The organism is Micrococcus sp. R8502A1 (genome assembly GCF_006704135.1).
GTDB lineage: Bacteria > Actinomycetota > Actinomycetes > Actinomycetales > Micrococcaceae > Micrococcus > Micrococcus luteus.
On sequence record NZ_VIGS01000004.1, the window covers coordinates 1 to 55068 of the forward strand.

The following is a 55068-nucleotide window of genomic DNA, read 5'->3' on the forward strand; positions in this document are numbered from 1 at the left end:
CCGAGCCGGCGGATCAGCAGGGCCACCGCAGGCGCCGCGGCTCGGCCGGTGGCCGTCCCGTGGGCCTGGACTCGCAGGCTTACAAGGGCCGGAACGTGATCGAGCGCCAGTACGCGCACCTGAAGCAGTGGCGGGGCCTGGCGACCCGGTATGACAAGTACGCGATCGTCTACCGGGCCGCCGTGGTGTTGAATGCTGTGCTCGCGTGGTCCAAACGATTGTCAGACATGCCCTAGGGCTTCGATGACCGCGGCCTGGCTGGGCGTTGCCGGGTTCGTGGCGGCCTCTCGACGCACCGCGTCGCGGATCGCTTCGGGCACTCGCACGTTCAGGGCCACGGTCGGCGCCCCACGCCGCGCCAGGGGCGCATACCCACCGGCCGGGTCCGAGGTCGTTGCCGGTTCTGCGGGGATCACCGCTCCGGGAGCCGGGGTCTGGGGGGCCGGGGTGGGCTTGCGTCGCTGTGCTCGCAGACTCAGGTCGGGCTCAAGCTGCTTCTCGTTCATGCGGTGATCCTTTCGAAGATGAGGCCGGCCAGGTCGGCGTAGGCGGAGGCGACGGGTTCGCGCATCTCATAGTGGCCCAGCCAGTCGCAGGCCAGACGTGCACCGGGGACGATGGAGCGGGCCGGCACCAGGGGGGTGAGCAGCAGCCCGGTCTCGCGCAGCTCCCAGCAGGGCCATGGACTGTTTGAACGCGGCCACGCTGCGGCAGGCTCCGTGCACCCCGACGCAGTCGTCCGAGGCGGGGCGGGCCGCATAGATCACCCGTCTGCGGCGGTGAACGCGTTGGGGGTCAACGGCCCGCCCTGACGGTCGGGGCAGTGGACGACGAGCTGTGGATGCCGCGAGCGAGACGAAGGGCGGGGGCTTCTCGTCTCCGCCTCTATCGTCGGGTCCCCGCGCCCTCCGGCCGACCCCATCCATGACGGCGCGGGGCTGCCGGCGTTCCGGACGGGCCCGGTTGACCGGCCTGCGATCACCCCACCGGCCCCGGGGACAGGGTCCACGTCGAGAGCAGCCGACCCAGCAGGCAGCCCCGCCCGGCCACCCTCAGTCCCGTGGCGTGACCGAGCGCAGCGCGAGCTCGGTGAGGACGGCCGCCTCGAGGGCCTCGCGTCCCTTGTCCTCTCGGGATCCGGGCAGGCCCGCCCGGTCGCGGGCCTGCTGGTCGGTGTCCACGGTGAGCACGCCGAAGCCCACGGGAACGCCGGTGCGCACCGAGACCTCCGTCACGCCCTGGGTCACGGACTGGCACACGTAGTCGAAGTGCGGGGTGTCCCCGCGCACCACGACGCCGAGGACCACGACGACGTCGAAGCGCTCCGCCAGCCGCGCCGCAGCGACGGTGAGCTCGACGGTGCCGGGCACGCGCACGAGCACGGGCTCCAGGCCCAGGTCGGCCGCGGCGGCCTGCGCCCCGGCGATCAGCCCGTCCATGATCTCCGTGTGCCACTGGGCGGCGACGATCGCCACGTTCAGGCCGCTCGCAGCGGCGGGGTCGGGGGTGAAGGTCGGGGCTCCGGCGCCGCTCATGGGGTGTCCTCCTGGTGGGTGGGGTGGGTCGGGTCGGTGGTCGGGTCATCGGCCGGCGTGGCGGGGCCGCCGGTGGCCGTCGGCGGTTCGAGCACGCGGTCCGCCAGGGCGTGGGCCATGCGGTCCCGCTTGGTGCGCAGGTAGACGACGTTGTGCTCGGTGACGGGCGTGGGGGCCGGGACACGCTCGACGACGTCGATGCCGGCCGCCCGCAGCCCCGCGACCTTCGCGGGGTTGTTGGTGACGAGGCGGACGCGCCGATGGCCGGCGGCCGTGAGGACGGCGGCGGCCCCGGCCCAGTCGCGCGCCTCGGCGGGCAGACCGAGGGCGAGGTTGGCCTCGACGGTGTCCATCCCCTCCTCCTGGAGCCGGTAGGCGCGGATCTTGTTGGCCAGGCCGATGCCGCGTCCTTCGTGGCCCCGGAGGTAGAGGACGGCGCCGCCCTCGGCCGCCGCGCGGGCCAGGGCGTCCTCGAGCTGGGGGCCGCATTCGCAGCGCAGGGAGCCGAGCACGTCGCCGGTGAGGCACTCCGAGTGCACGCGGACGGTGAGGGGCCGCTCCGGGTCGGTCTCCCCCGCCACGAGCAGCAGGTGCTCAGCCCCGGTCTCGGCGTCCACGTGCACGCTCACGCGGAACAGGCCGTGCCGGGTCGGCAGGGTGGCCTCGGCGGGGACGGCGGTCAGGGTCGGCGTCGTCTCCTCCAGGTGGGCCACGAGGTCCTCGATGGAGATCAGCACGAGGCCGTGCTCGTCGGAGAACTCCCGCAGGGCGGGCAGGCGCATCATGGTGCCGTCGTCGTGGACGAGCTCGGCGATGGCGGCCACGGGCGCGACGCCGGCCAGGCGGCACAGCTCGACGCCGGCCTCGGTGTGGCCGCGGCGGGCCCGGACGCCGCCGGGGACGGCGCGCAGAGGGAACACGTGACCGGGCCGGGTCAGGTCACCGGGGGCGGCACCGGGGTCGGCGAGCACGCGGAGGGTGCGGGTGCGGTCGGCGGCGGAGATGCCGGTGGTGACGCCGGCGGCGGCGTCCACGCTCACGGTGTAGGCGGTGCCCTTGGGGTCCTCGTTGACGGTGGTCATGGGCGGCAGGGCCAGGCGGTCGGCCAGGCCGGCCGGCAGGGGCGCGCAGATGACGCCCGAGGTGTGGCGGACGGTGAAGGCGGTGACCTCGTCGGTGGCCAGGGCGGCCGCGTAGATCAGGTCGCCCTCGTTCTCGCGGTCGGCGTCGTCCACGACGACGACGGGCCGGCCGGCGGCGATCGCGGCGATCGCCGCGGGGACGGGGTCCAGACGGATGTGCTCGCTCACGGGCGGGCCTCCTCGGTGGGTGCGGCGGGGGCGGACGGGATGAGCGCGAGACGCTCGGCGTACCGGGCGAGCACGTCGGTCTCGAGGTTGACGCGGTCGCCCGGCCGCAGGGCGCCCAGGGTGGTGGCCTCGAGCGTGGCCGGGATGATGCCGACCTCGAACCAGTGCGCGGCCGCGCCCGGGTCGGAGACGGCGGTGACGGTGAGGGAGACGCCCTGCAGGGCGATGGCCCCCTGCGCGGGGACGTAGCGGGCCAGGCGGGCGGGCAGGCCGATGCGCAGAGTGGTCCAGGCCCCGTGCGGGGTGACCGCGAGGACCTCGCCGGTCCCGTCCACGTGGCCCTGGACCACGTGCCCGTCCAGGTGGTCGGTGGGGCGCAGGCAGCGCTCGAGGTTGACCCGGTCCCCCGGGGCGCGGTCGCCGAGGCTGGTCATGCGCAGCGTCTGGCCCATGAGGTCGGCACGGAACACGCCGGGGCGCTCCGTGGGCTCGTCGAGGGCCGTGAGGCACACGCCGTCGACGGCGAGCGAGCCGCCGGCGGGCAGCCCGTCGAGGGCGCCGCCGGCGTCGAGGGTCAGCAGGGCGGTGTCGGCGGCCGCGTCGTGCTCGAGGGCGACGACGGTGCCGAGATGGGTGACGATGCCGGTGAACACTCAGTCCTCCTGGAAACGGGTCGGGGCGGGGGCGGTGGGCAGGCGCGGGGCCGGCACCGGGCTCAGGTGGGTCCAGACGTCGACGCCGAGGGCACGGACGGGGCCGCCCTCCGCGGGGTCGGGGTGCCAGCGCAGTCCCTCGGACAGCGTGGCGACGTCCAGGCCGGCGACGGCGGCGCGGCCCGGGCCGAGCAGCAGGGGCGCGGTGTAGACCATGAGCTCGTCCACGAGGCCGGCGCGCAGCCACGCGCCGAGCACGCGGGGCCCGCCCTCGATGAGCACGTGCTCGGCACGGCGGCCGTGGGGCCAGGGCCCGGGGTGGGCCGCGAGCGCGGCCAGGACGGCGTGCGGGTCGTGGTCGAGGACCTCCAGCACCACCGGGTGGGTGCGCAGGGCGGCGCCGTCGGGCACGGGCCGGTGACCCTGGACGACGGGCACGGGCTGGTGCGCGAGTTCGGCGCCGACGGCGTCACGGGCGGTGAGGCGGGGGTCGTCGGCCAGGACGGTCCCCGTGCCGACGACGATGGCGTCGACGCGGGAGCGCACCTCGTGGGCGTGGACGCGGGAGTCCGGGCCGGTGATCCACTGGCTCGTGCCGTCGGCGGCCGCGGCGTGGCCGTCGAGGGACTGAGCGAGGTGCCCGGTCACCCACGGACGGCCTGCGTCGCGGACCTCGCGCCAGCGGGCGGTGAGCGTGAGGGCGGCCGCCTCGCCGGTGGGGCCGGTGACGTGCACCCCGTGCGCGGCGAGGCGGGCCGCGCCGCCGCCGTCGTGACCGGTGGGGTCCGCGACGGCGTAGCGCAGTGCGCCGATCCCCGCGTCCAGGACGGCCTGCGAGCAGGGGCCGGTGCTGCCGGTGTGGTCACAGGGCTCGAGGGTGACGTGCAGCGTCAGGCCGGCGTGGTCGAGGGCAGCCAGGGCCGGATCCGCGGCGCGGGCGGCCCGCCAGCGGGTCAGGGCGTCGACCTCGGCGTGGGCGGTCCCCCGTCCGCGGTGGTGCCCGACGGCCAGGATGCGGCCGGCCGCGTCGGTCAGGACGGCCCCGACGAGGGGGTTGGCGCCGCGCACGCCGCGCAGCGCGGCGCCGACGGCGAGGTCCATGGGGTCGGCGGACGGGGTCTCGGCGGCGTTCATCGGGCGACGTCCCCCTCGGGGCCGTCCGGCAGCAGCGTCTCCACGGCGGGCTTGTCCCGGTCTGTGGCGCGCAGCCACACGAAGAAGCCGATCAGGGTGAAGGCGCCGTAGAAGGCGTACATGACGGCCGAGGCGTAGTAGCCGGTGCTCCACAGCAGGGGCACGCCGACGACGTCCACGGCCACCCAGATCAGCCAGAACTCCACCCAGCCGCGCGCCATGCCGTAGGTCGCCAGCAGCGATCCCACGAACGTCCAGGCGTCCGCCCACACCGGCTCCCACGAACCCAGCGCGCGGAACACGGGGGTGAGGGCGACGGTGCCGACCGCCATGGCCGTCACGAGGAACACGCGCCCGCGCCAGCCGGCCCACTCCGGGGTGATGGCGGGAGCGTCCTCGGCGTGGCCCCGACGGGCCTGACGCCAGCGCACCCAGCCGTAGACGGAGACGGCGATGAACATGACCTGTCGGCCGGCCTGACCGAGCAGGGTGGCGTGATCGGCCCCCGTGAACAGGGAGGCGAGGAAGACCGTCAGCAGGATGAGGTTGCCGAGGATGCCCACGGGCCAGGCCCAGACCCTGCGCGCCATGCCGCCCAGGGCGGAGGCGAGGCCGAAGACGTTGCCCAGCACCTCGCGCATGAGCAGGCCGCCGCCGGCGACCGGGATGGTCCAGTTGAACGCGTCCACCAGCCAGTCCATGACCGTGACGCCACCTCCTCGGATCGGGACTCCGAGGGGTGCGCTCCGCAGCCCTCCCGCGCAGGGCGCGGAACGGCTCCGCCGCGTGCCTCTCCCATCCCGACTGTACGGTCGGCACCGGAATTCCACCGGTCAGGCCGCTCGGCACCGCCTCGGATGAGGACGGGCCGCGCGGTTAGCGGGCTGTCACCGCCGGTGCGGACTTCCACCGCATCTCGGAGCACGTTGCTGTCCAGCAGTATCGCACGCCCGGCCGGCCGCGCATGCCGGACGTCGCCGGACGACGCCGGGCGACGTCCGGCGCGGCGGGCGGGCGACGGCGTCGCCGGGCTCAGTGGCAGGCGCGGGCGGCGGCGGTGCGCAGGCCGGCGAGCGCGGCGTCGGGGTCCTCGGCGCCGAACACCGCGGAGCCGGCCACGAACACGTCGGCCCCGGCCTCGGCCGCGCGTTCGATGGTCTCGCGGTTCACGCCGCCGTCAACCTGGAGGGCCAGCGGGGCGGGCCCGCCGTCGAGGGCGCGGCGGGCCCGGCGGATTTTCGGCAGCACGACGTCGAGGAACGCCTGCCCCCCGAAGCCGGGCTCCACGGTCATCAGCAGGAGCATGTCCAGCTCCGGGAGCATGTCCAGGTAGGGCTCGACCGCGGTCGCCGGCCGCAGCGCCATGCCGGCCTTCGCTCCGGCCGCGCGCAGCTCGCGGGCCAGTCGGACGGGCGCGGCCGAGGCCTCGGCGTGGAAGGTGACGGACTCGGCCCCCGCCTCCGCGTAGCCGGGCGCCCAGCGGTCGGCGTCCTCGATCATCAGGTGGAGGTCCAGCGGCAGGTCCGTGGCGCGTCGGATCGCCTCGACCACGGGCAGGCCGAGGGTGAGGTTCGGGACGAAGTGGTTGTCCATGACGTCCACGTGCACCGCGTCCGCGCTGGGGATGCGGGCCAGCTCGTCGGCGAGGCGGGCGAAGTCCGCGGACAGGATCGAGGGGTGCAGGCGCGGGGCGCGGGCGGTCATGGTCGGGTCCTCTCGGTCAGGCGCCGGGGGCGCGCAGCAGGGCCAGGAACATGGCGTCGGTGCCGTGCCGGTGCGGCCAGAGCTGGGCCGTTCGGGCGACCACATCGGCTGGCTCCGGCGCGCCGGCGGGTTCGGCCTCGTCCAGGCGCAGGTCGTCGAGCGCGACGGTGTCGAGGGCAGTGCGGGCGTCGAGCAGCTCCAGCTCGGGGTGGCGGCGCACGAGGTCCTGGACCTGGACGACGGTCTCCGCGACGTGCGGGGAGCAGGTGACATAGGCGAGCACGCCGCCGGGGGCGAGGACGGCGACCGCCGCGTCGAGCAGGTCGGCCTGCAGGCCGGTGAGCTCGGCGAGGTCGGCCGGGGTGCGGCGCCAGCGCGACTCGGGTCGGCGGCGCAGCGCACCGAGGCCGGTGCAGGGGGCGTCCACGAGGACGCGGTCGAACGCCGGGGCCGCCTCGGGGGCGTCGGCGATCGTGCGACCGTCCCCGGTCCGGACGGTCCAGGCGTCGGCGGGCACGGCGGCGAGTGCCTGCCGGACGAGGTCGGCGCGGTGCGGGGCGACCTCGTTGGCCACGAGCGTCGCCCCCCGCTCGGCGGCGAGGGCGGCCAGCAGGGCCGCCTTGCCGCCAGGGCCGGCGCACAGGTCGAGCCAGCGCTCGGCCCGCCCCTCGGCCGCGGGGACGGGTGCCTGGGCCAGGGCACGGGCGGTGAGCTGGGAGCCGGCGTCCTGGACGCGGAGCACGCCCTCGCGCACCCCGGGCAGACGGCCGGCGTCGCCGCCGGAGTGCAGGGCGGAGTCCGGGGCCAGCGGCCCGGGTTCGGCGCCGTCGTCCAGGGCCGCGGCGAGCGCCTCGGCCCCACCGGCCACGGGCAGGGCGACGAGGTTGACCACGGGCGGGGCGTTGTCCGCCTCGAGCAGGGCGGCCAGCTCGGCGTCGCGGTCGGCGGTGTGGCGGGTGCCGCGGTGGGCGGCCAGGGCCTGGCGCAGCGCGCGGACGATCCACACCGGGTGCGAGGCGCGGACGGCCAGGGCGGCGTCGCCGCCGTCGGCGGGGGCGACGTCGGCCAGCCACTCCTCGAGGGGGCGTTCGGCGACCCGACGCAGCACCGCGTTCACGAACCCGGAGGCGCCGGCCCCGATCTCGGCGCGCACGAGGGAGACGGTGGCGTCGAGGGCGGCGTGGGCGGGCACGCGCATGCCCAGCAGCTGGTGGGCGCCGAGCCGCAGGGCGTCGAGCACGGGTGGGTCGATCTTCTCGAGCGGGCGGTCCACGCAGCGGGTCAGGATCGCGTCGTACAGGCCGAGCCCACGCAGGGTGCCGTAGGCGAGTTCGGTGGCGAAGCCGGCGTCGCGCCGGTCGAGGCGGGCCTGGCGGATGCGCGCCGGGAGGACCAGGTTCGCGTACGCGTCCTCGGCATGGACGGAGCGGACCACCCCGAACGCGACGCGGCGCGCCGGGTCGGCGGTGCGGGAGCGCTGTGACGGCGCCTGCGCCGAGTACTTCCGTCCGGCGCCGGAGCGACCCCGGTTGCGGGTGCGCCCCTGCGCGTCGCGGCGGTCCTGGGCGTCCGGCCGGGGTGCGCGGCCGCGTTCCCCGCGGGCCCCTCGCTCGCCCCGGCCCTGTCCTGGCTGTCCTTCGCGGCTCATGCGCGTGCCTCCTCGTCCTGTGCCGTGGCGTTCCGCGCGGCCTGGCGTGCCGCCGCCCGGGCGGCGGCCTCCTGGCGGGCCTGGTCTTCGTGGTGGGCGAGCGCCTCCCCGGCCAGCAGCGCGGCCCCGGGGGCGGCGCCGCGCGCCCAGTCGGCGGCCGGCATCAGCTTCCTGCCCGCCGGCTGGACGCGGGAGAGCCGGACGGCCCCGTCGGTGGTGCGCAGCCAGGCGGCCTTCGCGGCCACCAGGATCTGTCCGGGAACCGCGGCGTCGAGGGCGGTGGGCCAGCCGTCGTCGCCGGGGCGGACCGGGGCGACGCCGTCGATCTTGAAGCGGGCCGGGGCGGCGCCGTCGTCCGCGGTCAGCCAGCCCCAGGCGCCGGGCTCGGGGGTGACGCCGTTGATCCGGGCGGCCACCTCGGCCGCCGGGCGGGCGGGGTCCACCAGGCCGTCTGCGGCCGTGAGCTTCGGCGCGTGGGTGGGTTCGCCGCGCTGGGGCGTGGCCGTCGCGGTGCCGGCCGCCAGGCGGTCGAGCACGTCGATCACGAGCGGGCCGCCGCGCTCGGCGAGGTCGGTGAGCACGGCCCCGGCGGTCTCGTCGGACGTGACGGGGCGGGTGAGCCGGGCGAAGACGGGCCCGGTGTCCAGGCCCTCTTCGAGCTGGAACACGTCGGCGGCGATCTCGGTCTCCCCGGCCATCACGGCGCGCTGAACGGGGGCGGCGCCGCGGTAGGCCGGCAGCGCGGAGAAGTGCAGGTTGAGCCAGCCGTGGCGCGGGATCTGCAGGGCCTCGGCGGGCACGAGCGCCCCGTAGGCGACGACGGCGGCCACGTCTGCCTCGAGCGCGCGGATCGCCTGGAGGGCATCGGCACCCTCGGGTCCGCGGAGTCGGTCGGCCTTGAGCACGGGCAGGCCGGCCTCCTCGGCCACGACCGCGACCGGCGACGGGGTCAGCACCCGCCGGCGCCCGACCGGGGCGTCCGGCCGGGTGAGCACGCCGACGACCTCGTGGGGCGAGTCGAGCAGGGCGCGCAGCACGGGCACGGCGGTCTCGGGCGTGCCGGCGTAGAGCACGCGCAGGGGCGTCGGGGCGGTCATCGGGCGGCTCCTGTTCCGGCGGCGGGGGCGGCGGGGGCGCCGAAGACCGAGCTGACGGCGGCCGCGCGCTCGGCCCCGATGCGGCGAGCGGCGCGGTCCACCTCGCCGGCGCGCATGCGGCGGCGGGCCTCACGGCGTTCCTCGCCGTCGAGGCGGTCGACGTAGAGGATCCCGTCGAGGTGGTCGGTCTCGTGCTGGAGACAGCGGGCGAGCAGGCCGGTCCCCCGATGCTCCACCGGGTTCCCGTCGACGTCGGTGCCGCGGACGACGGCTTCGGCGGCGCGCGCCGGGTGGTAGCGCAGCCCCGGCACGGACAGACACCCCTCGCCCGGCTCCCGCAGCGCCTGCCCGGCGGTCTCGAGCACGGGATTGACCACATGCCCGGCGACGCCGGCGACGTCGAACACGAAGACGCGCAGGCCCACGCCCACCTGGGGCGCGGCCAGGCCCACACCCCCGACGGCGTGCATCGTCTCGATCATGTCCGCCACGAGGGCACGCACGTCCGCCCCCGCAGGCACGGGCGACGCGGCGGTGCGCAGGACGGGGTCGGGGACGGTGCGGACGGGCAGGACGGTCACGCCGTCACCCTATCGCCGCCCTCGGCGGCGGACGCCGGGCGCGACGACGACCCGTCGGGCACCACGTCCGGGGCGGCGTGGGAGCCGCCGCCGAAGGCCGCGGCGCGCACGGCCTGCAGGCCGGTGGCCGCCGACGCCGGGGCCGACGGCGGAGGCGGGCCGATGACGCGGAGCGCGGGGCCGGCGTCGTCCACGGCCTGCGCGTGCTTCCAGACCTGGCGCAGGGCCCAGAACTTGTGCCAGTGGCGGGGCAGCACGCCCGGGTTGGCCTGGTGCACGGCGACCTCGGTCTCCCCCAGGGCGACGCCGAGCAGCATCTCGGCCTGACCGTGCCGCCACTCCTCCCAGGTGCCGGCCTCGGGGTCCACGAGGGACTCCTCCGCCTTCAGGCCGGCGGTCAGCTGCATGACCACCTTGGGGTCGAGCGCCTTGACCCGTCCGTCCCGCCCCGTGCCCTTCGTCTTGTAGTCGATCAGGCACAGCCGGCCGCCGATCCGGGCGACGAGGTCCAGCGTGCCCGCGTAGCCCACCGTGTGGTTCCAGACGGTGATCTCGGCCGCGATCGGCCGGACGTCGTAGAGGTCCCACCACTCGTCGAAGCGGTCCGCGTAGGCGCCCTCGCCGTGCTCGATCAGCCGGGCCCGGGCCTCCGCCATGGTGTGGGGGCGGCCGAGGGCGCGCTGGGCGACCTGCTCGGCGTAGTCGTGCACGCGGTCCCCGCGCTCGGCCGCGGCGTCCCGGTAGCGAGCGGCGGCGTCGGCGGACTGCCGGGCCACCTGCTTCAGGCGCGCCGCGGAGCCCACGGATTCCGCCAGGCGCGGATCCTGGGTTACGGACTGGGCCGCCATCCACCCGACCCAGCCGTCCAGGTCCGTCTTCTCCATGCCGATCACGGTGGTGATGGACGGGACCTCGGGCAGGCCCGAGAGGGAGCGCGCGTACATGCGTCCGTGGGGGGTCTGATGCGCGAGGCGTGGCTGGGTCATGGTCAGCCATTCTGGCAGGGTCCGCGGACCCCCGACGGGGTGGCCCGACACGCCAGCAGACGCCGATTTTGCATCCGGGCTCAGATGGCCTAGAGTTCTTTCTCGTTGGAAAACGCAGGTGAGCGGCTCGGAGGAGCGGATCCCGGCGGCACCGACACGCGGATGTAGCTCAGTTGGCTAGAGCGCCACCTTGCCAAGGTGGAGGTCGCGAGTTCGAATCTCGTCATCCGCTCGCTCAACCTTCACCCCTGGTCGGGTGGCCGAGAGGCGAGGCAGCGGCCTGCAAAGCCGTATACGCGGGTTCGAATCCCGTCCCGACCTCGCAGGCTTCTCCGACCGGGAGTGGCGGCATGTTCACCACCTCCTCGGAGTTGGACGAGCGCGATTGGCGCAGCGGTAGCGCGCTTCCCTGACACGGAAGAGGTCACTGGTTCGAACCCAGTATCGCGCACGGAGACGATCCGTGAGGATCGACTCAGGCGGATGTAGCTCAGTTGGCTAGAGCGCCACCTTGCCAAGGTGGAGGTCGCGAGTTCGAATCTCGTCATCCGCTCCGATCTGAAGGCCCCTCCCCTCGGGAGGGGCCTTCGTCGTGTCCGGCGGCCCGCATCCGCCCGGGCGAGGCCCGCCTCGGCGACGAGGGGCCGGGCAGGACGTCACGTTACGTCCCGCCCGGCCCCGGGTGGCGACCAGGCCGGCTCACTTGTGCTCGGCGACGCCCGTCTGGCCCTCGCGCACGAGCGCCGTCATACGGGAGACCGTGCGGAAGTACTTCTTCATGTACCCGCCGTGCATCATCTCCTGCGTGAACAGGGCGTCGAAGGGCACGCCGGAGGCGAGGACGGGCACGTCCTTGTCGTACAGGCGGTCCGCGAACACCACGAAGCGCAGGGCCGTGGCCTGCTCCGTGATGGTGTGCACGTCGTGGAGGGCGAGCACGTCCACGTCCTTGACGAGCTCGCGGTAGCGGGAGGGATGCACGCGGGAGAGCATCGCGGTGAGGTCCGCGAAGTCGTCCACGGCGAGCACGCCCGCGTCGGGGAAGTTCTCCCGGGCGGTGGCCTCGACGGCGGCGTCGTCCAGCGGCGACGGGGCGGCGGAGAGGCCGCGGTGGCGGTAGTCCTCGCCGTCCACGCGGATGACCTCGAACTGGTCGGCCAGGACCTGGATCTCGCGCTTGAAGTCCTGCGCCGCGAAGCGCCCCTCGCCGAGCGAGCCCGGCAGGGTGTTGGAGGTCGCCACCAGGCGCACGCCGGCGTCGGCCAGCTCGCGCATGAGCCGGGACATCAGCACGGTGTCCCCCGGGTCGTCGAGCTCGAACTCGTCGATGCACACGAGGGTGTACTCCTTGAGCTCGTCCACCGCCTTGCGGAAGGACAGGGCGCCCACGAGGTTGGTGTACTCCACGAACGTGCCGAACGCCTTGGGCCCGGGGGCCGCGTGCCACGTCGAGGCCAGCAGGTGGGTCTTGCCGACGCCGAAGCCGCCGTCGAGGTAGATGCCGGCCGGCCCCGCCGCCCGCTTCTTCCCGCCGAACAGGCCGCCGAGGAACCCGCCGCCCGAGCCGCCCCGGCCGAGGTCTGCCGCGAACCGGCGCAGCCGCTCCACGGCCTGTGCCTGCGAGGGGTGCGCGGGGTCCGGGATGTAGGTGTCGAAGGACACCGTGCCGAAGCGGTACGAGGGGTGGAAGCCGGCCAGCAGCTGGTCCGGGGTGACCTGCGGCGAACGGTCGGCGAGGTGGACGATCTGAGCCACGGGACACTCCCAGGGTCGACGACGGGGATTCCGGGCCATGCTATCGGGCCGCGCACCCGACCCATGTGACCTCGCGTGTCCTGGACTGAGGCGCCCCTACCCTCTTAGGTGACACCGATGTGCCGTAATCTGTCGCGCAGGGCACGGACACGGAACCCGCCGTCGTCGTGCCGCCCGCCCCGGGCCCGTGCGGGCCCGCCCGACGCGAAGGAAGGCAGTGCCATGACCGATACCGCCGCGAAGTTCTCCGAGTACGCCCACCCCGAGAAGCTGGTGTCCACGCAGTGGGTCGCCGACCATGTCGACGACGAGGACGTCGTGGTCCTCGAGTCCAACGAGGACGCACTCCTCTACTCCACCGGCCACATCCCCGGCGCCCAGCGCGTCGACTGGCACACCGAGCTCAACGATCCCGTCAGCCGCGACTTCGTCGGCCCCGAGGCCTTCGCCGAGGTCGCCGCCTCCAAGGGGATCTCCCGGGACACCACCGTGGTGTTCTACGGCGACAAGTCCAACTGGTGGGCCGCCTACGCGCTGTGGGTGTTCACCCTCTACGGCCATGAGGACCTGCGCCTGATGGACGGCGGCCGTGACAAGTGGATCGCGGAGGGACGCGAGACCACCCGCGAGGTCCCGACCGTGGCCCGCGCGGAGTACCCGGTGATCGAGCGCGACGACCACACCGATCGCGCCGCCCGCGAGGACGTCCTGCAGGCCATCGGGACCACCCCGCTGATCGACGTCCGCTCCCGTCCCGAGTACACGGGCGAGACCACGCACATGGCCGGCTACCCGCAGGAGGGCACCCTGCGCGGCGGCCACATCCCCACGGCGGCGTCCGTGCCGTGGGCGTCCGCGGCCAACGAGGACGGCACCTTCAAGTCCCGCGCCGAGCTGGAGCAGGTCTACCGCACCGACGCCGGGCTGCGGGAGGGTGACGACGTGATCGCCTACTGCCGCATCGGCGAGCGCTCCTCCCACACCTGGTTCGTGCTCAAGTACCTGCTCGGCCACGAGGACGTCCGCAACTACGACGGCTCCTGGACCGAGTGGGGCAACGCCGTGCGCCTGCCGATCGCCGTCGGCGAAGAGCCGGGCGAGGCCCCCGCGCGCTGAGCCCCGGCACGGCGTGGATCACTAGACTGGGACACCATGACCGAGAACCACGCCGTGCCCGCCGCCCTGGCCGAGATCATCGACGACTTCGCCGGGGTGCCCGATCCCGAGAAGCTCGAGCTGCTGCTGGAGTTCTCGGACGAGCTGCCGGCGCTGCCGGAGCGCTACGACGGCCACGAGGCCGAGATGGAGCAGGTCGTGGAGTGTCAGACCCCGCTGTTCCTGGCCGTCGAACTCGAGGGTGAGCCCGGCCCGCAGGCCCCGGTCCGCCTCTTCATCACCGCTCCCCCGGAGGCGCCCACCACGCGCGGCTTCGCCTCCGTGCTCACCCAGGGCCTGGACGGGCTGAGCGCCCTCGAGGTCGTGGACGTGCCCGAAGACATCCCCACCCGCCTCGGCCTGGCCAAGGCCCTCACCCCCCTGCGCCTGCGCGGCATGTCCGCCATGCTCGGCCGCATCAAGCGCAACGTGCGCGAGCAGGCCGGGATCGCCTGAGTCCGCCGTGGGCCAGCGCAAGAAGGATCGCGGCGCCCGGCACGGGGCGGCCACGCCGGCCGTCGCCGCACTCGAGGCCGCCGGGGTCCCGTACCGGCTGCACACCTTCGACGTGGCCCTCGACGCCGGCGGCGAGCGGTTCGGCGTCCAGGTCGCCCGGGCGCTCAGCGTGCCCGCCGACCGACTGTTCAAGACGCTGATGGTGGCGGACCCCGACGGCGCGCTCGCCGCATGCGTGGTGCCCGTGTCCGGTCAGCTGGACCTGCGGGCCGCCGCCGCGGTGCTGGGCGTCAAGCGACTCGCCCTGGCGGATCTGGCCGTCGTCGAACGCCGGACCGGCTACGTGCGGGGCGGCGTCTCGCCCCTGGGCCAGCGCCGGCCCCACCCCGTCGTCCTGGACTCCTCCGCTCTCGACGCGGAACTCATGTACGTCTCCGGCGGGCAACGCGGCCTGGATGTCGAGATCGCCCCCGCCGACCTCGTGCAGGTGACGGGCGCCGTCGTCGCGGAGATCGCGGCGGACTGACGGGCGAGTCCTGCGGCGGACCGGTCAGGCGTCGTCGCGCGCCTGGCGGCGCACCGCGACCATGCGCTGGCCGACGGTGACCAAGGACGCGGCGGCGAGCAGCCCCAAGGTGACGGCCAGGACGACCGGGGGCAGACCGAGGCCGGTGAGGCCGGCGACCACGAGGGTGGCCACGAGCCGTTCCGCTCGCTCGGCGATGCCCACGTGCGCGTCCCAGCCGAGGGCCTCCGCCTTGGCACGCACATAGGAGACGAGCATGCCCAGGGCGAGGCAGGCCCCGGAGAGCGCGCCGACCGCGGGTGCGGCGCCGACGCCGAAGCCCCACAGGCACAGCCCGAGGAACACGGCCGCGTCCTGCACACGGTCCAGGGTGGAGTCGAGGAACGCGCCCCAGCGGCCGGTGGACCCGGCCTCGCGCGCCATGATCCCGTCCACCAGGTCCGAGAACACGAACGCGGTGATGAAGAGCGTGCCCCAGAACAGGTGCCCCAGGGGGAACAGCACGAGCGCGCCCAGGCTCACGCCGAGCGTGCCCACGACCGTCACGGTGTCCGGACTGACCCCGGCCCGCAGGAGCGTACGGGCCACCGGGGTGAACAGGCGGGTGGTGACGCCGCGCGCGTGACGGTCCAGCATCAGGCGGGGCCTCCGGCCCCCGGGCGAGGATGCTCGCCCGCGGCACGGGCGTTGGCCGCCTGGCGCGCGGCGTGGTCCCGGGCGGCCCGGTCCCAGACGTCCGCGAGGATCTGCCGGGTCTCCCCCAGGGTCTGCGACATGTTCTTGGTCCGGGCGATGATCGGCAGGAAGTTGCCGTCGCCGGTCCACCGCGGCACCACGTGCTGGTGCAGATGGGCCGCGATCCCGGCGCCGGCCACCGCCCCCTGGTTCATGCCGAGGTTGTAGCCGGACGCGCCGGCGGCCTGGCCGAGGGCGAGCATCGCCGTCTGGGTCAGCTCCGCCATCTCGGCGGCCTCCTCCGTGGTGGTGTCCGTGTACAGGGGCACGTGGCGGTAGGGGCAGACGAGCAGGTGACCGGGGTTGTACGGGTACAGGTTCAGCACCACGTAGGCGGTGCGGCCGCGGTGGACGATGAGGGAGTCCTCATCGTCGCGCTGCGGGGCCGCGCAGAACGGGCAGGTGTGCTCGTCCTTGACCTGGCCCGTCCCCTTGGACACGTACGCCATGCGGTGGGCGTTCCAGAACCGCTCGAAGGCGTCCGGGGCGCCGGGCAGCTCGAAGCCGTCCGTGGCGGCGGCGTCCGCCGACGCGCGGGCCTGCGCCCGCGCGTCGGATCCGCCGGTGCCGGGGCTGGTCATGGGGTGACCTCGCGCTCGCGCACCGCCTTCACGATGCGTTCGATCGCCTCCTCCACCGGCACGCCGTTGTCCTGGGTGCCGTCGCGGAAGCGGAAGGACACGGCGCCCGCCTCCCTGTCCTCGCCGCCGGCGATCAGCACGAACGGCGCCTTCTCCTTGGCCGCGGTGCGGATCTTCTTCGGGAAGCGGTCCGAGGAGTCGTCCAGGCGCGCCCGGATCCCCTCGGCACGCAGCTTCGCGACGACGTCGTCCAGGTAGTCGTTGAATGCCTCGGCCACCGGGATGGCCACGACCTGCTCCGGGGCAAGCCAGGCCGGGAACGCGCCGGCGTAGTGCTCGGTGAGGACGCCCAGGAAGCGCTCGATGGAGCCGAAGAGGGCGCGGTGGATCATCACGGGGCGCTGACGGGTGCCGTCGGCGGCCTGGTACTCGAGGTCGAAGCGCTCGGGCAGGTTGAAGTCCAGCTGGATGGTGGACATCTGCCACGTACGGCCGATGGCGTCCCGGGCCTGGACCGAGATCTTCGGGCCGTAGAACGCGGCGCCGCCCGGATCCGGGACGAGCTGCAGACCGGAGGCCTCCGCGACCTCGGCGAGGGTGCGGGTGGCCTCCTCCCAGATCTCGTCGGAGCCGACGAACTTCTCCGGGTCCTTCGTGGAGAGCTCGAGGTAGAAGTCGTTGAGGCCGTAGTCCTTGAGCAGGTCGAGGACGAAGTTGAGCGTGGTGGTCAGCTCCTCCTTCATCTGCTCGCGGGTGCAGTAGATGTGGGCGTCGTCCTGGGTCATGCCGCGCACGCGCGTGAGCCCGTGGACCACGCCGGACTTCTCGTACCGGTACACGGAGCCGAACTCGAACAGCCGCAGCGGCAGCTCACGGTAGGACCGGCCGCGGGAGCGGTAGATCAGATTGTGCATGGGGCAGTTCATCGGCTTGAGGTAGTAGTTCTGCCCCTGGCGCGTGATCTCGCCGGTCTCGGGATCACGGACCTCGTCGATGCGCATGGGCGGGAACATGCCGTCCGCGTACCAGTCGAGGTGGCCGGACACCTCGTAGAGGTGCTGCTTGGTGATGTGCGGGGTGTAGACGAACTCGTAGCCGGCCTCGGTGTGGCGCCGACGGGAGTAGTCCTCCATCTCCTTGCGGATGATGCCGCCGCGCGGGTGGAACACGGGCAGGCCGGAGCCGAGCTCGTCCGGGAAGGAGAAGAGATCCAGCTCGGCGCCGAGCTTGCGGTGGTCGCGGCGCTCGGCCTCGGCGAGGCGCTCCTGGTAGGCCTTGAGGTCGTCCTTGCTGGCCCAGGCGGTGCCGTAGATGCGCTGCAGCTGCTTGTTCTTCTCGTTGCCGAGCCAGTAGGCGGCGGCGGAGCGGGTGAGCGCGAAGCCGTTGCCGATGAGCTTGGTGGAGGGCAGGTGCGGGCCGCGGCAGAGGTCGCACCACACGGCGTCGCCGGTCTTGCGGTCCACGTTGTCGTAGATGGTGATCTCCCCGGCCCCGACCTCCACGGAGGCGCCCTCGCCGGCGGTGTCCGCGGCGTCCTTCTTGCCGAGCAGCTCGAGCTTGTAGGGCTCGTCCGCCATCTCGGCGCGGGCGGTCTCCTCGTCCACGACGCGGCGGCGGAAGGTCTGGCCGGACTTCACCATCTTCTGCATGAGCGAGGAGATCTGCTTGAGGTCCTCGGGGGTGAAGGGCTCGTCGACGTCGAAGTCGAAGTAGAAGCCGTCCGTGATGTACGGGCCGATGCCGAGCTTGGCGCCCGGACGCAGCTGCTGCACGGCCTGGGCCATCACGTGGGCGGTGGAGTGCCGCAGCACCTCGAGGCCCTCGGGCTCCGTGATGTCCACCGACTCGACGGACGCGCCGGCGGGGATCTCGCGGGCCAGGTCCCAGAGCAGGCCGTCCACCCGCATGACGGCGGTGGTCGGCTTCTCGCGGAAGAGGTCGAGGCCGGTGGTGCCGTGCGTCACCTCCCGCAGCTCTCCGTCCACGGTCAGCAGGATGTTCTTCGGCTCCGACACGGTGCTCCTTCGAGGTCTGGCTTCGGGATCGGTGGCGTACGGGGGCCACCGTCGGCCGCGTCCCATTCTAGGGGCGCGGCCGGACGGCGGGGCACGGAGGCGGACGGTCTCATCTGTCCGGGGTGGGCAGCAGCTCCCACGTCTCCGGGTGGGGCACCGGGATCGGGGGGTGCTCCGGAGCGGGCCGATCGGGTGCCGTGCGGCCGGGGCGGGCCCCGCCGGCCGGCCCGACGTCGGTGCGCACCTTCACGGGCCAGCCGCCCGTGCCGTGGTGCGGGATGTCCGGCAGGGGCTGCGTCCCGGTGCCCGCCCGGCCGCTGCGGCGCGCGGCGGCGGCTCGGCGGTCCGCCGCGAGCCAGTCCCGCCACTGCTGCCGGGTGGCGTCCAGGTAGTCGGGGTCCGGGAGCGTCTCGGGCCGGTGCAGGTCCCAGGCGCGCACGGCCTGGACGGACACGGCCCGGTCGCCGGTGCGCCGGACGGTGCCCTCGATCAGCAGGAGGCGGGCGGAGAAGAGCATCTCCCCGGAGGCGTGCTGGGCCTCGGTGAAGAAGGAGGCGTCCACGCAGCCGGTGCCGTCGTCCACGGAGAGGAACACCACCCGCTTGCCGCTGCGCATGGGCGGGGTCTGGGTGGCCACGCGCACCCCGGCCACGAGCACCCGGGACTGCGTGCGCAGCCCGAGCAGGTCCTTCGCCCGGGTGACGCCGAGCGCGTCCAGGTACGGGGCGTGGGAGTCCATGAGGTGGGCGGTGACGTCCAGGGCGGTGAGCTCCAGCTCGGTGCGGACCCGGGCGGCCGGGCCCGGGTCCGGGAAGAGCGGGGCGAGGGCGGTGAGCTCGGTGTCCGGCAGGTCCAGGGACAGCTGGCCCTCCACCTGCCGTGGACGGGCGGACCGCGAGCGCGGGGCGGTGCGGCCGGGGGCGGTGCCGCGGGTGGTGGAGTGCTGGAGTTCGAGGTGGTGGACGAGGTCGGTGCGGGAGGCGCCGCCGGGTGGGAGGAGGCAGTCGAGGGCGCCGAGCTGGGCGAGACGTTCGAGGTTGCGGGCGGTGGGGCGGGCGCGGTCGCGGACGTCGGCGAGGGAGCGGTAGGGGCGGCCGGCGTCGAGGCGGTCGGTCTCGGCTTCGCTGAGTCCGGAGAGGCTGGTGAGGGGCAGGCGGATGCCCCAGCGGCCGGGGGCGCCGTCGTCGACCTCGGGGTGGGCGGGGACCCATTCGACGTGGACGTGGCGGGAGGAGGCGTTGACGTCCACGGGGAGGACGGGGATGCCCATGCGGCGGGCCTCGGCGACCATGAGGCGGGCGGGGTACATGCCGGGGTCGTGTTCGAGGATGGCGGCCATGAAGGCGGCGGGGTGGTGGGTCTTGAGCCAGGCGGAGTGGTAGGTGGGGACGGCGAAGGCGGCGCCGTGGGCCTTGCAGAAGCCGAAGGAGCCGAAGGCGGAGAGGGTGGCCCAGACCTCGTCGATGACGTCGAGGGAGTAGCCGCGGGCGAGGGCGCCGGTGCGGAAGGCCTCTTCGACGAGGTGTTCCTGCGGGCCGCCGAGGAGGCGGCGGTGCTCGTCGGCGCGGGCCAGTCCGCAGCCGGTCATGACGTCCATGGTGCGCAGGTCCTGTTCGTGGAAGACGGTGACCCCGTGGGTCTCGGCGAGGACGGGCCGCAGGTCGGGGTGCGGGTAGTGGGCGGGTGCCCAGCCGTGCCGCTGTTCGAGGAAGGGTCGGACCATGTCGGACTGCATGGGGCCGGGGCGGAAGAGGGAGATGTCCACGGTGAGGTCGTTGAACTCGCGGGGGGCGAGTTTGCCGACGAGTTCGCGCTGGCCCGGGGACTCGATCTGGAAGCAGCCGAGGGTGTGGGTGGTGCGGATCATCGCGTAGGTGGCGTCGTCGTCGAGGGGCACCTGTTCGAGGTCGATGCGCTCGCCCGTGGTGCGTTCGACCTCGGCGATCGTGTAGGCGATGGCGGACTGCATGCGCACGCCGAGGATGTCGAGCTTGAGGAAGCCCATGGGGTCCATGTCGTGCTTGTCGAACTGGCTCATGGGCAGGCCCATGCCGGAGGGCTGGACGGGGGTGCGGTGCAGCAGGGTGGCGTCGCCGAGGATGACGCCGCAGGGGTGCATGGAGATGTGGCGGGGCAGGCGGTCGAGGCGTTCGGTGAGGTCGACGAGCAAGTCCAGCTGGCGGTCGCCCTCGGCGCGGCCGGACTCGATGCGGCGGGAGAGGCCGCCGAGTTCGGGCATGCGCTGGAGGGCTTCGCGGAAGTTCGAGGCGGAGAAGCGCCAGAGCTGCTTGGCGATGGCGTCCACCTCGGGTTCGGGCATGCCGAGGGCGAGGCCGGCGTCGCGGACGGCGCCGCGGGCCCGGTAGGCGTTCTGCATGCTCATGAGGGTGGTGCGCTCGGCGCCGAAGCGTTCGACGACGGCGTGGTAGATCTCGTGGCGGCGGGCGGACTCCACGTCGATGTCGATGTCCGGGAGGGTGGAGCGGTCGGTGGAGAGGAAGCGCTCCATGATCAGGCCGTTGGCCATGGGGTCGACATGGGAGATGCGCAGGGCGTGGTTGACGAGGGAGGAGGCGCCGGAGCCGCGGGCGGCCACGCGGATGCCCATGCCCTCGATGAGGTCGACGACGGCGGCCACGGTGAGGAAGTAGGAGGAGAAGCCGAGTCGGGTGATGATGCCGAGCTCGTGTTCGGCGCGGTCCTGCAGGTCTCGGGCCGCCTGGCTGGTGCCGGGGAGGCCTCCTCCGGTGTGGAGGTGGGGGTAGCGGGCGAGGAGGCCGGTGCGGGTGCGCTCGCGCAGCACGTGCTCCGGGGGGCCGTCGATGCCGATGACGGCGGCCTCGGGGACGCGAGGCACGCCCCAGCCGAGGTCGGTCTCGGGGTCGAGTGCGCAGGCCTCGGCGAGGCGGCGGGTGGCCTCGAGCAGGGGGGCGGGGCGGTCGTCGGCGGCGGAGGCGACCTCGTGGGCGATGCGGTGCATGGCGGCGGTGGACTTGAGCCAGCCCTGCCCGTTGGGCTGCAGGTCGTGGAGGGCGTCGAGGGAGCTGAGGGCGCGGACGGCGTCGAGGACGTCCGCGGTGGCGGCACCGTCCGGGGCCGCGTAGCGCACGGCGTTGGTCAGGACGGCGGGGATGCGGGCCTGGCGGGCGGCGCGGAGGGTCTTCACGGCGTGCCCGGTGTCGAGGCGGTGGCCGGGGGCGGAGAGGTGGGTGACGACGTCGGCGTGGGGGCTGCCTGCGGGCAGGGCCGCCTTCCAGCGGCGCAGGGCGGCGAGGCCGGCCGCGTACCGGCGGCGGGCCAGGTGGCGGCCGACGTCCGAGTCCGGGCCGAGGAGGACGAACAGCTCGGGGGTGGGCGGGTTGTCCCGGTTGGCGGCGGTGGGGACCCGGCCGGCCGCCGCGGCGGCGAGCTCGGCGACGCTGGCCCACGGGCTGCCGCCCGCCGCTCCCCCGGTGGTGCGGGCGTGGGCGGCGGAGACGAGCTCACACAGGGAGCGGTAGCCGGAGCCATGACAGCCTCCTCGGGCGAGCACGACCACGCGGCCGGCGTCCTCGTCCTCGCTCCACCGGACGGCCAGGTCCACGCCCACGATCGGGGTGATGCCGTGGCGCAGGCAGGCGCCCACGTGTTTGGCCATGCCGTAGAGCCCGTCCCGGTCGGTGCAGGCCAGCAGGTCCATGTCCGCGGCCGCGGCGGCGGCCACGAGGTCCTCGGGCCAGCTGACCCCGTAATGGGCACTGAACGCGGAGGCGACGTGCAGGTGGGCGAAGGGGGCGGCGGTGCGTCCGGCCGCGGCGGCCTGGCTCATGCCGACCGCCTCAGGTCCTGGGCGTGCTCGTGGACGCGCACGAGCCGCCACCGGCCGGAGTCCAGGTGGTGGGCGACGTCGAGGGTCTGCAGGGGCGCGGCGCCGGCCCGGGCCAGGCGGACCTGCAGCCGCCACATCTCGTGGTCGACGAGACCGGCGCCGCGGCCCTTCTCCGCGCGGACCTCCTCCGCCCACCAGCGGCGCCGCTCGAACCAGCGCACGGGGCGCTCTGCGAGGACGTAGTCCCGCCCGTTCCAGCGCAGCCCCTGCGGGGTACCGTCTGCCCCGCACTCCACCGCCACCGACTGTGTGAGGACTCCCATTCTGCTTCTCTCCCTGTGCACTGCTGACCGGACCGACGACGGGATGCCGTCGGGCGATGGGAGCGCGGCCCGTCCGGCGGACCGGACGCGGGGAAGAAGTGGGAAGGTGGGGCCGCACCCCCGATCGTACTCGAATATGTGTTCGAATGCGATGGAGGCGAACGTAGGGTGGCCGCCGGACACGTTAAGGACGCATCGCCCCGAGACGAGCGAGGCCGGGAACGCCCTTTTCGTGAGACCGGCTGGCCGAGTCCTGGCGGGGGACCTCGAATCCGACCCTGGGGCGCACATGCACGAGAAAATCGTCTCTTGGGCCGGAAGAAGTGCGTCGGCACGGCCCTGTGGACAATGCGAGCAGGACCACAATCCGTCTGCGTATACTCCGAACCAACCGGGCCTCGCATGCCACGGGCACCGCGCTGCGGGATCAGCGCGGGAGGCGCGGACACACGACGGACGTCCAGTTGGAGGGGAAATGTCTCTCACCGCACCCGGGCGCGCCCTGCGCCGCCACCGATTCGCCCAGGCCGGCACGCTCAGCGTGGCCTTGGCGCTCGCGCTGACCGCCTGCGGCGGACAGTCCGAGCCCGCCGAGTCGTCGACGACGTCGCCCTCGTCCGCCAAGCCCGCCGTCGAGACGTCCGCGCCCGCGAGCACGAGCGAGACCGCAGGCGTCAGCTCATCCCCCGCGGCCACGACGAGCGGGTCCGGCGAATACATGCCCGCGTCTGCCGACGGCCCCGCTCAGAACGTGCCCAAGCCGGAGATGCCCGCCGCCATGAAGGAAGAGACCAAGGAGGGCGCCGAGGCGGCGATTCGCTATTTCTGGGAGGCCATTTACTACACTGACCAGACCGGAGAAACTGCTGATTTTGATTCGACATACAGCGAATACTGCGAGCTTTGCCAAGCCGTATCCGACTCAACTGCCCAACACTACAAAGAAGGTGGCTGGTCGACGGGAGAGCGCACCTCGATCAAATCGTTGACTCTCACCCCGTCAGAGTTTGGCTACACCGCTACTCTTGTTCGTGACGCATCCGCTGTAGAGGTCTTCGACTCGCAGGGCGTTAGAGACGACTCTGCCAGTGGGGTGGAAACTCACGACGAGACCTGGCTGGCCGACGTAGTCTACGAACCCTCCAAGGGCCACTGGGTGATCGATGAGATGCAAAATCACCAGGATGCTCAATAATGCCTTCCATCCCGCGTATTTTGATTGCGATAGTAACTGCTTGCATTGCCCTAACGCTGATTCAAGCGCCATCGGCACACGCACAGCGCGCGAAGCCCTGCACCGATGTTCCCATTAGTGGCAAGCGAGAAGACGTCGAATTTAGGATTCGAACGCAGTGCAAGAAACAGTCGCGAACACAGCCCCCTCAGCCGGCCTCCGAACCGGTATCAGAAGTTGCCGCTCCAAGAGCCAGAGAAAAGCCGGCAATCGAGCAGCGCACTGTAGACGCCTGTTTTCCGAATCAAGAGAATAATTCCGATTTTGGGACGTGTCGCGAACAGACCGAGGCCTTTTGCCCAGAAGGGGCATGGGTACGTGAGCAGTTCGTCGACACAACTCGCCCAGATAGGGATCCCTATTACAGCCGGCCGGAATGCGTTACTGCGGGTTCGCCAGCCCCAGCAGCAGACGGCGCCCCGCCCGTCTCCATCGACGAGGTCCGCACGCTCCTCGTGCTGGAGCCTGAGATCCGGTCGGACAACGGCGGACGCGGGATCCGCAATGCGGAGACCAACTTCTACGCAGACGCCGAGACGCGCACGCTCGTCACCACCCTCAACGGGGTCGAGGTCGAACTCCGCGCCACGCCGGTGAGCTTCCACTGGGATTACGGGGACGGGTCCCCCACCAAGACCACCTCGGTCGCAGGCCAGAGCCAGCCGGAGTTCAACGTCCCCACCCCCACGAGCCACGTGTACGAGGACACCGGGCAGTACACGGTCCGCCTCACCACCGTGTACATCGGCGAATACCGGGAGGCCGGGGGCGAGTGGGTGCTCATCCCGGGCACCATCAGCCTCGACTCGGCCCCTGTCACCGCGAACATCTGGCGCACCATCACCCGCAATGTCGCCGATGACTGCAGCGTCGACTCCTCAGCCTGGGGCTGCACCGGCCCCATCGAATCCGCTCCGGCCGGCTGAGCACAGACCGCGGGGCGGCCGACGGTCTCCCGTCCACCGCCCCGCGGCCCACTCGTCGGCCGGGTGTGTCAGACCTGGCGCACCCGCCCCCGGGCCATGAGCACGAGTCCCGCGCCGAGGGCCGCGAGCGCTCCGAGCGCGCCCGCCGGAACTTCACGCCCGGTCTCGACCGTGTCCGGGGTCGTGTGGGCCTCCTCCCCGCCCGTTCCCTCCCCCGGTTCCTCCCCGGCCACGGGGGCCGGAGTGTCGACGGGCTCCTGCTCGGCGGGCGGCACCGGGTCCGCCTCACCGGGAGACGGGGCGTCCTCCTCCGCCGGCACGTTCAGGGCCCGGGGCTTCTGCCCGTCCGCGAGCAACTCGACGAGCGCGAAGACGTCGGACCGCTCCGCGTCCTGGGTGATGATGACGTCCTCACTCTTAGTCACCCCGTCCAGCGACCAGTCGAGGACGAGGCGATCGTCGGTCGGGTATGTCGCGTCGGCGAGGTAGTGAAACCCGGTGAAGAAGTCCAACGTGGTGTCGCGCCAGAGGGCACCCCAGCGCGGACCCCACGAGAGTTCCGCGACCGCCGCGTCGTCGCCCAGGCCTTCGGACCGGAACGGCAGCAGCACGCCCGGCTCGGCGTGCTGCAGCGTGAGGAACCGCTCGGGGTAGTCCCCGAACACGGGGTCGGCCAGGCTGTGCTCGCCCCACGCGAAGACGAGCCCGGCAGAAGGGCCTATGTCGCCCTCCGGAGTGCCGGCGGCCTCGTCATAGAGGGCGGCGGCCACCGGGGTACCGTCCACGGACAGGGTGAACAGGAGATGACCGTCTCCGGCCTCGCCGAGCAGCGCCCGCGCATCCGCCACGCGCACCGCACCGAGGTCTGAGTAGACGTCGTCGTACACCAACGGGACGGCCACCTGGTCACCGTGGCCGGTCTCCATGCTGTACGGGGCGACGGTGAGCGCGATCTGGTCCTGACGCAGGTCGAAGAAGCCCTCCATGACGACGAGGCCCGGCACCATCTGGCGGAACGTGCCGGAACGGATGCCCTGCTCGGGAGTCCAGCGGGAGGCCAGGTCAGGCAGCTCGAAGCCCGGGCCGGGCGCCGGCTCCGGGCCCCACGCGCAGTCACACACCCCCTCGGAGACGGTGGGTCCCGCCTCTTCCACGGCGACGGCGGGCGCGGCCCCGGCGAAGAGACTCACGGTCAGGATCGCGGCGGCGGCGAGACGGGCGGGGCGGGTGGTCGGGACGAACGGGCGGGTGGACACCTTGAACGAGGACGGGGACGACATCATGGCAGGACGCTCCTGGTGAATGGCCACGCGGGCTCGGGTGACGGACTGCGGTTCACCGGCCTCACCGTGGCACCCCTCCAAAAGATGCGGCGCTCATACCGGCCCGGTGACACCCACGCTACGCAGAGCCCATTCTCAGGGGGAGTTCAGAACGGTCTCGGATCCGTCTCGATCCGGTCACGATGCCGCGGCACCGCGCTCCCGCGTCTCACGGGCCGATCACCGTCGTCGCCCCGTCTCTCAGAGCAGCGTGCCCTGCTGCTCTCTCATCTCCTGGATCAGCTCCGGCCCGTTGTTCCGGACGTTCCCCACGGCGCCCCCCACGGGCCGCAGCGACCAGCCCGCCGCGACGTCGTACGCGCCGGCGCACACCTGGCCCACGAGGGCGTCGGCTTCTTCGGCGGACCCGAGCGTGTCCGGAGCGAGCCACCGGTCCATCGTCTCGGCGCCCATGGGCACGGGTAGCCGGTCGTGCAGCTGGCCGAGCGCGGCGAGCACCGGCTCGTCGTCGTCCGCGTCGGGCGCGGCCATGGTGAGGACCGTCGTCGAGAGGACCCAGGCGTCCTCCCCCGCGGCCTTGGCCTCGGGGTCCTGCCACCACTCGTACAGGCCGGCGAACCAGATGACCGGCCCCTCGCCGTCCCCGGCCCCGGCCGGGTGCACGTAGTAGGGCTGCTTCTTCGCGGCCCGCCCGTCGGGACCCTTGGCGCCAGGCTCCGGCGTCTTCCACTCGTAGTAGCCCTCCGCCGGCACGGCGCAGCGGCGGGCGCGGACGGCGGCCCGGAACGTCGTCTTGGAGGCCACGGTCTCCGAGCGCGCGTTGAACGCACGGGACCCCACGGACAGCTCCTTCGCCCACGGCGGCACCAGGCCCCAGCGTGCCACGTGGATCCGCCGGGTCACTCCGACGCCAACGCCATCCGCGTGCGCCACGAGGATCGGCACCTCGGCTGTCGGCGCCACGTTCCAGCTCTGGCGGAGCACCAGCTCCTCATTCGTCTCGGCATCGCCCAGGGCCACCAGGTCGCTCGTGGCGCGGGCCATCACGTAGCGGCCGCACACGTCAGCGGTCCCTCCCGTCCCGGCCACGCTCGACATACATCCACGCGATGCCGAGGGCGAAGCCCATCATCGCGCAGCCGAGCACATTGCCCCAGGGACTCTCGGTGCCCAGTCCGAACACCACTCCCAGGCCGACGCCGATCAGCAGCCCCACCAGCGGGATGCGCCACTGAGCGAGCGTGCCGGCACCGGCCGGAGCCCCGGCTGGAGCCTCCGGAGCCTCGGACGCCTCGTCCTCGTCTCTGCCATGTCGTGCCACGGTTCGCCCCTCCGTTCGCATCGATGTTGCGGGTCCGGTTGCAGTCTCCCCCGGCCGTCGTGGTGACGCCACACACCAGGCCCCCCGGCCGCTCACCGATGCGTCGCACAGGGTCCTGTGATGGGATGGGCAGAACGAGCCCGCACGCCGCGCCGCCCCACGCATGCGCGGCATCGGGCAGAACCCCACCACCAGGAGGAACAACGTGTCCCAGAAGGTCCGCGGCGTCGTCGCCATGGCGAAGGACGCCCCCGTCACCGTCGAGACCATCGTCATCCCCGATCCGGGACCCGGCGAGGCCGTCGTCGACATCAAGACCTGCGGCGTCTGCCACACGGATCTGCACTACCAGCAGGGCGGGATCGGGGACGAGTACCCGTACCTGCTCGGCCACGAGGCCACGGGTGTGGTCTCCGCGATCGGCGAGGGCGTCGACCACCTCAAGGTCGGCGACACCGTGATCCTCAACTGGCGCGCCGTGTGCGGCGAGTGCCGCGCGTGCCGGAAGGGCGAGCCGAAGTACTGCTTCAACACCCACAACGCGACCCAGAAGATGACCCTCGAGGACGGCACGGAGCTGTCCCCGGCCCTGGGCATCGGGGCGTTCGCGGACAAGACGCTCGTCCACGCCAAGCAGTGCACCCAGGTCGACGGCGTCGACACTCCCAAGGAACAGGCCGCGGTCGGCCTGCTCGGCTGCGGGATCATGGCCGGCATCGGCGCGGCCATCAACACCGGCGAGGTCAAGCTCGGCGAGTCCGTGGCCGTGATCGGCTGCGGCGGCGTCGGCGTGGCCGCGATCGCCGGGGCGAAGCTCGCCGGCGCCACCACGATCATCGCGGTGGACATCGACGCCAAGAAGCTCGCGAAGGCCGAGGAGCTCGGCGCCACCCACACCGTGAACTCGAAGGACGAGGACCCCGTGGAGGCCATCCGCGCGGCGACCGGCGGCTTCGGCGCCGACGTGGTCATCGAGGCGGTCGGCCGCCCGGAGACCTACGAGCAGGCGTTCTACGCCCGGGACCTGGCCGGCCGCGTCGTCCTGGTGGGCGTGCCCACCCCCGGCATGGAGCTGAAGCTGCCCCTGCTGGAGGTCTTCGGCCGCGGCGGCGCGCTGAAGTCCTCGTGGTACGGCGACTGCCTGCCGGAGCGCGACTTCCCGATGCTCGTGGACCAGTACCGCCTGGGCCGCCTGCCGCTGGACGAGTTCGTCACGGAGACCATCGCCCTGGACGAGGTGAACGAGGCCTTCGAGACGATGAAGTCCGGCGAGGTCCTGCGCTCGGTGGTGGTGCTCTGATGGCGCGCATCGATCACCTGGTCACCTCCGGCACGTTCTCCCTGGACGGGGAGACGTTCGACGTGGACAACAACGTGTGGATCGTCGGCGGCGCGGAGCAGTGCGTCGTCATCGACCCGGCCCATGATGCCTCGGCCGTCTGGAAGAAGGTGAACGGCCGCCAGGTGCTGGCCATCGTCCTCACCCACGGCCACGACGACCACATCCGCCAGGTCCAGGAGTTCCGCCAGATGGTGGACGCCCCCGCGCTGCTCCACCCCGCCGACCGCATGCTCTGGGACGACGTCTTCCCCGACGAGGAGCCCGATGGCGCGCTCGCCGAGGGCGACGTCCTGCGCGTGGCCGGCGTCGAGCTGCGGGTGCTGCACACCCCCGGCCACTCCCCCGGCTCGGTCTGCCTGTACGCCCCCGCCCTGGGCGAGGCCGGCGACGACGGCGCCCCGACCGGCGTCGTGTTCTCCGGCGACACCCTGTTCCAGGGCGGGCCCGGCGCCACCGGCCGCTCGTACTCGGACTTCGACACGATCATCGAGTCCATCCGCGAGCGCCTGCTCTCGCTGCCGGAGGCCACCGTGGTCCACACCGGCCACGGCGACTCCACCACGATCGGCACGGAGAAGCCGCACCTGCAGGAGTGGATCGACCGCGGCCACTGAGGACGCGCCGAGGTGGGGAAGAATGGTCCCCCGTGACCATCCTCCCCGCCTCGCCCCCTCCCTCCGTGATCCTGCTCGGCGGCGCGTCGGGCTCCGGCAAGTCCTACCTGGCCCGGCGGCACGGCCGGCCCCACCTCTCGCTCGATGCGTTCTACCGTCCGCAGTCCGACGACGGCGCCGCGGGCGGGCCCGGCCCCGTGTTCCCGCGCACCCCCTACGGCGAGATCGACTGGGACCACCCCGGAACATGGGATGAGCAGGCGGCCGTGGACGCGGTCGTCGAACTGCTCGAGGAGGGCGCCACGCGCGTGCCCGACTACGACATCTCCACGTCCTCCGTCCGCGGGCACAGCACCGTCGCGCTCGAGCCGGGCGGGGTGATCGTGGCGGAGGGCATCTTCGCCGAGCGCATGCCCGCCGCCCTGGACCGGGCCGGGGTCGGCTACGCGGCCTGGTACATCGACCAGGCGCGGACCACGACGGCGGCCCGCCGGTTCGTGCGCGATGTCGCCGAACGCCGCAAGCCGCTGCCGTTCCTCGTGCAGCGGGGCTGGTCCCTGTACCGGACGGACGCGGCGCGCCGGGCGGCGGCCGTGGCGGCCGGCTTCACCCCGCGACGCAAGCGGGAGATCATCGCGGATCTCACGGCCTGACGGCCCGCCCGCAGTCTGGCCGCCCGTGCCCTCAGCCGGAGGTGCCCGCAGCGAGGACGGCGAGCTGCTCGTCTACCACCTCGAGCCCGGCGGCGGCCGCCCACGCCGTGTACTCCTCCCGCAGGGCCGCGGCGAACGCGGGGACGCTCACCCCGGGGCGCACGTCCTCGGCCGCGCCCGCCGTGCGGGGGTCCATGTCCAGACCGAGCTCCCGGTAGACGTCGACGAGCACGGCCCGCAGCGGAGCGGGGTCGGACACCACCACGTGGGTGGAGAACAGGAACGCCCCCTTCACCACGCGCTGCGCGGAGCCGGCCAGCTTCACCGGGTATGTCGGCGCAGGGCCCTGCACGGAGAACTCGCCCGGGCAGTACTCCCCCGGGATCTCGCCCACGGAGGCGGGCACGTCCACGCGCGCGAACGCCCGCACGAACAGGTCGGCGAACTCGGCGAACCGGGCCTGCTGCGTGAGTGCCGCGTCCTCCTGCTGGCTCAGGTGGTCCACCACCAGGCAGCCGTGGTGGTAGGCCGCCGCCCGTCCGCCGGCCCGGCGCACTGCCGGCTCGAAGCCGTGGGCGCGGGCCGCCGCGGCCGCGGCCGCGAAGCCGGGCAGCCGGGCGTCGCGCTGGCCGAACGCGACCGTCGGTTCGGGCACGTAGACGCGGATCAGGTCCTCGAGGGCCCTTCCCTCGGCCGCGGCGGCGCGGAAGACGGCCAGCTCGTCCATGGCCCAGTCGAGGTCTTCAGCGGCCCCGAGGGTCCGCTCCTGCACGGCCCAGCGCAGCCGGGGAGCTGCGCTCACAGGCCGCCCTCGGCCGGCCAGGAGCGCAGGGTGAGGGTCTGCTCGGCGTGGGCGAAGGGGCCGTCGTCGTCGTGGAGGACGGTGCTGGTCAGGCCCACGCCGTCCGGGCCCACCGTGACCTGCCCCGCGAGGCCGAGCCAGTGGCCGGTGGGCTCGCGGTACAGGTGGATCTGCAGGTCCACGTTGGGGAAGAACCACCCGCCCGGTTTCGCCGGCAGGGCCGGGGCGATCCCGTTGGCCGCGTCGGTGAGGCTGATCAGGCGCACCAGGTCGCTCGTGCTCTCCCCCGCCACCATCTCGCGGTCCGTGGTGAGCCACACCCGGCCGTGGCCCGGCCCGTGGCCGGGCAGGACGACGCCGTCGAGGGAGGCGATGTACCCGCCTCCCCATCCGTGGAGCGCGTTGTGCGACTGCGCCTGCGAGCGCGGCGGGAGGGGCTCGTCCGGCAGCTGGGCGACGGCGGAGGTGTCCGAGGTGGACAGCAGCCAGGCGCGCAGGGTCAGCACGGTGCGGCCCCGGGCGTGGAGCACGGACTCGACAAGCTCGATGGTGCGGCCCGGACGCAGGGTGCGCGTGACCACCTCGAGCTCGCCCGACCAGAGCGTGCCCAGGATGTCGTAGGAGAGCCGTCCCACCCGCAGCCCGGGAGTGGTCTCGTGCGCAGCCACCTCGTGCAGCAGCAGGCCCGAGACGGCGGCCATGTGCATCTCCTCTTCCCGCCATGCGCCCTGGGCGTGCACGGTGGAGCGCACGCGGGAGGTGCGGACGCCGTCGGCGTCCACGGTGGGCTCGCCGAGGCGGACGTAGAAGGCCAGGGGATCGCCGGCGACGGAGGTCGCGGGGGTGGAGGTGATGTCGGTCATGGGCCGAAGTCTGCCAGAACGACGACGACGGCCGGTGACGTCCCCGCGGGATGTCACCGGCCGTCGTCGTGCGGACCGAGCCGGGGTTCAGCGGCGCATGACCTTGCGGGCGATGCCGTTGCCGATCAGCTGCAGCGCCTGGACGAACACGATCACCACGATCACGGCCAGCCAGGTGACCTCCGGACGGAACCGGTTGTAGCCCTCCACGATGGCGAAGTTGCCGACGCCGCCGCCGCCGATGATGCCCGCCATCGCGGACATGTCCACGAGCGAGATGATCACGAACGTGAAGCCGAGGATCAGCGGGCCGAGGGCCTCGGGCAGCACCACGGCGCGCACGATCCGCATGCGGGAGGCGCCCATCGCGCGGGCGGCCTCGATCACGCCGGGGTCCAGCGAGACGAGGTTCTGCTCCACGATGCGGGCGATGCCGAACGTGGACGCCCAGATCATGCAGAACACCACGGCGGTGTTGCCGATGCCGGTGCCGAGCACCGCGATGGTCAGCGGCTGCAGGGCGGCGATGAGGATGACGAACGGGATGGGCCGGATGAGGTTCACGATGAAGTTCGTGACCAGGTAGACGGCACGGTTGGCGAAGATGCCGCCCGGGCGCGTGGTGTAGAGGACGAGCCCGACCAGCAGGCCGAGGATGCCGCCGAGGATGAAGGACCAGCCGACCATGTAGAGGGTGTCCCCCACGGCGGTCATCAGCTCGGGGCCGTAGTACCCCCAGTCGAGGTTCTGGAATCGGTCGATCACTGGTGCACCTCCTGCACGTCTCCGGCGCCGGCCAGGTCCGCGACAAACGCGTCCACCGCGGCGGCCTCGCCCGTGAGCGCCACGGTGAGCAGGCCGTACGCGGAGTCCTTGGTGGCGGACATGCCGCCGTGGACGATCTCGAAGCCCACGCCGCGCGTCGATGCGGTGCCGAGCACCGCCGAGACCGCGGCGGAGTCCTTGAGCGAGACCATGATCAGCCGACCCTCGGTGCGCGCCCGGATGCGGGCCACCTCCTCGGCATTCGGCCGGTCCTTGAGCGCCGTGGCCACGAAGGACGCGGCGTCGGCGGAGTGGGCGGGCCGAGAGAAGAGGTCGTAGACCTTGCCGGACTCCACCACGCGGCCGCTGTCCATCACGGCGACGCGGTCGGCGATCGAGCGGATGACCTCCATCTCGTGGGTGATGGCCACGATCGTGACCCCGAGCTCCTCGTTGACGCGGCGCAGCACGGAGAGCACCTCGTGCGTCGTCGAGGGATCCAGGGCGCTGGTGGCCTCGTCTGCGAGCAGGATCTCCGGCTCGGCGGCCAGGGCGCGGGCGATGCCGACGCGCTGCTTCTGGCCGCCCGAGAGCTGCTCCGGGTAGTGCTTGGCCTTGTCCGCCAGGCCGACGAACTCGAGCAGCTCCGCCACGCGAGCGCGGCGTTTGGACCGCGGCCAGCCGGCCGTGTCCAGAGCGAACTCGATGTTCCCGGCCACCGTGCGGGAGGTCAGCAGGTTGAACTGCTGGAACACCATGCCGATGCGGGTGCGCAGCGGACGCAGCTTCGCTTCGGAGAGATGGGAGACCTGCTGGCCCAGCACCGTGACGGTGCCCGACGTCGGCTTCTCCAGCCCGTTGATCATGCGGATCAGGGTGGACTTGCCGGCGCCGGAGAAGCCGATGACGCCGAAGACCTCGCCGCGGTTCACGGCGAGCGAGACGTCGTCCACGGCCTTCACACCGGCACCCTTCTTGGCGGCGTAGACGCGGCTGACGTGGTCGAAGACGATGACCGGCTCCCCCGGGGCGCCCGCGGAGGGGCGCCCCGGGGTGACCGCGTCACGGTCGGACGTATGGGAACCTGCCATGGATCAGGCGCCCTGCTTCGCGATCGCGTCCTGGTACTGCTTCAGGGTCTCGTCGATCTGGGCGGTGTCGAGCTGCACCGGCACGCTCGTGCCGGAGGAGAGCTTCGCGGACTCATCCAGCACGGGCTGCTCGTGGTACAGGGCCGCGATCTTCTTGTAGGTCTCGTTGTCGCGGTCCTCGCGACGCACGGCGAAGCCGTTGACGTACGGCTTGGCGGAGTCGTCCTCGGGGTCGTCCTTGAACAGGGCGGTGTTCGTGTCGATGCCGGCGTCCGCCGAGAAGGTGTTGTTGATGACCGCGCCCTGCACGGACTCGAGCGCGTTCACGGTCTGCTGGGCGGCCACGGGCTGCACCGTCACGGTGGAGGCGGCCTCGTCGATGTCCTTCGGCTCCGGGCGGATGGTCTCGTTGGACAGCTTCAACAGGCCGGCGGCGACGAGCACGTTGATGGCGCGGGCCTGGTTCACGGTGTCGTTCGGGATGGCGACGGTGTCGCCCTTCTTGAACTCGGAGACGTCTTTGTACTTCTTGGAGTACAGGGGCAGCGGGATGATCTCGGTGGTCCCGATCAGCGTCAGGTCCTTGCCGGAGGCCTGGTTGTAGTCGGCCAGGTAGGCGATGTGCTGGAACCAGTTCATGTCGATGTCGCCGTTGTCCAGCGCCGGGTTCGGCTGCGTGTACTCGGTGAAGTTGCGGATCTCGACGTCGATGCCGTGCTTCTCCTTGGCGAGCTTCACCAGGGCGCGGTGCGTCTCGTTCTCGGACACGACGCCGATGCGCACGGTCTGGGCGCCGTCGTCGCTCTTCTCCTCGGCCTGCGAGTTGCAGGCGGTCAGGGCGAACGCGCCGACAGCGGCCAGGGACAGGCCGGCGAAGGAGCGGCGGGAGATGTTCGAGGGGGTCGTCATGGGGTTCTCCTTGGAGGACGGTGCGAGGCCGCCGGCGCGGGTGGGCACGGCGGGTGCGGAACGGTGCGGGGTGGGCCGTGCGGTGGGTGGTTCCCCGCGGGGCACAGCACGGCGGGCGGGGGCGAGAGACGCCCCGAGCCGGAGGCCGGGATCCTTTCGAACGCTGCTCTTGCCCGTCCCCCAGTCACCGCGGGCTCCCCTCGAGGGGTCTGCGCGCAGCGGAGGCGGGCCGCTTCTCGGTCCGTTGCCACCCGTGAACATGGGGTTGGCGAGCGGCTCGTCGTGGGACCACGTGGACCCGCCGAGGCGGGGTCCACAGCCGCTTCTCCTGAAGCTGGGCCCAAGCCTATCGCAGCGTGTGCACTCCATCGGGCAGGGCGGTGACGCGCAGCGTCATACTGCGGGGCCCGGGGCCGACGTGTGATGCCTCTCGCGGGACGACGACGGCCGGGCGCCTCCGCGGGGAGGCGACCGGCCGTCGTCGGGACGGGGCTCAGGCGGACGGGATCAGAAGTCCCAGTCCTCGTCCTCGGTGTTCTCGGCCTTGCCGATCACGTAGGAGGAGCCGGAGCCGGAGAAGAAGTCGTGGTTCTCGTCCGAGTTCGGGGAGAGCGCGGAGAGGATGGCGGGGTTCACGTTCGTGGTCTCGGCCGGGAACATGGGCTCGTAGCCCAGGTTCATCAGCGCCTTGTTCGCGTTGTAGTGCAGGAACTTCTTCACGTCCTCGGCCAGGCCGACGGCGTCGTAGAGGTCATGGGTGTACTCGACTTCGTTCTCGTACAGCTCGAACAGCAGCTCGAAGGTGAAGGCCTTGAGCTCCTCCCGCTTCTCCTCCGGCAGGGTCTCGATGCTCCGCTGGTACTTGTAGCCGATGTAGTACCCGTGCACGGCCTCGTCGCGGATGATCAGGCGGATCAGGTCGGCGGTGTTGGTGAGGCGGGCGTGCGCGGAGAGGTACATGGGCCAGTAGAAGCCCGAGTAGAAGAGGAAGGACTCGAGCAGGGTGGAGGCGATCTTCTTCTTGTACGGGTCCTGGCCGTCATAGCGCTCCACGATCAGGCCGGCCTTGGCCTGCAGGTTCCGGTTCTCACGGGACCAGCGGAACGCCTCGTCGATCTCCGGGGTGGAGGCCAGCGTGGAGAAGATCGAGGAGTACGACTTCGCGTGCACCGACTCCATGAACGCGATGTTCGTGAGGACGGCCTCCTCGTGCGGGGTCATGGCGTCCGGGATGAGGGAGACGGCGCCCACGGTGCCCTGGATCGTGTCCAGCAGCGTCAGGCCCGTGAACACGCGCATGGAGAGCAGTCGCTCCTCGTCCGTGAGGTGGGACCAGGACTGGACGTCGTTGGACAGCGGCACCTTCTCCGGCAGCCAGAAGTTGTTGACGAGGCGGTTCCACACCTCCACGTCCTTCTCGTCCTGAATGCGGTTCCAGTTGATCGCCTCGACGAGGTGGGACTGCTGGGTCTCGGTCACGGCAGGGCACATCCTTCAGAAGAATTCGTTGAGAATCCGCGGATTCCGGGGGCTCTCGGGAGCACGGTCATCGGGGCGCGGGTCCGGGACAGTCTAGGCCCGCAGGGGCAGCGGCAGCCACTCGGGCGGGTCCGGGCTCACGACGTCGTGGGCCCGCCCCGTCCGTCCGTGCGCGCCGCCCCACTTCGAGGCGGGAAATCGAGCGCACCTGCGCTCAGAAGCGCGGAATACGCCGGATTTCCCGCCTCGAAGGGCTGGCTGTCAGAGCATGCAGCTGACGCAGCCCTCGACCTCGGTGCCCTCCAGCGCGAGCTGGCGCAGGCGGATGTAGTAGATCGTCTTGATGCCCTTCCTCCACGCGTAGATCTGTGCGCGGTTCAGGTCACGGGTGGTGGCCGTGTCCTTGAAGAACAGCGTCAGGGACAGGCCCTGGTCCACGTGCTGCGTCGCCGCGGCGTACGTGTCGATGATCTTCTCGTAGCCGATCTCGTACGCGTCCTCGTAGTACTCGAGGTTCTCGTTGGTGAGGTACGGCGCCGGGTAGTACACGCGGCCGAGCTTGCCCTCCTTGCGGATCTCGATCTTCGAGGCCACCGGGTGGATCGAGGAGGTCGAGTTGTTGATGTAGGAGATCGAGCCCGTCGGCGGGACGGCCTGCAGGTTGCGGTTGAAGATGCCGTGCTCCATGACGGAGGCCTTCAGCTCACGCCAGTCGTCCTGCGTGGGCAGGGCGATGCCGGCCTCGGCGAACAGCTCGGCGACGCGCTCGGTGGCGGGCGCCCACTCCTGGTCCGTGTACTTGTCGAAGAACTCCCCCGAGGCGTACTTCGAGTCCTCGAACCCGCCGAACCGCTGGCCGGTCTCGATGGCGATCCGGTTCGAGGCCCGCAGCGCGTGGAACAGCACCGCGTAGAAGTACATGTTCGTGAAGTCGATGCCCTCCTCCGAGCCGTAGTGGACGCGCTCGCGCGCCAGGTAGCCGTGGAGGTTCATCTGCCCCAGGCCGATGGCGTGGGAGGCCGCGTTGCCCTTGGCGATGGACGGCACCGACTGGATGTCGGACATGACCGACACGGCCGTCAGCGCACGGATCGCGGTCTCCACGGACCGGCCGAAGTCCGGCGAGTCCATGGTCTTGGCGATGTTCATCGAGCCGAGGTTGCAGGAGATGTCCTGGCCCACGTGGGCGTAGCTCAGGTCCTCGTTGTACTCGGAGGCCTCGGAGACCTGCAGGATCTCGGAGCACAGGTTGGACATGGTGATGCGGCCCTTGATCGGGTTCGCGGCGTTCACGGTGTCCTCGAACACGACGTACGGGTAACCGGACTCGAACTGGATCTCGGCGATGGTCTGGAAGAACTCACGCGCGCTGATCTTGGTCTTCTTGATCCGCGCGTCGTCGACCATCTCGTAGTACTTCTCGGTCACGGAGATCTCGGAGAACGGCACCCCGTAGACGCGCTCGACGTCGTACGGCGAGAACAGGTACATGTCCTCGTTCTTCTTCGCCAGCTGGAACGTGATGTCCGGGATCACGACGCCGAGGGAGAGGGTCTTGATGCGGATCTTCTCGTCCGCGTTCTCGCGCTTGGTGTCGAGGAAGCGGTGGATGTCCGGGTGGTGCGCGTTGAGGTACACCGCGCCGGCGCCCTGGCGCGCGCCGAGCTGGTTGGCGTAGGAGAAGGAGTCCTCGAGGAGCTTCATCACGGGGATGACGCCGGAGGACTGGTTCTCGATCTGCTTGATGGGCGCGCCGTGCTCGCGGATGTTGGTCAGCGAGAGGGCCACCCCGCCGCCGCGCTTGGACAGCTGCAGGGCGGAGTTGATGCCGCGGGCGATCGACTCCATGTTGTCCTCGATGCGCAGCAGGAAGCAGGAGACGAGCTCGCCGCGCTGCTTCTTGCCCGAGTTGAGGAACGTGGGGGTGGCCGGCTGGAAGCGGCCGGCGATCATCTCGTCCACCAGATGGGTGGCCAGTTCCTGGTCGCCCCGGGCCAGGTGGAGGGCGACGACGGCGACGCGGTCCTCGTAGCGCTCGAGGTAGCGCTTGCCGTCGAAGGTCTTCAGTGCGTACGAGGTGTAGAACTTGAACGCGCCGAGGAAGGTCGGGAAGCGGAACTTGGCCTTGTAGGCACGGTCGAACAGGCCTCGGATGAACTCGAACGGGTACTGCTCGAACGTCTCGGTCTCGTAGTAGTCGTTCTTCTGCAGGTAGTCGAGCTTCTCCTCCAGGTCGTGGAAGAACACCGTGTTGGTGTTGACATGCTGCAGGAAGTACTGGCGCGCGGCCGCGTGGTCGGCCTCGAACTGGATGCGACCGTCGGCGCCGTAGAGGTTCAGCATGGCGTTGAGCTCGTGGTAGCCGAGGTTCTGCCACTCGGCGGGCATGTTCTTCGCCTGGCGGATGAGGTCCGCCTCGGTGGGTGCGGTGATGGTCATGTCCACAGTCCTTCCAGGCCGCCGCGGACGCGTTCGACGTCGTCGGGCGTGCCCATCAGCTCGAATTTGTACATGAGGGGGACCTGGCACTTGCGGGAGATGATGTAGCCGGCCAGGCAGTAGCCCTCATGGAAGTTGGTGTTCCCGGACGCGATCACGCCCCGAATCCAGTGACGGTTCTCCGGGACGTTGAGGAACTTGATCACCTGCTTCGGGACCGCGCCCGGCCCGCTGCCCCCGCCATAGGTGGGGGTCATCAGGACGTATGGGGCGGTGGCCCCGAGGGTGGGCTCCCGGGTGATCAACGGCAGTCGAGCCACCCGGTCCTCGGGCAGCTCCAGCTTCTCGACGAAGCGGTGCGTGTAGTTGGAGGCGGAGGAGAAGTAGATCAGTCCCGCGTCGGTGGGGACGAGCCCCTGCGCCTCGGCCGAGCGGATGTGGCCCGGGTCCGCGGCGACGGTCATGTCGACTCCGGTCAGGCCACCGATGCCGCGGCGGACTCGGCGAGCTCGGCGATCTTGTCCGGGCGGAAGCCGGACCAGGAGTCGGTCTCGGTGATGACGACGGGGGCCTGCATGAAGCCGAGGGCACGGACGCGCTCGAGGGCGGCGGGGTCCTGGGACATGTCCACGACCTCGTAGGCGATGCCCTTCTTGTCCAGTGCACGGTAGGTGGCGTTGCACTGCACGCAGGCCGGCTTGGTGTACACGGTGACGGTCATGGCGATCCCTGTTCCTTCGTGGTCTCTGGTGGTCTGCGGGTGTCGGCGCGGCGTCCGCGAGGTGAATCACGGGGCGTGCCGAACATCTGCGTCGATACTACATCTAGTGATCTCGGCCGGGAACCATCCCTACATGTAGTAGTCACACCACTGTAGTTACGTATCCCCACTCTCTGCCCATCCTGTCCACACCCTGCTGTGCGCGACGATCCGCGCGGACATGCGGGACACGCCGGGACCGCGGTCGACTGTCCACAGCCGGTGGAGATCTCGGGGTCGGGTTCCCACAGCCGGAAAGTCGAGTTCGCCACGTCCGCGGGCGGCGTGTCCGACCCCCGTGGACCACTACATGTAGGAGCCCGCCACCGTCCGGCGTCGGAATACCCCGTCACCACCGCGGGTTGCCCCGGCATGAGCACCTCCCCCACCGTCACCCGCAATGACGTCGAGTCCCGCTACGAGCTCCACGACGGCGGCGCACTGCTCGCCGTCCTCGACTTCCGGGACAACGGCGCGGCCGTCTCCCTGAACCGGGCGTTCACCATCCCCGTGCACCGCGGCCAGGGCCACGCCGCCACGCTGACCGCCGGAGCAGTCGAGGACATCGAGACGAACGGCGGCCCCGCAGGGGGCCGCCGCATCGTGCCGATGTGCTGGTACGTCGCCCAGTGGTTCGACGAGCACCCGGAGAAGAGCGCGCTGCTCGCGCCCCGCTGACCGGAGCGGTCAGGCCGTGACGCGGTGCTGGCGCACCACGGCCAGGACGCCCGCGGCCAGCACCGCGACGGCGGTGGGCCACGCCGCCGGACCACGCCCGGTCTCGACCGTGTCCGGCACCGTGTGCTCGCCCTCGGCCGGCTCCGCGGGGGTCTCGGGCTCCGCCGGCGAGGTGGGGTCTCGGGATCCGCCGGCTGGCCCGGAGCCGGTACGTCGAACAGGCCGACCACGGGGAAGGTCACGAACCCCGGGATCCGCCCGTTCTCCCAGTCGTAAAGGTCCACGCGGGGGTCGCCGAACCGCACGGTCACCGTCCGCGTCGTCGTCACGCCGTCCCTCGTGGCCCGCGGGGTGACGGTGTCGGATCCGGTGAAGCCCTCGGGCGCCTGGTAGACGTAGCCGCGCGGACCGCCGGTCTCCTCCTCCGTCACCTCGACGGCCCGGCCCTCGGCCGGGCCCGCGACGAGCGTCAGCGGCGCTGCCTCATCGCCCGTGTTCGAGGAGATGAACACGTATCGCTCCCCCGGCGCCGCGAGCAGGGTGGTGTCCCAGACGGTGGGGAGCATGTGGAAGCCGAGCTCATGACGCTGGTCGGCGCGCAGTGGCTCGCCCGGGTCAGCATCGGTGAGGTCGGCGTCCGGACCGTAGGTGAGGGCGGCCACCTCGCCGCCCAGGACGTAGAGGGCGTAGACGACGGGGCCGGTCCCCGACTCGCCCAGGCTCCGCCGGGCCGCGGCGACGTCGAAGTCACCGCGCTCCAGCTCGTCGTCGTACGTGAACGGGACCTCGGTCTCGGCGCCGCGGGCCTCCCCCTCCAGCACCGGAGCCACCGTCAGGCGGACGTCGGACTCGTCCACCTCGAACTCGGTGCCGAAGGAGGCGCCGGTCTCACCCTCCGCGCTGGCCACGAGGAAGGATCCGCCGGGCAGGCCGTGCTCGGCGGTCCATCCGGCGGGGTGGGCGGGTGAGGCGAGGGCGGGGGTCGCCCCCACGAGAAGGACGCCGGCGCCCAGGGCGGCGGCGAGGCGGGTTGGTCGGGCGGTGCGCATCGTGCTCCTCCAGGGGTGCGGTGCTGCGACGGGCCGAAGGGTTCCCCGGCTCGGACGCCCGAGGTCGACCGGATGCCGCACTCGCCGCGTCGGCACGAATCTACGCCGCACGGACGTGATGCGGGTCACCATCCGGTGACGAAGCGCTATCGACTCGGTCACGGCGACGCGCGATGCGGATCGGGCCGGCCGGCGCCGCGCGTCAGCGGGATGCGCTGGGCGAGGGGCTTGCCCCGGAGGAGGGGCGCGGGGTGGCCTGCGCCGTGTCGGCCGGGCTGGGCGACGGGCTCGCCGATGCGGCGTCCCGCCCCCGCTGGTCCTCGGCGTCCCGGCCGGACGCGCTGGCGGAGCCCGACGCGCTGGAGGAACTGGGCGAGCTCGACGACGGCAGCACCGGCTTCTGGGTGGCGCGGAAGCTGCGCACCCGCTGCACCGGCTCCGGGACGAAGTCCGAGGGGACGGAGCCGCCGTCCGCGCCGGTGCCCTCGATCTTGATGGGGCCGGTGAACCCGGACGGTTCCGCCGTGCGCGCCCCGCTCGACCCGATCACGCCCATCTCCCCGAGCGTCGCGGCCAAACTCTCCAGCTCCTTGCGATGGCCCTCGACCACGCTGGAGGCCAGCTCCTTCGCCGCGTCGTCCGAGCCGTCCTCCGCCTCCGTGGCGGAGATCGTCAGCGCGCCCTGATAGAGGCGGCGCATCTGGAGCAGGTAGATCCGTCCTGCCTCCTCCGGCTCGGCGGCGGCCAGCACGTTCTTCTCCCGGTCGGACAGGAGTCCGGCGCGCAGCTCGTCGCCCACGATCTGGGTCGGCTCCGCGTCCTCCGTGGACTCGGGCTGCGCAGACGGGGTCGACTCGGCACCCGCACCGCGCACGTCATCCGAGGGGACGCCCCAGCCCTCGAGCATCGACTCGAGCCGGCCCGCCCGCTCCTCGTGCTCGGACTTCATCCGTTCGGCGGTGGCCCGGATCTCCTGGTCCACGCCGTCCTTGCCCAGCACCTGATCGGACTGCTGGATCGCGTCGCGGTGGTTGCGCAGCAGCAGACCCGCGAACTGGATGTCCGCCGCGAGCGGGTCGGCGGACGTCTGGCTGGGGCTGGCCAGCACGCCCTCCAGGTAGGTGTTCCCCGCCTCCGTGCCACCGGTCTGTCCGGGCTCCTCGGCGACGCTGCAGCCGCCGGTGGCCAGGGTGATGCTCAGGAGCGCCCCTCCGACGGCCACGCTCCAGCGGCGGGGGCGCACGCGGGCGGGGGCGATGTCGGCTCGGCTCATGGGCGCAGGTCCTCTCGGCGGTCGTCACCCGGTCACGGGGTCAATGGCGGTCCGACGCGGTCGGCCGCCCCGGCCTCCCCAGGGTACCCCTCCGGCCTCCCTGCCCCGGGGTCGCCGCGGCCTCAGGCGACGCGGGTGGCCTGCACCACCCAGTTGTTGAAGGCGTTCCCGGCCATCCCGGTGCCCGGCACGAGGTCGCACGTGATCAGCGTGACCTTCGCGTCGTCGCCCCCGGGCTCCCAGGCCCAGCGGTTCGCCGGATCCTGGGTGAGCGCCTCCTTCTCCACCGAGACCGCGTCCGCGTCCGCCTCGAAGGCGGCCTGCGTGCCGTCGTCGTATGTCACCACGACGACGGCACCCGCGCGCACGTCGCCCAGGTTCCAGAACACGTCCCGCACGCCGTAGTAGACGACGTGCCCGGCCAGGACCCCCGCGTACCGGGAGCGCTCCCCCGGCGTGGTGCCCCACTGCGGCGGGCCGTACCAGCCGACCGTCTGCGGCTCCGGGTCCAGGTCGCCGCCCTCGTCCAACTGCGTCAGGTCGATCCCCGCTCCGACGATCTGCTCGCCGTCCTGGTGGACGTCCACGTGCACGGGCGTCGCCGTGATCTCGTCCCACGGGGCGGCGGGGCCGGAGAGGTGGGCGGCCGCGGCGGGGGCTGGCTCCTCGGTGGGGGTCGGCTCCTCGGACGGCGTGGGTGCGCCGGCGGGTTCCTGGGTCTCGATGGGAACCGCCGCCTCCCGCGTGGTTGCCGCAGAGGACGGGCTCACGGACGCCGTGGCGCTGAGGGTGGGGGCAGCGCTGATCGGCACGGCGCCGACCGCCAGCACCCCGCGCAGCGCGAGGAACACGAGGCTCAGGCACAGCAGCAACAGGACCACCCACAGGGCGCGTCGGACGGTGGTGTTCATCCGGGTTCTCCCCTCGTGTGCATCGACCCGGCCCGCCCGGGGCCGCGTCCGACGACGGCATGGTCTCACGCGCTCCGGCCTCGGCCCGGCGCGTCGTCTCCGGGCTCGGCATAGCGGTCCCGGACGAAGGCCTGCAGCCGACGGGCGATCGCCTCCAGCGTCGCGGTGGCGAAGTGATCCCCCCGCCACGCCGCGTGCAGTCGCACCGTGAGCGTCCGCCCCTGCGCGATGACCCGCACCGGCGTCAACCCGAAGGCCGGGTCCTCGGTGACGACGGCGACGCCCGCCCCCGCCGCGACCAGGGCCTGGGCCACCCGCCCGGAGTTCGCCTCGGTGAGGGCCGGCGGCGTGAGGCCCGCCACGGCCACGGCGCCGTCGAGGACGCGTCGCGCCATGAAGGTGCGGGCGGGTGCGACGACGGGCTGGGCCACGAGGTCGTCGAGGGACACCCGCGTCCGGCCCGCCCAGGGGTGGCCCGGGGCGACGTACGCCCAGACCGGCAGGTCCATCAGCGGCAGCGACGCGACGGAGGGCGGCGGCACCGTCGGCATCACCACGAGGTCGTGCCGCGCGACGGCGTCGAGCAGCGAGTCGTCCAGCTGGGTCTCCGCGACGCGCGGGCGCGGGTCCTCCTCCCCGAAGGTGGCCACGAACGGCAGCACGACGTCGATGAGGGTGGTGCCCGGCGCGGCCACGGCCACGTCCGTGAGCCGACCGGAGGCGAGCGCGCGGGCCGCCTGCTCCGCCCGTCGATGGGCGACGAGGACCTCGCGCGCCACCGGGAGGAACGCCTCGCCGGCCGTCGTCAGCTCGAGCCGACCGGCGACCCGGGCGAACAGGGGCAGGCGCAGCTCACGCTGAAGCCGCTGCAGCTGCCGACTGAGCGCGGACTGTACGAGATCCAGGCGGATCGCGGCCCCCGAGACCGTGCCGACCTCTGCCACCGTGACGAAGGCCCTGAGCAGTTTCTCCTCCATGCCGAATGAGCATAGCCACCATGCAAGATCATCACTGGACGGCATGCACTCAACGCCCCACCATGGGAGGACGCGGCCCGACGCGTCGTCGTCGTGCCCACCCGTCGTCCCCGCTCCCGTGAGCCGTCCCCAGGAGGCATCCCCATGACCGCCACCACCGACCTCGAGCAGACCCGCCATCTGGCCACCGAGCTGCCCGGCCCTCGCTCCCGTGAGCTCGCCGAGCGCCAGAAGCGCGCCGTCCCGGCCGGCGTGGCCACCACCATGCCGGTGTACGCGGCCCGCGCCGCGGGCGGCATCCTCGAGGACGTGGACGGCAACCGCCTGATCGACCTGGCCTCCGGCATCGCCGTCACCTCCGTGGGCGCCTCCCACCCGCGCGTCGTGGCCGCCGTCCAGGAGCAGGTCGCGCAGTTCACCCACACCTCGTTCATGATCACGCCCTACGAGGGCTACGTGGCCGTGGCCGAGCAGCTGGACCGCACCAGCCCGATCCCCGGCGAGACCCGCACCGCCCTGTTCAATTCCGGCGCCGAGGCCGTGGAGAACGCCGTCAAGGTGGCCCGCGCCTACACCGGCAAGCAGGCCGTGGCCGCGTTCGACCACGCCTATCACGGCCGCACCACCCTGACGATGGCGCTGACCGCCAAGTCCATGCCCTACAAGCACAGCTTCGGACCGTTCGCCCCCGAGATCTACCGCGTGCCCGGCTCCTACCCGCTGCGGGACGGCCTGTCCGGCGCCGAGGCCGCGCAGCGCGCCATCTCCGCGCTGGAGAAGCAGATCGGTGCCGACAACCTGGCCGCCGTGATCATGGAGCCGATCCAGGGCGAGGGCGGCTTCATCGTCCCGGCCGAGGGCTTCCTGCCGGCCGTGGTCGAGTGGTGCAAGGCCAACGACGTCCTGTTCATCGCGGACGAGGTCCAGTCCGGCATCGCCCGCACCGGCGCCTGGTTCGCCTCCGAGACCGAGGGCATCGAGCCGGACCTGATGGCGACCGCCAAGGGCATCGCCGGCGGCATGCCGCTCTCCGGCGTCACCGGCCGCGCCGAGGTGATGGACTCCGTGCACCCGGGCGGCCTCGGGGGCACCTACGGCGGCAACCCCGTCGCCACGGCGGCGGCGCTCGCCGTGTTCGAGGCCGTCGAGGAGGACGGTATCCTGGAGAAGGCCCGCCGGATCGAGCAGGTCATCCGCGAGCACTTCGAGCAGAACGCCGACGACCGCATCGCCGAGGTCCGCGGCCGCGGCGCGATGATGGCGATCGAGTTCGTGGACCCCGCCACCGGCGAGCCGGACGCGACGCTGACCGCCACCGTGGCCGCGGCCGTGCGCGCCACCGGCGTCATCCTGCTCACGTGCGGCACCTACGGCAACGTCGTCCGCTTCCTGCCGCCGCTGACCATCGGTGAGGACCTCCTCAAGGAGGGCCTGAGCGAGGTCACGAAGGCGCTGCAGTCCGCCTGAGCCCCCGCCACCGGCGGACCGACGACGACGGCCCCGCATCCCTGCCCGGGATGCGGGGCCGTCCGCCTGTCGGCAGAGGCCTCAGATGTCGTCCTCGTACGCGGGGCCGCCTTCGTTCTCCAGGGCCTCGAGGCGCCGGGACTTCTCGGCGGTGAAGATCCGGCGGACCCCCGTGCCGCCGAACTCGTCCTCCGGGACCAGCCCGACGCCGTACTTCCGCAGGGCCTTCTCCAGACGCAGACGCTCGTCCACCCGCAGGTCGGCCAGCCCCTTCTCGAAGCGGCGCAGCTGCTCCTTCTCGAGGCCGGCCGCGGTGGCCAGGGTGCGGACACTGACCTGGGCGAGAGCGCGGCCGGCGCGCGCCACGTCGAAGGTCATCGGGGTGGGGTACATCAGGCATCTCGATTCTGCAGTTCTCGACGGGGATCCGCTCCATGATGGCCACGCCCCGGTTGAAGGGACAAGGGCGCGCCAGCCGAGAACCCGCTGTGTGACAGGCGCGTCACTGACGGAGACGACCCTGGCCGACGATCGGGGAGAATATGGCGGTCATCACTTCCCCACCCCCGAGAAAGGGGGGCTCCATGAGCCACGTGACCTCCTCCCCGCCCGAGACGGGGCCGGGTCTCAAGAAGACCCTCTCGTCGCTCGACGCCTACGCCATGGGCTTCGGCGCCATGATCGGCTTCGGCTGGGTCGTCCTCGTGGGCGGCTGGCTCAAGAACGCCGGCACCATGGGCTCGATCATCGCGATCGTCTCCGGCGGCCTGATCATGACCGTCGTCGCGCTGGTGTACGCCGAGCTCGTCGCAGCGATCCCGAAGGCCGGCGGCGAGCATCACTTCCTGCTGCGTGGCATGGGCGCGCGGTGGAGCTTCCTCGGCTCGTGGGGCATCACGGGCGGCTACATCTCGATCGTCGCGTTCGAGGCCGTCGCCCTCCCCCGCACCGCCGCGTACATCTGGCCCGAGATCGAGTCGATTCCGCTGTGGAACGCCTTCGGCTCGGACGTCTACCTCGTCTGGGCGCTGGTCGGCGCCGGGGCCGCCGTGGTCATCACCTGGATCAACTACATCGGCGTCAAACTGGCCGGCATCGTGCAGACGATCGTGGTCGCCACGCTGCTCGTCATCGGCGCTCTCCTGGTGTTCGGGGCCGGAACGGGTGGCTCCGTCGCGAACTTCGAGCCGCTCTTCACGGACGCCCGGGGCCTCTTCACGGTGATGGTCGTCGTGCCGTTCCTCTTCGTGGGCTTCGACGTCATCCCGCAGTCGGCTGAGGAGCTCAACATGCCGCCTCGCCGCATGGGCGTGATGATCATCGTCTCGGTGGCCGCCGCGACCCTCTGGTACATCATGGTGATCCTGACGAACGCATCCTCGATGCCCCGTGAGCAGCTCGTGAACTCCGACCTCGTGACGGCTGACGCCATGGCGGCCCTCTTCCACAGCCCGGCCATGGCCAACGTGCTGCTCGTGGGCGGCATGGCCGGCATCCTCACCTCCTGGATCGCCCTGCTCATGGGCGCGGCTCGCCTGCTCTACGCGATGGGCGTCTCGGGCATGCTGCCCCGCTGGTTCGGACACATCCACCCGAAGTACCGGACCCCGTCGAACGCGGTGCTGTTCATCGGCGTGCTCTCCATCGCGGCGCCGTTCTTCGGCGCGGGCGCCCTGGGCTGGTTCGTCGACTCCGGATCCCCGTCCATCGTGTTCACCTACATGATGGTCTGCGTCGTGTTCCTGCTCCTGCGCCGCCGCGAGCCGGAGATGGACCGCCCCTTCCGCGCGGGCGGCGCGACCGCCGGGCGAGTGCTGGGCGTGACCGGTGTGATCCTCACTGCGGGGCTGCTCAGCCTCTACATTCCGGGGATGCCCGCCTCCATCGCCCCGATGGCCTATGCCTTCTTCGGCCTGTGGTGGCTGCTCGGCTTCGTTTTCCTGTTCCGCATCCCGCGCGGGATCACCCCGGGCGAGGACGCAGAGGAGCGTCTGCTGGAACGTCTGGCGCGTCGCTGACCCACTGCTCCCGCCTCGCCGGGGGACGCGGACGGGCCCGCCTCCGGTCACCGGAGGCGGGCCCGTCGTCGTCGTGGGGTGTCAGTCCTGGACGAAGTACGTCTGCTTGTTGACGAACTCGTCCATGCCGAGCGGGCCGAGCTCGCGGCCGAAGCCAGAGCGCTTGACGCCGCCGAACGGGATCTCCGCCCCTTCGCCCGCCGGCGTGTTGACGTTGGCCATGCCGACCTCGAGCTGCCGGGCGACCCGCTCGGCCTGGGCCTCGTCCTGGGAGAACACGGCGCCGCCCAGGCCGTACTGGGAGTCGTTGGCGAGGGCGAGCGCCTCGTCCGCGGACTCCACCTTGTAGACGACGGCGACGGGGCCGAAGAGCTCCTCGCGGTAGGCGTCCATCTCGGAGGTGACGCCCGTGATCACGGCCGGGGCGAAGCGGGCGCCCGCCTCGTCCGTGACGGTCCCACCGACGTGGACGGTCGCGCCCTGCTGACGGGCCCGCTCCACCTGCTCGGCCAGGCCCTCGGCGGCACCGCGCGAGGACAGCGGAGTGAAGACCGTCGGGTCCTCGTCGGTGGCCTCACCGGGCTTCATGGCCTCGGCCAGGGACACCAGCTCGGCCACGAAGGCCTCATGGATGTCCGCCGAGACGATCATGCGCTTGTTGGAGTTGCAGGCCTGGCCCATGTTGTACATGCGGGTCGCCCACGCGGTACGGGCGGCCTCGGCCGGGTCCTTGGCGTCGAGCACGATGTACGGGTCCGAGCCGCCGAGCTCGAGGACGGCCTTCTTGAGGTGCTGGCCCGCGAGCGCGCCGATCACGGAGCCGGCCCGCTCGGAGCCGGTCAGGGAGACGCCGGCCACGCGCGGGTCGGCGATGAACTCGGCGATCTGGTCGTGCGTGGCGAAGACGTTGGTGTACACGCCGGCCGGCACGCCGGCGTCGTCCATGATCTGCTGCACGGCCAGGGCCGAGCGCGGGCAGATCTCGGCGTGCTTGAGCACGATCGCGTTGCCGAGCATGAGGTTCGGCGCGGCGAAACGGGCGATCTGGTAGTACGGGAAGTTCCACGGCATGACGCCCAGCAGCACACCCAGGGGCAGGTGGCGGATCATGGCGCGGCCGCCCTCGAAGGTCTCGATGGGGCGATCCGCGGCGAGGGTGGGGCCCTTGTCCGCGAAGTAGCCGAAGATGGCCGAGCTGAACTCCGCCTCCTCGACGCCCTCGGTCACGCGCTTGCCCATCTCGGTGGCGATGATCTGCGCGAGCTCGTCCTTGCGCTCCTCGAAGAGGTCCGCGACCTTCTGCACGATGGTGGCGCGCTCCTCGATGGGGCGGGCGGCCCACGCACGCTGGGCGGTCTCGGCGGCGGCCAGCAGCTGGTCGACCTCACCGTCGGCGAGGGCGGGGAAGGTCTCCACGACCTGGTCGGTGCTGGGGTCCTGCACGCGATAGCCGGTGGGGGTGCTCATGAGTGGGTCCTCTCGTTCGGGTCCCGGACCACGGCAGTGCCGTCGTCGTCCGGACGGATGATCGGGATGGGTCGGGTCGAGTCCGTCTGCGGCAGGGTCTCGCCACGGAAGTAGGCCGGGTGGCGCAACCGCGTCCACATCATCAGTACCACGCCGATGGCCAGCACGCCCATGCCCAGGATGAACACCGTGCCCACGCCGAACACGGTCGAGCCGGAGCCGTAGTCGGGGTCGGTGGAGTCCAGCGCGGTCACGCAGAACATCACCAGCAGCACGAGGCCGCCGATCAGCGGGAACAGGAAGGTGGTGAGGGCGTTGCCCACCGAGGTGAACCACTCGCGGCGGAAGTACCAGACGCAGGCCAGGGCGGTGATGCCGTAGTAGAAGCAGATCATCAAGCCCAGGGCGGTGATGGTGTCCCACAGGGCGTTCTCGGAGAGCAGCCGCGTGACGACGTAGAAGAGGCCGGCGAAGCCCGCGCACACCCAGGTCGCGAAGGCCGGGCTGTTGAACTGGGGGCTCAGCTCGGCGAAGCGCGCGGGCACGGCCCGGTAGAAGCCCATCGCTAGCAGGGTGCGGGCCGGGGAGACCATGGTGGACTGCAGGGAGGCCAGGGAGCTGACGAGGATCGCGCTGGACATGATCACGGCGAAGGGGCCCAGGATCGGGCCGGCGAGGACCGCGAAGATCGACTCCTGGTTGTCCGGATTGCCCGCGCCCAGGCCCTCGGAGCCGATGCCCGCCCAGGAGATCACGGCCAGGGCGGACAGGATGTAGACGGCGATGATGACGAACACGGTGACGGCGGCGGCCCGGCCGGGGGTGCGCTCGGGGTCCTTGGTCTCCTCGTTCATCGTGAGGGTCACGTCCCAGCCCCAGAACAGGAAGATGGACAGGGAGACGCCGGCCGCGACCACACTGAAGTCGCCTGCAGTGAACGGGTTGAACCAGTCCAGCTGCACCGGAGTGGGGTCGAAGCCCGCACCACGGGAGGACTGCATCAGGGCGGCGACGGCGAACGCGCCGAGGGCCAGGATCTGGAAGGCCACCAGGATGTACTGCAGGTGCTTGGTGGTCTCCATGCCCCGGTGCGAGATCCATCCGGCCAGGGCCAGGTACACCAGGGTCAGGGGGATGTTGACCCACAGGTTGCCGGCCAGGTCCGCGATGGCCTGGCTCCCGGTGATCTGGGCGAGCAGCAGGAACGTGAAGTCGACGGCGACGGCCGCCAGGTTGGACAGCACGATCACGGAGGCGGCGATGAGCCCCCAGCCGCCCATCCACCCGACATACGGCCCGAAGGCGTGCGTGGCCCAGGTGAAGGACGTGCCGGAGTCCGGCACCCGCGTGTTCAGCGCCCGGTAGCCGAGGGCCACCAGGAGCATCGGGATGAAGCCGAGCAGCAGGATCGCGGGCACGTGGGTGCCGACGGTGCTGATGGTCGGCCCGAGGCCCGAGGTCAACGTGTAGGCGGGGGCGACGACGGAGACGCCGATCACCACGGCCCCGAGCAGGCCGACCTTGCCGGCCTGGAGCCCCTTGTTGCTCACCCCGCCCGGGTTGAGCAGGTTGACCTGCTCGATGGCGGAGGTGGTCGGGTACACGTGCTCGTGTCCCTCGTTGTCGACGACGCGGCGTCGTGGGGTGGATGCGCTCATGAGGATGTCCTTGTCCGTCGGGCCGGTCAGCCGGTGGGCTGCCCCGCGTCGGTGGCTTCCCGCTCGGCGATGGCCAGGGCGGCGGCCTCGCCCATGCGGATCGCGCCGTCCACGTGCTGGTAGCCCTCGGCGGCGATGTCCGAGCACGCGTAGTGGATGGGGCCGGTCGGGCGGTTCTGGAGGTGGCCCCAGCGGGAGAGTCCGCCGAGGTCGTAGCTGGTGGCGTAGGCGCCTCGGGTCCACTCCTCGGCGGCCATGTCCGAGAGGAAGAACGCGATCGGCTCGAGGGTCCGGGGACCGAGGTACTCGGCCATGGCGCCGAGGATCGCGGCCTTGCGCTCCTCCTCCGGCAGGGCCCACATCTGCTCGGCGTACACGTCGGACACGAAGCCGACGAGGGTGCCGTGCGGGTCCTCCTCGCCCGGGGCGCCACCGGCCAGGTTCTCGCCGCGGTTGGTGTTGTCATAGATCTCCTGGACGAGACGGCCCCCGCCGAAGCACGTGCCGGACAGGCCCTCCTCGCGCCAGAACGGGGTTTCGTACACGGCGTGCACCTTGATGACCAGGCCCATGGAGATGTGCTGGTGCGCGATCTGCTGCTCGCGCGGCATCGGCGGCTCGAAGGAGATGCGGCTGTAGAGGTTCGGCGGGACGGCCAGGACCGCGTAGCGGGCGTGCACCTCGTAGTCGTCGGTGAGCGCCACGACGTCGCCGGCGGCGCCGTCGTGCGCCACGCCGTTGCGCACGTCCGCGGCCACACCGTTCTTCTCGTCCGCGGTGGTCGGGTCCGGCTCGGCCCAGCGGAGGGTGCGCACCGGCTGGCCGAGGACGACGTCGTCGCCCAGCTCGGCGGCCATGGTCAGGGACACGGACTGCATGCCGCCCTCGACGCGCTTGTCCAGGATGAAGTCCTCGTCCACCAGGTTCCGGAACGACCCCGCCGAGGCGGCCATGAGCAGCGCCTGGAGCATGGAGAAGGTGTGGGAGGGCTTGGTCAGCATGCCGGAGGCGATGTAGATGGAGACGTTGTCGATGGCCTCCGGGTCGTCGGACTCCTGCTCCAGCCAGTGGCGGAAGGAGATCTTGTCCAGCTCGGCGGCCCGCGGGTGCTCCCACGGGGAGGCGGCGTCGATCTCTGCGGTCAGTTCGTCGATCTTGGCGATCAGGCGATCCATCTCCCGGTCCGTCTTCTCGGCCACCGGGAAGTCGAGGCCGTCGTAGACGTGGCGTTCTCCGCGCGGGTCCACATAGACGTTGCGACCGTCGCGGAAGCGCGAGAACGTCGGCAGGCCGAGCTCCTCCACCAGGGAGATGAGGCGGGTCTGGTCCGGGGAGATCCACTGGCCGCCGATCTCGATGAAGTGGTCCTTGCCGTCGGCGCCCTCGACCAGGCCGTTCCAGGTGCGGCCGCCGACGCGCCGGCGAGCCTCCAGGACGGTGACGGACAGGCCCTGGGCCTTCGCGGTGCGGGCGGCCATGAGGCCGGCCGGGCCGGCGCCGATCACGACGACGTCGCTCGTCCGGCGCTCGCGGCCGACGGTGGCGGGGGCGGTGGTCATGGGGGTGCTCCTCTGGCGGGGACGGGGGCATCGGGCAGAGCCCAGGTGAATGCCGTTCATTTAGAGTGTCGGCGCTCACTGTACGGGCCGCGCGCCGGGAAGGGAAGGCCGGTCCGTGGCCGACATGACACCTTCCGCCCGTCCGACGGGTCAGAATGGCCGGATGGACGAGACCCCTGAACCGCCCCGGACGCGTCGCCGCCGCGGACGACCTCTCTCCCCCGCTCTGAGCCGCGCAGCGATCGCGGACGCGGCGCTCGCGGTCGCCCGCACCGAGGGATACGAAGGGCTCACCATGGCGGCGGTCGGCCGTCGCCTGGGCGTGGCGCCGAGCGCGCTCTACAACCACATCAGCGGCAAGCATGAGCTGCTCGTCCTGCTGCAGGACGCCGTGATGGGCGAGGTCTCGCTCGTCGAGCTGGAGGCCGCGATCCGGGGCGAGGCGCCCGTCGTCGCCGCCCTGCGGGCGTGGGCACGCTCCTACCGGGACGTCTTCGCGGCCCATCCGCCGCTGATCCCGCTCATCGCCACCCTGCCGATCGAGGGAGCCCCGTCGACGCAGCGGGTCTACGAGACGGTGTGCGCGGTGCTGGCCCGGACCGGCCTGGCGCCGGAGCAGGTGCTGGCCCGGGTGATCGCGCTCGAGTCGTTCATCTACGGTTCCGCGTACGACGTCGACTCTCCGGCCGACATCTTCGAGGTGGCGGGGGCGCAGGAGCGCCTGCCCGCGCTTGGCGCGGCCGCCGAGGCCTTCCGGGCGGGCGGGAGCACGCGCGCGACGGGGGCGCGGAACCCCTACGCGGACGCACCCTTCGAGGAGGGACTGGACCTGCTGCTGGCGGGCCTCGGCGACTGACCCGCGGACTGCCGGCCACGTGTCAGGCCGGCACGGACGCGCCGCCCCTGTGTGTGAGAGGGGCGGCGCGTCGACGGATCTGTGCGCGGCGGATTTTCAGTCGGTCAGGCCCAGACGACGGCGGGCCGCGACCAGCACACCCGCGGCGGCGGTGCCGAGGCCGGCCAGCCACCAGCCGGTGGACTGCCCCGTCTCGACGGTGTCCGGGGTCGTGTGCTGCTCGTCGGCGTCGTCCCCGACCGGAGCGGGCTGCTTCTCCGCGCCCTCCGGAGCCGGGGCGGCCTCGTCGCCCCGGAACGCGGCGAGCGCCGCGGCGGTGTCCGGGTCGGTCAGGTCGAGCGGCTTCCCGTTGAGGACGCCGTCCTCGGCATCGAGGAAGCCGTCGTACGCGGCGGGGATCTCCTCGCCGACGTGCACGGTGACGGTCTGGACATGGGCGACGTGATCGCTGTGGAAGTCGACGGTGAAGGTGTCCGTGCCGACGAAGCCCTCGTCGGGGATGTACCAGGCACGGAGCTCGGAGTGCTCCGAGTCACGGAACGCGAAGACCTCACCGTGGGCCGGCTCGGCCACGACCGCCGCGTAGGTGTTCTCCATCGTCGGCGCGGCGACCAGGTGGACGATCTCGGCGCCCGCCACCCCGGGTGCCAACTGCATGGCCGAGTCCCAGGCCAGGGGCCGGTCCCCGAGGTGGGCCATCTGCGGGCCGTCGACAGAGTGCACGGCCGCCCCCTGATCGTCGGCGAGGTCGGTGTCCGCCTGGAGCGTGATGCCCATGTTCAGCATCTGCCCGTCGGCCACGACGTCGTACCGCACCAGGCCTGCACCGGCCGCGCCGAGCGCGCGGCGGGTCTCCAGGACGTCCACCGCACCGCCGTCGATGACGTCCAGGGCGGTGAACTCGACCTCCTGGCCGCCCTCCAGGCGGGTGCCGTCCTCGGCCACCGGGGTGAGCGTGAGCGTGAGGTCCTCCGGGTCGTAGCCGTCGTAGGTCTGGAAGAGGGCGGTGGTGACGTTCTCGTGGTCGACGGCCTGGAAGTAGCCGGCCTGGGGGCCGTGGGCGTCGTCCCAGGCGGCGGCGGGGCCGGCGAGGGCGACGGTGGTGACGAGGCCGGCGGCGGCGACGGCGACGGGCAGGTGACGGAGGGAGGGACGACGGGTACGGATGACGGACATGGCAGCTCCTCACTGAGTCGGCCGGACAGGGCCGGCGGCCCCCGCCTCTGCAGCACCGGTGTTCCGGGCTCCACGGGTGGGGACGCCTCGAGTCTGTCCGCCGAGAGCCTGCCATGAAAGAGCTATGCGACGTCGATGCGTGATCGACACTGGACCGCAACCCGGCCGTGACCGGTGGTTCTCGACGGCGAGCTGGCCGTCACGACGACGAAGGCCCGGTCCGCACGGACCGGGCCTTCTGACTGGTGGAGGTAAGGGGATTCGAACCCCTGACCTTCTGCATGCCATGCAGACGCGCTACCAACTGCGCCATACCCCCAGGTGGGTGGTGACTCCGTTTCCGGCGGACCGGCCGGAGCACCTGAACAGAATACCCGGCCTGCGGCAACCGCGCAAACCGGCCGGGCGGCGTCGATGGACCGCCGCGACGCCACGGCCTAGCGTGCAGGAGACGCCCCCATGCCCCCCCGCCAGCCCAGGAGGTCCTGCATGTCCCGCACTGACGCACCGATCCGCACCGCCCTGATCGGCTATGGGTTCGCCGGGAAGACGTTCCACGTCCCCCTGCTCCACGCCACGGAGGGACTCGCTCTCACCCATGTCGTCTCGAGCCGCCCGGACGCGGTGCACGCGGATCTGCCGGACGTCGTCGTGGTGCCCGACGTGGACGCGCTCCTGGCGTGGCACGACGTGGACCTCGTGGTGATCGCCGCCCCGAACGACCAGCACACGCCGCTCGCGCGCGCCGCCCTCAGGGCGGGCAGGCACGTGGTGGTGGACAAGCCGTTCACGCTGAGTCTCGCCGAGGCGCGGGAGCTGCGCGACCTCGCGGCCGAGACGGGGCGGGTGCTGCGGGTGTTCCAGAACCGCCGCTTCGACAGCGACTTCCTGGGCATCGCCGAGCTCGTGCGCTCCGGCCGGCTCGGGGACGTCGTCCACCTCGAGTCCCGGATCGACCGCTTCCGCCCGACCGTCCGGGACCGCTGGCGGGAAGCCGCGGTGCCCGGGGGCGGCATCTGGTTCGACCTCGGACCGCACCTGGTCGACCAGGCGCTCCTGCTCTTCGGTGTCCCCGAACGCGTAGACGCCGACCTCGCGGCCCTGCGTCCGGGCGCCCCGGTCGAGGACTGGGCGCACTGCGTGCTGCAGTACCCGGGCCGGCGCGTGGTCCTGCAGGCGTCGATGCTCGTGGCCGGCGGCAGCCCGCGCTTCGCGGTCCACGGCACGCGTGGCTCCGCGGTGAAGGAACTGCCGGATCGGCAGGAGGTTCAGCTGCGCGCTGGTCTGCTCCCCGGCGCCGAGGGCTGGGGCGTCGATCCGGACCCGATCCTCCTGCACGACGGGGAGGGGAACACCGAGCGCGTCCCCGCGCCGATCGGAGCCCAGCAGCGGTCCTACGCGGGCGTGCGCGACGCGATCCTGGGCCGCGCGAGCAGCGACGCCGCCACCCCCGACCAGGCCGTCGCCGTGATGGCGGTGCTCGAGGCCGCCGTCGC

General features: G+C 72.1%; 53 protein-coding genes, 5 tRNA genes and 1 riboswitch (1 of these 59 only partly in view). Of the genes, 19 read left to right on the top strand and 39 right to left on the bottom strand.

All coding sequences use genetic code 11. The features are described from left to right. Window positions 1-236 (top strand): transposase (locus FLM69_RS01445; RefSeq protein WP_141842767.1); only part of this gene is annotated, 236 nt, incomplete at its 5' end. On the opposite strand, the gene FLM69_RS01450 is transcribed toward FLM69_RS01445, so the two are convergent. The 12 genes from FLM69_RS01450 to FLM69_RS01505 all read right to left on the bottom strand — a co-directional run bounded on the left by FLM69_RS01450 (window position 222) and on the right by FLM69_RS01505 (window position 10648). Then, window positions 222-506, bottom strand: coding sequence for a hypothetical protein (locus FLM69_RS01450; protein WP_080696003.1), 285 nt, complete (start codon window positions 504-506; stop codon window positions 222-224). The genes FLM69_RS01445 and FLM69_RS01450 overlap by 15 nt on opposite strands. Further along, window positions 503-634: a hypothetical protein gene (locus tag FLM69_RS11475; RefSeq protein WP_255502645.1), complete on the bottom strand. Its 132-nt coding sequence runs from the start codon at window positions 632-634 to the stop codon at window positions 503-505. The genes FLM69_RS01450 and FLM69_RS11475 overlap by 4 nt, the downstream gene beginning before the upstream one ends. Before the next feature lie 418 nt (window positions 635-1052). Beyond that, window positions 1053-1535 (bottom strand): 6,7-dimethyl-8-ribityllumazine synthase, encoded by a 483-nt coding sequence (gene ribH / locus FLM69_RS01460; protein WP_036383758.1) that lies wholly within the window; start codon window positions 1533-1535, stop codon window positions 1053-1055. Then, window positions 1532-2845 (bottom strand): 3,4-dihydroxy-2-butanone-4-phosphate synthase, encoded by a 1314-nt coding sequence (gene ribB, locus FLM69_RS01465; protein WP_141842768.1) that lies wholly within the window; start codon window positions 2843-2845, stop codon window positions 1532-1534. The genes ribH and ribB overlap by 4 nt, the downstream gene beginning before the upstream one ends. Then, window positions 2842-3498 carry a riboflavin synthase gene (locus FLM69_RS01470; RefSeq protein WP_010078770.1) on the bottom strand — a complete coding sequence of 219 codons (657 nt, stop codon included), beginning with the start codon at window positions 3496-3498 and terminating at the stop codon, window positions 2842-2844. Before FLM69_RS01470 ends, ribB begins: the two co-directional genes overlap by 4 nt. Continuing rightward, complete coding sequence (ribD, locus tag FLM69_RS01475) at window positions 3499-4632, bottom strand: bifunctional diaminohydroxyphosphoribosylaminopyrimidine deaminase/5-amino-6-(5-phosphoribosylamino)uracil reductase RibD (protein WP_141842769.1); 1134 nt, start codon at window positions 4630-4632, stop codon at window positions 3499-3501. Next, window positions 4629-5333 (bottom strand): nicotinamide riboside transporter PnuC, encoded by a 705-nt coding sequence (pnuC, locus tag FLM69_RS01480; RefSeq protein WP_095695671.1) that lies wholly within the window; start codon window positions 5331-5333, stop codon window positions 4629-4631. Before pnuC ends, ribD begins: the two co-directional genes overlap by 4 nt. Before the next feature lie 82 nt (window positions 5334-5415). Continuing rightward, window positions 5416-5560: riboswitch (FMN riboswitch) on the bottom strand. A gap of 104 nt (window positions 5561-5664) precedes the next feature. Next, complete coding sequence (rpe, locus tag FLM69_RS01485) at window positions 5665-6336, bottom strand: ribulose-phosphate 3-epimerase (RefSeq protein WP_141842770.1); 672 nt, start codon at window positions 6334-6336, stop codon at window positions 5665-5667. A 16-nt stretch (window positions 6337-6352) separates the two neighbouring features. After that, the gene (locus tag FLM69_RS01490) at window positions 6353-7984 is read right to left on the bottom strand and encodes an RsmB/NOP family class I SAM-dependent RNA methyltransferase (protein ID WP_141842771.1); all 1632 of its coding nucleotides are present in this window, start codon (window positions 7982-7984) and stop codon (window positions 6353-6355) included. Then, window positions 7981-9063: a methionyl-tRNA formyltransferase gene (locus tag FLM69_RS01495; protein ID WP_255502648.1), complete on the bottom strand. Its 1083-nt coding sequence runs from the start codon at window positions 9061-9063 to the stop codon at window positions 7981-7983. Before FLM69_RS01495 ends, FLM69_RS01490 begins: the two co-directional genes overlap by 4 nt. 14 nt (window positions 9064-9077) lie before the next feature. Further along, window positions 9078-9662 (bottom strand): peptide deformylase, encoded by a 585-nt coding sequence (def, locus tag FLM69_RS01500; RefSeq protein WP_141842773.1) that lies wholly within the window; start codon window positions 9660-9662, stop codon window positions 9078-9080. Beyond that, on the bottom strand, window positions 9659-10648 hold the full coding sequence (locus FLM69_RS01505) for a cytochrome (protein WP_141842774.1): 990 nt from the start codon (window positions 10646-10648) through the stop codon (window positions 9659-9661). Before FLM69_RS01505 ends, def begins: the two co-directional genes overlap by 4 nt. 158 nt (window positions 10649-10806) lie before the next feature. Here FLM69_RS01505 and FLM69_RS01510 point away from each other — a divergent pair. From FLM69_RS01510 to FLM69_RS01525, 4 genes are all read left to right on the top strand, one after another. Continuing rightward, window positions 10807-10880 (top strand) — tRNA-Gly (locus tag FLM69_RS01510). 18 nt (window positions 10881-10898) lie between these two features. Beyond that, window positions 10899-10969 (top strand) — tRNA-Cys (locus FLM69_RS01515). Between the two features lie 58 nt (window positions 10970-11027). Next, window positions 11028-11099: transfer RNA gene (locus tag FLM69_RS01520), tRNA-Val, on the top strand. 28 nt (window positions 11100-11127) lie between these two features. After that, window positions 11128-11201 (top strand) — tRNA-Gly (locus tag FLM69_RS01525). A 146-nt stretch (window positions 11202-11347) separates the two neighbouring features. On the opposite strand, the gene zapE is transcribed toward FLM69_RS01525, so the two are convergent. Then, window positions 11348-12403: a cell division protein ZapE gene (gene zapE / locus FLM69_RS01530; protein WP_095695666.1), complete on the bottom strand. Its 1056-nt coding sequence runs from the start codon at window positions 12401-12403 to the stop codon at window positions 11348-11350. Between the two features lie 222 nt (window positions 12404-12625). On the opposite strand from zapE, the gene FLM69_RS01535 reads away from it, so the two are divergent. Genes FLM69_RS01535 through FLM69_RS01545 form a run of 3 tightly spaced genes read left to right on the top strand, consistent with a single transcriptional unit; the run spans window position 12626 to window position 14540 of the window. Beyond that, complete coding sequence (locus tag FLM69_RS01535; protein ID WP_141842775.1) at window positions 12626-13519, top strand: sulfurtransferase; 894 nt, start codon at window positions 12626-12628, stop codon at window positions 13517-13519. A 36-nt stretch (window positions 13520-13555) separates the two neighbouring features. Beyond that, complete coding sequence (locus FLM69_RS01540) at window positions 13556-14014, top strand: SufE family protein (protein WP_020624761.1); 459 nt, start codon at window positions 13556-13558, stop codon at window positions 14012-14014. Window positions 14015-14021: 7 nt separating this feature from the next. After that, window positions 14022-14540 carry an aminoacyl-tRNA deacylase gene (locus FLM69_RS01545; protein ID WP_069941367.1) on the top strand — a complete coding sequence of 173 codons (519 nt, stop codon included), beginning with the start codon at window positions 14022-14024 and terminating at the stop codon, window positions 14538-14540. A gap of 24 nt (window positions 14541-14564) precedes the next feature. On the opposite strand, the gene pgsA is transcribed toward FLM69_RS01545, so the two are convergent. From pgsA to FLM69_RS01570, 5 genes are all read right to left on the bottom strand, one after another. Beyond that, complete coding sequence (pgsA, locus tag FLM69_RS01550; RefSeq protein WP_063189619.1) at window positions 14565-15176, bottom strand: phosphatidylinositol phosphate synthase; 612 nt, start codon at window positions 15174-15176, stop codon at window positions 14565-14567. Beyond that, on the bottom strand, window positions 15176-15856 hold the full coding sequence (locus FLM69_RS01555) for an HIT domain-containing protein (RefSeq protein ID WP_036340811.1): 681 nt from the start codon (window positions 15854-15856) through the stop codon (window positions 15176-15178). Before FLM69_RS01555 ends, pgsA begins: the two co-directional genes overlap by 1 nt. Then, on the bottom strand, window positions 15853-17871 hold the full coding sequence (thrS, locus tag FLM69_RS01560) for a threonine--tRNA ligase (RefSeq protein WP_141842776.1): 2019 nt from the start codon (window positions 17869-17871) through the stop codon (window positions 15853-15855). The genes FLM69_RS01555 and thrS overlap by 4 nt, the downstream gene beginning before the upstream one ends. Window positions 17872-17980: 109 nt before the next feature. Further along, window positions 17981-21679, bottom strand: coding sequence for a DNA polymerase III subunit alpha (locus FLM69_RS01565; RefSeq protein WP_141842777.1), 3699 nt, complete (start codon window positions 21677-21679; stop codon window positions 17981-17983). Beyond that, entirely contained in the window at window positions 21676-22002 is a 327-nt protein-coding gene (locus FLM69_RS01570; RefSeq protein ID WP_036338972.1) for a DUF6504 family protein, read from the bottom strand. Before FLM69_RS01570 ends, FLM69_RS01565 begins: the two co-directional genes overlap by 4 nt. A 475-nt stretch (window positions 22003-22477) precedes the next feature. On the opposite strand from FLM69_RS01570, the gene FLM69_RS01575 reads away from it, so the two are divergent. After that, complete coding sequence (locus FLM69_RS01575) at window positions 22478-23197, top strand: DUF6318 family protein (RefSeq protein WP_141842778.1); 720 nt, start codon at window positions 22478-22480, stop codon at window positions 23195-23197. Between the two features lie 494 nt (window positions 23198-23691). Next, window positions 23692-24162 (top strand): PKD domain-containing protein, encoded by a 471-nt coding sequence (locus FLM69_RS01580; RefSeq protein WP_004167595.1) that lies wholly within the window; start codon window positions 23692-23694, stop codon window positions 24160-24162. Between the two features lie 68 nt (window positions 24163-24230). On the opposite strand, the gene FLM69_RS11480 is transcribed toward FLM69_RS01580, so the two are convergent. The 3 genes from FLM69_RS11480 to FLM69_RS01600 form a co-directional block, all read right to left on the bottom strand. Then, complete coding sequence (locus FLM69_RS11480) at window positions 24231-25445, bottom strand: hypothetical protein (protein ID WP_255502646.1); 1215 nt, start codon at window positions 25443-25445, stop codon at window positions 24231-24233. Window positions 25446-25685: 240 nt separating this feature from the next. Beyond that, window positions 25686-26507, bottom strand: coding sequence for an SOS response-associated peptidase (locus FLM69_RS01595; protein WP_141842780.1), 822 nt, complete (start codon window positions 26505-26507; stop codon window positions 25686-25688). 1 nt (window position 26508) lies between these two features. Continuing rightward, the gene (locus FLM69_RS01600; protein ID WP_113914436.1) at window positions 26509-26766 is read right to left on the bottom strand and encodes a hypothetical protein; all 258 of its coding nucleotides are present in this window, start codon (window positions 26764-26766) and stop codon (window positions 26509-26511) included. 205 nt (window positions 26767-26971) lie between these two features. Here FLM69_RS01600 and FLM69_RS01605 point away from each other — a divergent pair, with 205 nt between their 5' ends. From FLM69_RS01605 to FLM69_RS01615, 3 genes are read left to right on the top strand one after another with little or no spacing between them, the layout of a single operon-like run. Next, a complete protein-coding gene (locus FLM69_RS01605; protein WP_141842781.1) occupies window positions 26972-28066 on the top strand; it encodes an S-(hydroxymethyl)mycothiol dehydrogenase in 1095 nt (364 codons plus the stop codon). Next, window positions 28066-28722 (top strand): MBL fold metallo-hydrolase, encoded by a 657-nt coding sequence (locus tag FLM69_RS01610; RefSeq protein WP_036338953.1) that lies wholly within the window; start codon window positions 28066-28068, stop codon window positions 28720-28722. The genes FLM69_RS01605 and FLM69_RS01610 overlap by 1 nt, the downstream gene beginning before the upstream one ends. 32 nt (window positions 28723-28754) lie before the next feature. Further along, window positions 28755-29375, top strand: a complete 621-nt coding sequence (locus FLM69_RS01615) for a uridine kinase (RefSeq protein ID WP_113914437.1) — start codon at window positions 28755-28757, stop codon at window positions 29373-29375. Window positions 29376-29406: 31 nt separating this feature from the next. On the opposite strand, the gene FLM69_RS01620 is transcribed toward FLM69_RS01615, so the two are convergent. The 9 genes from FLM69_RS01620 to nrdH all read right to left on the bottom strand — a co-directional run bounded on the left by FLM69_RS01620 (window position 29407) and on the right by nrdH (window position 38444). Further along, window positions 29407-30177, bottom strand: a complete 771-nt coding sequence (locus tag FLM69_RS01620) for a lipoate--protein ligase family protein (protein ID WP_141842782.1) — start codon at window positions 30175-30177, stop codon at window positions 29407-29409. Continuing rightward, on the bottom strand, window positions 30174-31040 hold the full coding sequence (locus FLM69_RS01625; RefSeq protein ID WP_036313183.1) for a thioesterase family protein: 867 nt from the start codon (window positions 31038-31040) through the stop codon (window positions 30174-30176). Before FLM69_RS01625 ends, FLM69_RS01620 begins: the two co-directional genes overlap by 4 nt. A gap of 87 nt (window positions 31041-31127) precedes the next feature. Next, the gene (locus FLM69_RS01630) at window positions 31128-31805 is read right to left on the bottom strand and encodes a methionine ABC transporter permease (RefSeq protein ID WP_036313181.1); all 678 of its coding nucleotides are present in this window, start codon (window positions 31803-31805) and stop codon (window positions 31128-31130) included. Next, window positions 31802-32896, bottom strand: coding sequence for a methionine ABC transporter ATP-binding protein (locus tag FLM69_RS01635; protein ID WP_078026103.1), 1095 nt, complete (start codon window positions 32894-32896; stop codon window positions 31802-31804). Before FLM69_RS01635 ends, FLM69_RS01630 begins: the two co-directional genes overlap by 4 nt. A gap of 3 nt (window positions 32897-32899) precedes the next feature. Then, entirely contained in the window at window positions 32900-33805 is a 906-nt protein-coding gene (locus tag FLM69_RS01640; RefSeq protein ID WP_141842783.1) for a MetQ/NlpA family ABC transporter substrate-binding protein, read from the bottom strand. A 507-nt stretch (window positions 33806-34312) separates the two neighbouring features. Then, window positions 34313-35296: a class 1b ribonucleoside-diphosphate reductase subunit beta gene (gene nrdF / locus FLM69_RS01645; protein ID WP_205810588.1), complete on the bottom strand. Its 984-nt coding sequence runs from the start codon at window positions 35294-35296 to the stop codon at window positions 34313-34315. A 249-nt stretch (window positions 35297-35545) separates the two neighbouring features. Further along, a complete protein-coding gene (nrdE, locus tag FLM69_RS01650; RefSeq protein WP_186319456.1) occupies window positions 35546-37672 on the bottom strand; it encodes a class 1b ribonucleoside-diphosphate reductase subunit alpha in 2127 nt (708 codons plus the stop codon). 47 nt (window positions 37673-37719) lie between these two features. Continuing rightward, the gene (nrdI, locus tag FLM69_RS01655; RefSeq protein WP_010078803.1) at window positions 37720-38187 is read right to left on the bottom strand and encodes a class Ib ribonucleoside-diphosphate reductase assembly flavoprotein NrdI; all 468 of its coding nucleotides are present in this window, start codon (window positions 38185-38187) and stop codon (window positions 37720-37722) included. Between the two features lie 11 nt (window positions 38188-38198). Continuing rightward, window positions 38199-38444, bottom strand: a complete 246-nt coding sequence (nrdH, locus tag FLM69_RS01660; protein ID WP_010078804.1) for a glutaredoxin-like protein NrdH — start codon at window positions 38442-38444, stop codon at window positions 38199-38201. A 411-nt stretch (window positions 38445-38855) separates the two neighbouring features. Here nrdH and FLM69_RS01665 point away from each other — a divergent pair, with 411 nt between their 5' ends. Beyond that, a complete protein-coding gene (locus tag FLM69_RS01665; RefSeq protein WP_141842786.1) occupies window positions 38856-39161 on the top strand; it encodes a GNAT family N-acetyltransferase in 306 nt (101 codons plus the stop codon). Window positions 39162-39727: 566 nt separating this feature from the next. Further along, window positions 39728-40129, top strand: coding sequence for a hypothetical protein (locus tag FLM69_RS11485; protein ID WP_255502647.1), 402 nt, complete (start codon window positions 39728-39730; stop codon window positions 40127-40129). A 283-nt stretch (window positions 40130-40412) separates the two neighbouring features. Here the strand turns inward: FLM69_RS11485 and FLM69_RS01675 are convergent, their stop codons facing one another. The 3 genes from FLM69_RS01675 to FLM69_RS01685 form a co-directional block, all read right to left on the bottom strand. Beyond that, window positions 40413-41483: a DUF305 domain-containing protein gene (locus tag FLM69_RS01675; RefSeq protein WP_141842788.1), complete on the bottom strand. Its 1071-nt coding sequence runs from the start codon at window positions 41481-41483 to the stop codon at window positions 40413-40415. A gap of 122 nt (window positions 41484-41605) precedes the next feature. Then, window positions 41606-42394 (bottom strand): class F sortase, encoded by a 789-nt coding sequence (locus tag FLM69_RS01680; protein ID WP_061867919.1) that lies wholly within the window; start codon window positions 42392-42394, stop codon window positions 41606-41608. Window positions 42395-42459: 65 nt separating this feature from the next. Next, window positions 42460-43371, bottom strand: coding sequence for a LysR family transcriptional regulator (locus FLM69_RS01685; RefSeq protein ID WP_141842790.1), 912 nt, complete (start codon window positions 43369-43371; stop codon window positions 42460-42462). A gap of 144 nt (window positions 43372-43515) precedes the next feature. Here FLM69_RS01685 and gabT point away from each other — a divergent pair, with 144 nt between their 5' ends. Next, a complete protein-coding gene (gene gabT, locus FLM69_RS01690; protein WP_141842792.1) occupies window positions 43516-44838 on the top strand; it encodes a 4-aminobutyrate--2-oxoglutarate transaminase in 1323 nt (440 codons plus the stop codon). An 81-nt stretch (window positions 44839-44919) separates the two neighbouring features. Here gabT and FLM69_RS01695 read toward each other — a convergent pair whose 3' ends face one another. Then, entirely contained in the window at window positions 44920-45231 is a 312-nt protein-coding gene (locus FLM69_RS01695) for a hypothetical protein (RefSeq protein WP_017487866.1), read from the bottom strand. A 191-nt stretch (window positions 45232-45422) separates the two neighbouring features. Between FLM69_RS01695 and FLM69_RS01700 the strand changes: the two genes are divergently transcribed. Beyond that, on the top strand, window positions 45423-46856 hold the full coding sequence (locus FLM69_RS01700) for an APC family permease (RefSeq protein WP_141842794.1): 1434 nt from the start codon (window positions 45423-45425) through the stop codon (window positions 46854-46856). Window positions 46857-46937: 81 nt separating this feature from the next. Here the strand turns inward: FLM69_RS01700 and FLM69_RS01705 are convergent, their stop codons facing one another. Genes FLM69_RS01705 through FLM69_RS01715 form a run of 3 tightly spaced genes read right to left on the bottom strand, consistent with a single transcriptional unit; the run spans window position 46938 to window position 51540 of the window. Next, window positions 46938-48323: an NAD-dependent succinate-semialdehyde dehydrogenase gene (locus FLM69_RS01705; protein WP_141842795.1), complete on the bottom strand. Its 1386-nt coding sequence runs from the start codon at window positions 48321-48323 to the stop codon at window positions 46938-46940. After that, window positions 48320-49981: an APC family permease gene (locus FLM69_RS01710; RefSeq protein WP_141842797.1), complete on the bottom strand. Its 1662-nt coding sequence runs from the start codon at window positions 49979-49981 to the stop codon at window positions 48320-48322. The genes FLM69_RS01705 and FLM69_RS01710 overlap by 4 nt, the downstream gene beginning before the upstream one ends. A 26-nt stretch (window positions 49982-50007) precedes the next feature. Then, window positions 50008-51540: an NAD(P)/FAD-dependent oxidoreductase gene (locus FLM69_RS01715; protein ID WP_141842799.1), complete on the bottom strand. Its 1533-nt coding sequence runs from the start codon at window positions 51538-51540 to the stop codon at window positions 50008-50010. A gap of 163 nt (window positions 51541-51703) precedes the next feature. Here FLM69_RS01715 and FLM69_RS01720 point away from each other — a divergent pair, with 163 nt between their 5' ends. Continuing rightward, window positions 51704-52396, top strand: coding sequence for a TetR/AcrR family transcriptional regulator (locus FLM69_RS01720; protein WP_141842801.1), 693 nt, complete (start codon window positions 51704-51706; stop codon window positions 52394-52396). A gap of 96 nt (window positions 52397-52492) precedes the next feature. On the opposite strand, the gene FLM69_RS01725 is transcribed toward FLM69_RS01720, so the two are convergent. Both FLM69_RS01725 and FLM69_RS01730 read right to left on the bottom strand, forming a co-directional pair. Next, on the bottom strand, window positions 52493-53572 hold the full coding sequence (locus FLM69_RS01725) for a hypothetical protein (RefSeq protein WP_141842803.1): 1080 nt from the start codon (window positions 53570-53572) through the stop codon (window positions 52493-52495). Window positions 53573-53815: 243 nt separating this feature from the next. Further along, window positions 53816-53891 (bottom strand) — tRNA-Ala (locus FLM69_RS01730). Window positions 53892-54061: 170 nt separating this feature from the next. On the opposite strand from FLM69_RS01730, the gene FLM69_RS01735 reads away from it, so the two are divergent. Further along, window positions 54062-55068: the 5' portion of an oxidoreductase gene (locus FLM69_RS01735; RefSeq protein WP_141842805.1), read on the top strand. 124 nt of this gene lie beyond the right edge of the window; the window shows 1007 of its 1131 coding nt (coding positions 1-1007); the start codon lies at window positions 54062-54064; the stop codon falls past the right edge of the window.

Bases quoted from the DNA above. Each gene is read 5' to 3' on its own strand.
- FLM69_RS01695 (WP_017487866.1), bottom strand. From the start codon at position 45,231: ATGTACCCCACCCCGATGACCTTCGACGTGGCGCGCGCCGGCCGCGCT.
- FLM69_RS01665 (WP_141842786.1), top strand. From the start codon at position 38,856: ATGAGCACCTCCCCCACCGTCACCCGCAATGACGTCGAGTCCCGCTAC.
- gabT (WP_141842792.1), top strand. From the start codon at position 43,516: ATGACCGCCACCACCGACCTCGAGCAGACCCGCCATCTGGCCACCGAG.
- nrdH (WP_010078804.1), bottom strand. From the start codon at position 38,444: ATGACCGTCACCGTGTACACCAAGCCGGCCTGCGTGCAGTGCAACGCC.
- FLM69_RS01540 (WP_020624761.1), top strand. From the start codon at position 13,556: ATGACCGAGAACCACGCCGTGCCCGCCGCCCTGGCCGAGATCATCGAC.
- FLM69_RS01685 (WP_141842790.1), bottom strand. From the start codon at position 43,371: ATGGAGGAGAAACTGCTCAGGGCCTTCGTCACGGTGGCAGAGGTCGGC.
- ribD (WP_141842769.1), bottom strand. From the start codon at position 4,632: ATGAACGCCGCCGAGACCCCGTCCGCCGACCCCATGGACCTCGCCGTC.
- FLM69_RS11480 (WP_255502646.1), bottom strand. From the start codon at position 25,445: ATGATGTCGTCCCCGTCCTCGTTCAAGGTGTCCACCCGCCCGTTCGTC.
- FLM69_RS01635 (WP_078026103.1), bottom strand. From the start codon at position 32,896: ATGGCAGGTTCCCATACGTCCGACCGTGACGCGGTCACCCCGGGGCGC.
- pnuC (WP_095695671.1), bottom strand. From the start codon at position 5,333: ATGGACTGGCTGGTGGACGCGTTCAACTGGACCATCCCGGTCGCCGGC.
- FLM69_RS01505 (WP_141842774.1), bottom strand. From the start codon at position 10,648: ATGACCCAGCCACGCCTCGCGCATCAGACCCCCCACGGACGCATGTAC.
- FLM69_RS01710 (WP_141842797.1), bottom strand. From the start codon at position 49,981: ATGAGCGCATCCACCCCACGACGCCGCGTCGTCGACAACGAGGGACAC.
- FLM69_RS01680 (WP_061867919.1), bottom strand. From the start codon at position 42,394: ATGAACACCACCGTCCGACGCGCCCTGTGGGTGGTCCTGTTGCTGCTG.
- ribH (WP_036383758.1), bottom strand. From the start codon at position 1,535: ATGAGCGGCGCCGGAGCCCCGACCTTCACCCCCGACCCCGCCGCTGCG.
- pgsA (WP_063189619.1), bottom strand. From the start codon at position 15,176: ATGCTGGACCGTCACGCGCGCGGCGTCACCACCCGCCTGTTCACCCCG.
- FLM69_RS01720 (WP_141842801.1), top strand. From the start codon at position 51,704: ATGGACGAGACCCCTGAACCGCCCCGGACGCGTCGCCGCCGCGGACGA.
- FLM69_RS01610 (WP_036338953.1), top strand. From the start codon at position 28,066: ATGGCGCGCATCGATCACCTGGTCACCTCCGGCACGTTCTCCCTGGAC.
- rpe (WP_141842770.1), bottom strand. From the start codon at position 6,336: ATGACCGCCCGCGCCCCGCGCCTGCACCCCTCGATCCTGTCCGCGGAC.
- FLM69_RS01575 (WP_141842778.1), top strand. From the start codon at position 22,478: ATGTCTCTCACCGCACCCGGGCGCGCCCTGCGCCGCCACCGATTCGCC.
- FLM69_RS01725 (WP_141842803.1), bottom strand. From the start codon at position 53,572: ATGTCCGTCATCCGTACCCGTCGTCCCTCCCTCCGTCACCTGCCCGTC.
- FLM69_RS01570 (WP_036338972.1), bottom strand. From the start codon at position 22,002: ATGGGAGTCCTCACACAGTCGGTGGCGGTGGAGTGCGGGGCAGACGGT.
- FLM69_RS01565 (WP_141842777.1), bottom strand. From the start codon at position 21,679: ATGAGCCAGGCCGCCGCGGCCGGACGCACCGCCGCCCCCTTCGCCCAC.
- FLM69_RS01700 (WP_141842794.1), top strand. From the start codon at position 45,423: ATGAGCCACGTGACCTCCTCCCCGCCCGAGACGGGGCCGGGTCTCAAG.
- FLM69_RS01705 (WP_141842795.1), bottom strand. From the start codon at position 48,323: ATGAGCACCCCCACCGGCTATCGCGTGCAGGACCCCAGCACCGACCAG.
- nrdF (WP_205810588.1), bottom strand. From the start codon at position 35,296: ATGTGCCCTGCCGTGACCGAGACCCAGCAGTCCCACCTCGTCGAGGCG.
- FLM69_RS01625 (WP_036313183.1), bottom strand. From the start codon at position 31,040: ATGACCGACATCACCTCCACCCCCGCGACCTCCGTCGCCGGCGATCCC.
- FLM69_RS01715 (WP_141842799.1), bottom strand. From the start codon at position 51,540: ATGACCACCGCCCCCGCCACCGTCGGCCGCGAGCGCCGGACGAGCGAC.
- nrdI (WP_010078803.1), bottom strand. From the start codon at position 38,187: ATGACCGTCGCCGCGGACCCGGGCCACATCCGCTCGGCCGAGGCGCAG.
- nrdE (WP_186319456.1), bottom strand. From the start codon at position 37,672: ATGCCCGCCGAGTGGCAGAACCTCGGCTACCACGAGCTCAACGCCATG.
- FLM69_RS01490 (WP_141842771.1), bottom strand. From the start codon at position 7,984: ATGAGCCGCGAAGGACAGCCAGGACAGGGCCGGGGCGAGCGAGGGGCC.
- FLM69_RS01535 (WP_141842775.1), top strand. From the start codon at position 12,626: ATGACCGATACCGCCGCGAAGTTCTCCGAGTACGCCCACCCCGAGAAG.
- FLM69_RS01450 (WP_080696003.1), bottom strand. From the start codon at position 506: ATGAACGAGAAGCAGCTTGAGCCCGACCTGAGTCTGCGAGCACAGCGA.
- FLM69_RS01555 (WP_036340811.1), bottom strand. From the start codon at position 15,856: ATGACCAGCCCCGGCACCGGCGGATCCGACGCGCGGGCGCAGGCCCGC.
- FLM69_RS01640 (WP_141842783.1), bottom strand. From the start codon at position 33,805: ATGACGACCCCCTCGAACATCTCCCGCCGCTCCTTCGCCGGCCTGTCC.
- FLM69_RS01675 (WP_141842788.1), bottom strand. From the start codon at position 41,483: ATGAGCCGAGCCGACATCGCCCCCGCCCGCGTGCGCCCCCGCCGCTGG.